Source organism: Streptomyces antimicrobicus (assembly GCF_020532625.1).
In the GTDB taxonomy this organism is placed as follows: domain Bacteria; phylum Actinomycetota; class Actinomycetes; order Streptomycetales; family Streptomycetaceae; genus Streptomyces; species Streptomyces antimicrobicus.
Window position 1 is genome coordinate 1 of sequence record NZ_JAJAUY010000027.1, and the last position, 56,306, is coordinate 56,306.

Below are 56,306 nucleotides of genomic sequence, written 5' to 3' on the forward strand. Positions count from 1 at the left end.
CGGCCCCGGCGGAGTCGGCCCCGCCGGGGTCGGCCGGGGCGGGCCCGGTCGGGGCGGCGAGCGTTCCGGTACGGGTGGTCATGCGGCGGCCTCCTCCTTCTCCAGCTGCTGGGCGCGGGTGACCTCGTCGTGCAGCAAGGTCCAGATCTCGTGGCGGTAGCGGGCGAACTCCGGGCTGGAGCGCAGGTCCTCGCCCAGCAGCCCGGAGCGGTCGCCGAAGTCGACGGGGACGATCTCCTTGACCCGGCCGGGGCGCGAGGTCAGGACGGCCACCCGGCGGCCGAGGTAGACGGCCTCCTCGATCCCGTGGGTGATGAAGACGACCGTCTTGCCGGTCGCCTGCCAGATCCGGCGCAACTCGTCCTGGAGGGACTCCCGGGTCTGCGCGTCGAGCGCCGCGAACGGCTCGTCCATCAGCAGCACGTCGGGGTCGTACGCCAGCGAGCGCGCGATGGCGACCCGCTGGCGCATGCCGCCCGACAGCTCGTGCGGATGGCGGTCTTCGAAGCCGGCCAGGCCGACCAGGCCGAGGAACTCGCGGGCCCGCGCCGCCCGCTGCCGCCGCGGTACGCCGGTGGCCTCCAGGCCGAACTCGACGTTGCCGAGCGCGGTGCGCCAGGGCAGCAGCGCGTACTGCTGGAAGACGGTGCCCCGGTCCTGGCCCGGCCCGGTGACGGGCGCGCCGTCCAGCAGGATGCGCCCCGACGTCGGGCGGGTCAGCCCGCCGAGCAGGTCCAGCAGGGTCGACTTGCCGCAGCCGCTGGGGCCGACGACGACCAGGAACTCCCCCGCGTCGAGGGAGAGGTCGATGCCGTCCAGAGCGGTGAACTCCGCCTTGCGGCCGCTGCGGTCCCTGGTGGGGAAGGTCTTGGTGACGTTCTCGAACACGATCTTGGCCATGGTGGTGCGTCCCTCCCCTCAGCCCTTGCCGTAGTCGTTGAACTCGTTGGTGAACAGGTCGGCCGCCTTCAGCTGCCCCTTCTTCACCTCACCCCGCTCGCCCAGCCAGTCCAGCCACAGCTGGAACTCCTTGTCGCCGATCCGCCCGCCCGTCTCGGCCACGCCGTAGCTGCGCCAGTACTGCAGGGCGGAGGTGTCCTCGTTGCGCCCGCGCCGGGTGACGATCTCCGTCATCCGGGCGACGACCTGCTCGCGCGGGGTGGTGCGCGACCACTCGATCGCCTTGGCCACGCCCGTGACGAAGGTCCGCACGGTGTCGGGGTTGCCCGCGATGAACCGCTCGGTCATGACGTACGTCCCGGCGCTGAACGCGCCCAGCAGCTCGAAGTCGGTGAACAGCGGGCGGATCCCCCCGCCGGCCAGCGCCTTGTCGCGCAGGACGCCGCCCAGCACGCCGACCTCGATCTGCCCCTGCCGCAGGGCCTGTTCGGTGCTGACCGGCGGGACCACCAGGGCCTCGACGCGGGCGGCCTCGGCGGCGGAGAGGCCGTTGCGGGAGAGGTAGATGTCGAGCAGGGCCTGGGCGTGCGCGCCCAGGGTGTTCATGCCGACCTTCTTGCCGATGAGGTCGCGGGCGGTGCGGATCGGGCTGTCCTCCAGCACGTAGTAGCCGCTGTAGGCGTACGCGTCGGAGCCGTAGTACGAGATCACCGCCCGGATCGGGGCCTTGCCGGCGGCGAGCTTGACGACCGCGCCGTTGAACGCGCCACCGAAGTGGATCTGGCCGGTGGCGGCGGACTGGATGTCCTGGGGGCCGCTGATGGTGTTGCCGACCCAGTCCAGGCGGAGGTCGCCGAGGTACCCGAGGTCGGCGGCGAGTTCGGGGAGGGTCACCTGGCCGGCCGCCCCCTGGTACTTGAGGGTCTTGACCTGGCCCTTGCCCCCTCCGTCGGCCGTGGCCGTGCCGCAGCTCACCGCGGCCGCCGAGATGCCGAGCAGGGTGAGGAACTGGCGTCGGGACGCACCGGGTGCGCGAGGGGGACGGGGCGGGATGCGGGTCGCTGCGGACATGGGGCTTCCTTGGTCGGTGAGCGGTGGTCAGTGCGGGGCGGCGAGGGTGGTGCGGGCGCGCAGGGCCGCGGCGTAGTCGTCGACCGCCTGGTAGAGGTCGAGCTCGGCCTCGGGCCGCAGCCGGTCCGCTCCCGGGTCGCGCTCGACGGAGGAGTCGAGGACGAACCGGCCGGCGGTGACGTGCCCGGCGCCGAGCGTGGCCAGCACCGGGCGCAGGGCGTAGTCGAGGGTCAGGACATGGGCGAGGCTGCCGCCGGTGGCCACCGGCAGGACGGTCTTGCCGGCCAGCCCGTCCTGCGGGAGGACGTCGAGGAAGCTCTTGAGCAGGCCGGTGTACGAGGCCTTGTAGACGGGCGTCGCGACGACCAGGCCGTCGGCCGCCGCGACCGCGTCGAGGGCCCGGCGCAGCGCCGGCCGCTCCGTGCGGGCGGCGAGCAGGTCGGCGGCCGGCAGTTCCCGCAGGGCGAGGTGGCCGGTCCGGAAGCCGTCGTGCTCCAGACGCCGCAGGACGTGGTCGACGACGACGGCGGTACGGGAGCGGAGGGAGGGACTGCCGGTGAGGGCGAGGACGGTGGGCACGGAGGAGCTCTCCTAGGTAGGACCGGGGGGTGCGGGCGGTGCGGGGGCGGTGCTGGGGGGGTGGGGGGCGCGGGCGGTGCGGGGGCGGGGCGCGGGAGCGGATCAGGCCGTGGTGGAGGCGCCGGAGGCGATGCCGAAGGCGGGGGCGGGCACGGCGTCCGGGCTGAGCAGGACCGAGGGGCGGCCGTCGGGCCCGACGGGCACGTCGCCGTCGACGGTGACGCGGCGCAGGGCGCGCTCGTGGTCGTCGGAGTCGTCCACGCCGTAGTGCTGGGTGGCGCGGTTGTCCCAGACGGCCACGTCACCGGGCGTCCACGACCAGCGGACGGTGTTCTCCGGGCGCTCGACGTGCGCCTGGAACAGGTCGAGCAGGGCGCGGGAGTCGCGGCCGGTGAGCCCGCTGATCCGCTCGACGAAGTTGCCGAGCACCAGGGTGCGCTCGTCCGTCTCGGGGTGGACGCGGACGACCGGGTGCTCGGTGCGGAAGACGGTGGAGGTGAACACCTCGCGGTACTGGGCCAGCGCCTCGGGCAGGCCTTCGGGGCTCAGGGCCGCGTAGTCGTACGCGTTGGAGTGCACGGCGCGCAGGCCGTCGGCGAGGGTGCGCAGGGGCTCGGGCAGGCCGGCGTAGGCGGTGGCGGTGTTGGCCCAGAGGGTGTCGCCGCCGTACGGCGGGACGGTCACGGCGCGCAGGACGGAGAAGGCGGGGTAGGCGGGGACGAAGGTGACGTCGGTGTGCCACTGGTTGGCCCGGGCGCCGTGGTGGGAGTCGATGCCGAGGGAGTAGCGGCCGTCCGCGGAGGGCACGGTGGGGTGCGCGACGAGCTCCCCCAGCCGCCGGGCGAACGCCTCGTGCCCGGCCTCGTCGAGGTGGTCCTGGCCGCGGAAGAAGACGACCTTGTGGGTGAGCAGGGCGGCGCGGATCTGCGCGACGGTCTCGTCGGAGAGGTCCCCGGAGAGGCGGACACCGCCGATCTCGGCGCCGATCCGGCCCCCGATCCTCGTCACGGTGAGCTGGTGGGCGTGGCGGACGGCGTCGGAGGTGATCGTGGACATGGCAAGGCTCCTGTGAGGGTGGTGGTGGGTGGCGGGACCGCGGCGGCGGCGCACGGCACGGCCGTACGGCGAGCCGACGCGCGGCCGGGTGGAGGAGTGGACGGGCTACGAACGGACGCGCGACCGAGCGGGCCGAGCAGACGTGCTGCCGAACGGACGTGCGGACGAGCGGACCAGCGGACCAGCGGACCAGCGGACCAGCGGACCAGCGGACCAGCGGACGAGCATCCGAAGGGGCGAGCGGCTCGGCGGCCGAGCGGCTCGGCGGCGGACGACCGGACGAGCCGCTACCAGGAACGGCCGACGGTGCTGCCGGGCGGGAGGGCCGGGCAGCGCGCGGCGGGAGAGGGCCCGGGCCTCAGGAACAGGAGGGGGCCGGACAGCTGCGGCCCGGACATCCCAGGGGCGCGGTACGGGCGCCGGGGGTGTGGAGCCGCGCGGAGGTGAGCTCGGTCGCGGACATGCCTCGGAGCGTGTCAGCGCGCAGATGGCCGGTCAACACCCCTTCGCACCCCTCACCGACACCCGGCGACCGCCCCGGCACCGGCCCTGACCAGCCATTTCGCCCGACCGGGGGCAGGGCCGGCGACTGGCTGGATTTCACGGGCCCGCAACGTCCTCGCCATGCGGCGACACGACCGGTTGATTTCGGACACGCGGGCCCCCGATGGCCCCGGTTCTCCAGGATCCTGGCGGTCTGTCCCGGGAGGGCGAGATCACATCCAGGGGTTATGGTCTCGGATGAGCGGCCCCCCTAGAGTTCGAGCCATGACGGTCCTGCCTGACGACGGGCTCTCTCTGGCCGCCGAGTTCCCTGACGCGACGCATGAGCAGTGGCAGCGCCTGGTAGAAGGCGTACTGCGCAAGTCGGGCAAGGACGTATCCGGCGCGGCTGCTGAGGACGCCCTGTCCACCACGCTCGAGGACGGGCTCCGCACCCGCCCGCTGTACACCGCGCCCACCGGCGAGGCCGCTGCCGTGGCCGGCGATGCTTCCGGCGCCGAGGCCGGTGCCGGGACCCCCGGCACCGCGCTCGACGGCTTCCCCGGGTTCGCGCCGTTCCTGCGCGCCGGCAAGGCCGAGGGCAACGCCGCCGGCGGCTGGGACGTACGGCAGCGCACGGTCGGCGCCGACCCGCAGCGGGTGAACGAGGCCGCCCTGACCGACCTGGAGAACGGCGTCACCTCGCTGTGGCTCACCGTCGGCGAGGCCGGCCTGCCGGTGTCCGGGCTGGCCCGCGCCCTCGACGGCGTCTACCTGGACCTGGCGCCCGTCGCCCTCGACGCCGGCGCCGAATTCGCGGAGGCCGCCGAGGAGTTGCTGCGCCTGTACGCCGAGCGGGGCGTCGCCCCCGAGGCCGCGCGCGGCAGCCTCGGCGCCGACCCGCTGGGCCACGAGGCCCGTACCGGCCAGGCCCTCGACCTCGCGCCCGCCGTGGCACTGGCCCGGCGCACCGCCGCCGGGTGGCCGCACCTGCGGGCCCTGACCGTGGACGCGCTGCCCTACCACGAGGCCGGCGGTTCGGCCGCCCAGGAGCTGGGCCTGGCGCTGGCGACCGGCGTCGCCTACCTGCGCGCACTGACCGAGGGCGACGGCGGCCTGGACGTCGAAGCCGCGCTCGGCCGACTGGAGTTCCGCTACGCCGCCACCGCCGACCAGTTCCTGACCATCGCCAAGCTGCGTGCCGCGCGCCGGCTGTGGGCCCGGGTCGCCGAGGCCTGCGGGGCGCCGGAGGCGGGCGCGCAGCGCCAGCACGCGGTGACCTCGCCGGTGATGATGACCCGGCGCGACCCGTGGGTGAACATGCTGCGCACCACCGTGGCGTGCATGGCCGCCGGGGTCGGCGGCGCCGACTCGGTGACCGTGCTGCCGTTCGACCACGAGCTGGGCCTGCCGGACGCGTTCGCCCGCCGGATCGCCCGCAACACCTCCACGATCCTGCTGGAGGAATCGCACCTGGCCCGGGTGATCGACCCGGCCGGCGGCTCCTGGTACGTCGAGCAGCTCACCGACGAACTGGCTCACGCCGCATGGGAGTTCTTCCGGTCCGTCGAGCAGGCCGGCGGCCTCGCCGCGGCCCTGCGGTCGGGTCTGGTCGCCGAGCGGCTGGCCGCCACCTGGGCCGAGCGCAGCGCCCGGCTGGCCGCACGCCGTGAACCGATCACCGGTGTCAGCGAGTTCCCGCTGCTGTCGGAGAAGCCGGTGGAGCGCGAAAGCGCGCCCGCGCCGCTGTCCGGCGGGCTGCCGCGGGTGCGGCGCGACGAGGCGTACGAGGCGCTGCGCGCCCGTTCCGACGCCCACCTCGCGGCGACCGGTTCCCGGCCGCGCATCTTCCTGGCCGCGCTCGGCCCGGCCGCCGCGCACACCGCCCGGGCCACCTTCGCCTCGAACCTCTTCCAGGCGGGCGGCATCGAGCCCGTCCACACGCCGGTGTCCGTCGACGCGGCCTCGGCCGGGGAGGCGTTCGCCGCGAGCGGCGCGGCCATGGCGGTGCTGTGCTCCAGCGACGCGCTGTACGAGGAGCAGGCCGAGGCGGTCGCCGGGGCGCTGCGCGCCGCGGGCGCCCAGGTGGTGTTCCTCGCGGGCCGGCCCGGGACCGCCGCGCCGGCCGTGGACGAGTACGTCTTCGCCGGGTGCGACGCCGTGGCCGTGCTGACGTCCGTACTCGACCGGATGGGAGTGGCACGTTGAGCATCCCCGATTTCTCCGAGCTGGCGCTCGGTACCGGCGCCGCCGCCGGGACGACCGAGGACCAGTGGCGGGCCGCCGTGAAGGAGTCCACCGGCACCGCCGCCGGGGACCTGCTGTGGGAGACCCCCGAGGGCATCGGCGTCAAGCCGCTGTACACCGGGCGGGACCTGGAGGGCTTGGACTTCCTGGGGACGTACCCCGGCATGGCGCCGTACCTGCGCGGCCCGTACCCGACGATGTACGTCAACCAGCCCTGGACGATCCGGCAGTACGCCGGCTTCTCCACGGCCGAGGAGTCCAACGCCTTCTACCGGCGCAATCTCGCGGCGGGCCAGAAGGGCCTGTCGGTGGCCTTCGACCTGCCCACGCACCGCGGCTACGACAGCGACCACCCGCGGGTGACCGGTGACGTCGGCATGGCGGGCGTGGCGATCGACTCGATCTACGACATGCGCCAGCTGTTCGACGGGATCCCCCTCGACCGGATGACGGTGTCGATGACGATGAACGGCGCCGTGCTGCCCGTCCTCGCCCTCTACATCGTGGCGGCGGAGGAGCAGGGCGTACCGCCGGAGAAGCTGGCCGGGACCATCCAGAACGACATCCTCAAGGAGTTCATGGTCCGCAACACCTACATCTACCCGCCCAAGCCCTCGATGCGGATCATCTCCGACATCTTCGCGTTCACCTCGCAGAAGATGCCTCGGTACAACTCCATCTCGATCTCCGGGTACCACATCCAGGAGGCGGGGGCCACGGCCGACCTGGAGCTGGCGTACACCCTCGCCGACGGTGTGGAGTACCTGCGGGCCGGGCAGGAGGCGGGCCTGGACGTGGACGCGTTCGCGCCGCGGCTGTCCTTCTTCTGGGCGATCGGCATGAACTTCTTCATGGAGGTCGCCAAGCTGCGTGCCGCGCGCCTGCTGTGGGCGAAGCTGGTCAAGCAGTTCGACCCGAAGAACACCAAGTCGCTGTCGCTGCGCACCCATTCGCAGACGTCGGGCTGGTCACTGACCGCGCAGGACGTGTTCAACAACGTCACCCGCACCTGCATCGAGGCGATGGCCGCGACCCAGGGCCACACCCAGTCGCTGCACACCAACGCCCTCGACGAGGCCCTGGCCCTGCCGACGGACTTCTCCGCGCGCATCGCCCGCAACACCCAGCTGCTGCTCCAGCAGGAGTCGGGCACGTGCCGGGTGATCGACCCGTGGGGCGGCAGCGCGTACGTCGAGAGGCTCACGTACGACCTGGCGCGGCGGGCCTGGCAGCACATCCAGGAGGTCGAGGCGGCCGGCGGCATGGCCCAGGCCATCGACGCGGGCATCCCGAAGCTGCGCGTGGAGGAGGCCGCGGCCCGGACCCAGGCGCGGATCGACTCCGGCCGGCAGCCGGTGATCGGCGTGAACAAGTACCGCGTCGAGAACGACGAGGCGATCGAGGTCCTGAAGGTCGACAACTCCTCCGTGCGCGCCCAGCAGATCGCCAAGCTGCGGCGGCTGCGCGAGGAACGCGACGAGGCGGTCACCCAGGACGCGCTGCGCGCCCTGACGAACGCCGCGGACCGCGGCGACGGCAACCTCCTCGCCCTGGCGGTGGACGCCGCCCGGGCCAAGGCCACGGTGGGCGAGATCTCGGACGCCCTGGAGAAGGTGTACGGCCGGCACGCGAGCCAGATCCGTACGATCTCCGGCGTGTACCGCAACGAAGCTGGGGAGTCCCCGTCGGTGGAACGCACCCGTGCCCTGGTGGACCGGTTCGAGGAGGCGGAGGGCCGTCGTCCGCGCATCCTGGTCGCCAAGATGGGCCAGGACGGCCATGACCGCGGCCAGAAGGTGATCGCCACCGCCTTCGCCGACCTGGGCTTCGACGTGGACGTCGGCCCGCTGTTCCAGACCCCGGCGGAGGTGGCCCGCCAGGCCGTCGAGGCGGACGTCCACGTGGTGGGCGTGTCGTCGCTGGCGGCCGGCCACCTGACCCTCGTCCCGGCGCTGCGCGAGCAGCTGGCGGAGGAGGGCCGCGAGGACATCATGATCGTGGTGGGCGGTGTCATCCCGCCGGCGGACGTGCCGACCCTGCTGGAGATGGGGGCGACGGCCGTCTTCCCGCCCGGCACGGTGATCCCGGACGCGGCGCACGACCTGGTGACGCGGCTGGCCGCGGACCTGGGCCACGAGCTGTAGGCGGGCGGCAGCGGATGCCCCCTCGTATCGACATCGACGCGTACGTGAAGGGTGTGCTCGACGGGAGACGCGCGCAGATCGCGCGCGCGATCACCCTCGTCGAGTCCACCCGGGCCGACCACCGCGCGCTGGCGCAGCGGCTGCTGACCGAGCTCCTGCCGTACGCGGGCAACGCCCGGCGGATCGGGATCAGCGGGGTGCCGGGCGTGGGCAAGTCGACGTTCATCGACGCGTTCGGCACCATGCTGACGGGCCTCGGGCACCGGGTGGCGGTGCTGGCCGTGGACCCGTCCTCGACCCGCACGGGCGGTTCGATCCTCGGGGACAAGACGAGGATGGAACGGCTGGCGGTGGACCCGGCGGCCTTCGTCCGCCCCTCGCCGTCGGCGGGGACGCTGGGCGGGGTGGCCAAGGCGACCCGCGAGTCGATGATCGTGATGGAGGCGGCGGGCTACGACGTCGTCCTGGTGGAGACGGTCGGCGTTGGCCAGTCGGAGACCACGGTCGCCGGCATGGTGGACTCCTTCCTGCTGCTGTCGCTGGCCCGTACCGGCGACCAGCTCCAGGGCATCAAGAAGGGCGTCCTGGAACTGGCCGACGTCCTGGCGATCAACAAGGCCGACGGCCCGCACGAACGCGACGCGAAGGCGGCGGCCCGCGAACTGGCGGGCGCCCTGCGGCTGATGCACCCCGCCGACGCGGCCTGGACCCCACCGGTCCTCACGTGCAGCGCCCGCGAGTCGACGGGCCTGGACGAGGTCTGGGCCCGCCTGGAGGCCCACCGCGCGCTCCTGTCCGGCACGGGCCGGCTGGCGGCGAAGCGGGCGGCGCAGCAGGTGGAGTGGACCTGGTCGATGGTCCGCGACGAGCTGCTGGACCGGCTGCGCTCCCACGCGGGGGTACGGGCGGTGGCCCCGGAGCTGGAGGCGGCGGTACGGGAGGGCCGGCTGACGGCGACGTCGGCGGCGGACCGGATCCTGGAGGCGTTCGGGGACCCGGCGGCGGGCTGAGCCGGTCAGAGCGTGCGCAGGGTGACGTGGTCGGGCAGGGCCTCGATCCCGCCGAGGACGTACGCCGGGACCGGCACCGTGACGGAGGCGAGGTCGGTCAGCCCGGCCAGCGGCGCGAGGTCGAGGTCGACCGCCCCGTCGAGGTACAGCTCGCGCAGCCGCGGGCACAGCTGCGGCAGGCCGTCCACGATGTGCTGCATCGGTTCGTCCGGGTCGCCCCAGACCTGCAGGGTGGTGACGGCGCCGAGGACCACGTCGGCCGGCCACGTGAAGGACGCCTCCTCCAGGGTGAGCTCGCGCAGCCGGGGCAGAGCGGCGATCTCCCGCCAGTCGGCGCCGGATCGGGGCCCGCACCAGAAGGCGAGGTCCAGGCTCTCCAGCGAGGTCAGCTCGCGCAGGCCCGCCAGTCCGCCGGCCGGCATGCTCTCGCCCCCCACCGCGAGGGTGCGCAGGTCCGGTCCGGCGGGCAGGGACCGTACGTCCCATGCCGAGCCGGTCTCGAACGCGGCGTGCAGGGTCCGCAGGGTGGGCATCGGGCCGATCGGCCGGCTGCGCAGGTCGGGCGTCCCGTGGAGGCTCAACGACTCCAGGGGCAGGGCGCCGACGGGTGACAGGTCCGTGCGGCCGGAGCACGACCGCAGGTCGAGGCGCGCCAGCCGGGGCAGCCGCGCCAGCGAGGCGAGGGCGGACGGCTCGGGGTCGGTCAGGACCAGCGAGGTGATCCCGGCCCCGGTCCCGGCGTCGTAGGCGAGGACGTCGGAGAACGGCACGCCCGGGCGTACGTCCAGGGCCGCGGGCGGCTCCGGGAGCCCCCGGAGCAGGGCCAGTTGGGCGGAGTCGCGCACGGTGTAGTCGAGGCCGCTCGGGTCCAGCTCGGCGATGACCTCCTGCCCGTAGAGGACGGGGTCGAACCGGGACCACGCCCACATGAGCTGGGAACGGACCTGCAGGTGCGGGTGGCGGGCGTAGCGGCGCAGGAACGGAAGGGCGGCGTCCGAGGCGACGTGCGTGGCCGCGGTCACCACGAAGAGCGCGCCGACCGGGTGCACCTCGTCCGGTCCCGGCAGCAGCTCCAGGATCAGCGGCCCGGCCTCCGCCAGGGCCCGCGCCTCGTCCGCGTTGCCCGGCGGGATCAGGCCGGCGGCGCGCTCGCGCACCAGCTCGCGGACGGCGGGATCGAGGACGGTCGCCTGTTCCAGGCAGACCGCTGCCAGCAGGTCGGCCCGCGGGTCCGCGACCGCCAGGAGCCCCCGGAAGATCTCCGCGCGCTCCCGCTTGTTGGCGAGCGCGACCGCCATGCGGATGACGTCCACCCACTGGTCGTCCCGGGCGTGACCGGTCAGCAGGCCGAAGTCGCCCTCCTCGACGGCCGCGCGGGCACCGAGGAAGTCCTGGAACGTCTTGTGCACGAAGTGGACGGCGTCCGGGGCGGGTTGCCGCAGCAGCCCGCTGCGCAGCAGGAAGTGGTCGAAGACGGCGGCGGCGTCACCGAGGGCGGCCAGCTCGGGCACGGCGGGCAGGGCGCGGGCGATGATGTCCTCGGCCCTCGAACGGTCCATCTCCGTACGGCCGTTCTTGATCAGCCAGTAGGCCAGCCTTTGCAGCACGTCCAGTTGGGCGTCCTCGCCGAGCTCCGGGACCTCGATGTCCCGCTCCCGGTCCCGGCGGCTGAGCAGCATCGACAGCGCGGCCTCGTAGAGGTCCTTGCGGCCGTGCGGGAGATAGCCGCGCCGGTCGCGGTGCAGGGCGCAGATCAGCCCGCACATCAGCGGGTTGGTGGCCAGCCGGCCCAGGTCGGGCTTGGTGCGTACGGCCGCCAGCAGTTGCTCCTCGTACGCGTCGAGCTCGGCCGGGTCCTCGGCGTCCGGACGGGCGGCCGCGTGCCAGCGCCGGACGAACGTGGCGACCTCGGCCGTGCCCATGGCGGACAGCGTGAGCTCGCCGAAGCCGTCCCGCTCCAGCCAGCGCTCGCCGACGGCGGAGGGGCGGGAGGTGACCAGCCAGCGGTTGTCGCCGTCGTAGGTGTCCATGAGGTCCCGCAGCCAGCGACGGGTCCGCTCGCGTTCCCGCTCGGGGACCTCGTCGATGCCGTCGACCAGGACCAGTCCGCGGCCGGCCGCGAGGACGCGCTGCTCCCACCCGGTGGGCTGGGAGCCGGCCAGCGGGCAGTCCACGGCGGCGAGGAAGTCCTTGGGCGCGGGGAGCCGGTCGCCGTTGCGGGTCACCGTCCGCAGGGGCAGCACGAACGGGATCCGGTCCTGCAGGTAGGCCATCGCGGGCGGGGGGTCCTGGTCGGCGGCGCTGACCGCGAGCCACTGCACCAGCGTGGACTTGCCCGAGCCGGCCTCGCCGCGCAGCAGCACCCGCCGGCCGCGGGCGAGGATCTGGTCGGCGGGCTGCGGGGCGCGCAGGTGGGCCTTCTCCGGCGGGTCCCCGGCCTCGGCGGGGGCGTGGGAGGTCGCCTCCAGGCTGAGGTAGGCCACGTCCAGCGGCCAGCGCGCCGACGAGCGGTTGAGGTCGATCCCGTAGATCGTCAGCCGGCCGTGCTTCTTCGTCACGTACCGCAGGTACTCCTGCTCGAACCCGGCGTCCTCGGCGCCCGGCAGCGGCCGGCGCCGGATCAGCTCGTCCACCTTGGCGGTCAACTCGGCCGTCGCCCGGGTCTGTTCGACGAGGGTGTGCGCGACGAACGTGGACCGCTGGGTGAAGAAGTGCAGGATGTGCAGGCAGGCCGCGTCGAGCAGCCGCTCGTAGAAGTACGCGGCGTCGGCGCCGAGTTCGCGGGCCGGGTCGGGGTCGGCGGCACGGCGCAGGGCGCGGGCGAAGTCCGGCGCGCCGAGCCGGACCGCGTCCAGGTCGGTGATCCGCAGCTCGCCCAGCGCGCACAGGGTGGCGGCGAGGGCGTCCACGACCGCCTGCTCCTCGTCCGCGGCGACCGGCCGCTCGCCGGCCGTGCGCAGGGCGTGCTGGACGATCCTGCCCGCGAGACGGCGTACGTCGGCGGGGCCGAGGCTGCGCTTCTCGCCCCGGAAGGAGACGTACCCCGAGATCCGGATCGGCTTGTCGACGACCCCGGCACCCGGTCCCTCGCCGAGGACGAAGAGCTTGCGCACGAGCGGGCCGAGCACGCTCGACGCCAGCCGCATGCCGACGGTCCCCGGATCCATGTACGCGCCCCCCTGTGCTCGGGCCGATGCCTCGGGGCCGATGCCTCGGAACGGCGCCCGGGGCCGGTGCCCGGGGTCGATCCTATGCCGAGGGGGCGTCAACACCGTCCGGTACTGCGCGACTTCCCCGCGGCCGCCCGAGGCGGCGGGCCCGGCGAGGGCCGGGCGCGCGCCCGGTCTACGCGTCGACCAGCGGTCTGGGCGCCTCGGCCGCCGTGTCGCCGAGCACCGCCCGCAGGACCTGCTCGCGCCGACCGCGGTCGTCGGAGGCGAGCAGGGCGGCGAGGACGGCGGCGCGGGCCTGCCCGGCGCGGAGGGTGCCGGTCGGGACGGCCCCGGCGGCGACCAGGTCGACGGCCCCGCCCTGGGTGTAGATCTCGGTGACCGGGCCGGCCGGCACGCGCGTGGTGAGCGCGACGAGCACACCGCGCGCGGTGGCCTCCGCGACGGCCTCCACGAACTCCGGCGTGGCGTTGCCGGCCCCGGTGGCGACCAGCACGACCCCGCGCGCCCCGGCCTCGACCGCCGCGCGGAAGAGCAGCGGGTCGGCGTCCACGTGGTGCATGACCATGTCCACCCGCGGCGGCGCCTGCGGGAGGTCGGGCAGCGCGAGCGGCTCGGGCCGCTGCGGCTGCCGCAGCACGGTCACCTTGCCGAAGCCGACCTTGCCCACCCACTCCCCGGACGGGTCGGCGAAGGCGTCGTGGGCCACGGTCTGCGTCTTGACCGTGCCGCGGGCGGCGTGGACGCGGCCGGCGAAGGCCACGAGCACGCCGAGGCCGCGGGTGGTGGCGGCCGTGAGCAGGGCGTCGTAGAGGTTGGCGGGGCCGTCGCCGCCCGCGGTGCCCATCGGCAGCTGCGCGCCGGTGAAGACGACGGTGCGCGGGTCGTCGTGGTGGAGGTCGACGAGGAAGGCCGACTCCTCCAGGGTGTCGGTGCCGTGGGTGACGACGACGCCGTCGACGCCGGGGTCGGCGAGCACCTCGTGCACGGTGCGCAGCAGGGTCAGCTGGTGGGCGGTGGTCAGCCGGGGACTGTTGACGCTGAACAGGTCGACCACCTCGACGGTGACGCCCTCGGGGAGCGGAGCGGTGGCCATGACCTCGCGCCCGTCGGCGTCGGCGGCGAAACCGGAACCCTGCCAGCGGCTGGCTATCGTGCCGCCGGTACTGATGACGACGATCCGTCCCACGGCCCGCCCTTCCCCTCGAATCGAATGCGTGTACGCGCTTTTACGGCAAACAGCAATCATAGGAAGACCGGGCCGCAATCGGATTGCGTTCTCGGGCGCCGTGAGCCCGAACGGTGGCGGATAATTGCGCCATGGACGCCATCGACCGAGCAATCTTGCGCGAGCTCCAGAAGGACGGCCGGCTGAGCAACCAGGAGCTCGCCGCCCGCGTCGGACTCACCCCCTCCCCCTGCATGCGGCGGGTGCGGCAGCTGGAGCAGGACGGGGTGATCCAGGGCTACCGCGCGGTGATCGATCCCGAGGCGGTGGGCCGCGGCTTCGAGGTGCTGGTGTCGGTGGAGGTCCGGCGGGACCGGGAGGCGGTCGAGGCGTTCGAGGCGGCGCTGCAGGACATCCCGGACGTGGTCGAGGCGTACCGCCTGTTCGGCAGCCCCGGCTGCCTGCTGCGGATCGCGGTGGCGGACCTGCGGGCGTACGAGCGGCTGTGGATCGAGCAGCTGACGGCGCTCTCGGGGGTGACGGAGGTCAACTCGCAGATCATCATGAAGCGCGTCAAGGAGCCGACGGGCCTGCCGGTGGACCGCTGAACGGGCGTCGGCCACCGGTGGCGGCTCGGGTGCGCCGCGCGCCGCCGCTGCGCGGGGAGCGGGGCCGGGGTGTATCCAGGAGTCATGAACCTCGGGCGCACCGAACCGCGCACGGCCCTGCTGGCGGTTCCGTTCGGGCTGATCGCCCTGGTGACGGTGGTCGACATCCTGGCGCCCCCCGAGGTGCACCTCGGCCCGTTCCTGGCGGTCGCCCCGGCCGTCACCGCCTCGTTCGCCGGTCCCCGCACGACGGCCGTGGTGGGCGCCGTGGCGGTGGTGGCGCAGGCCGTGGTGGCGGCGACCCGCACCACCCTCACGGACCTCAACCACACCCTCCAGCTCACCGCGCTGGTCATGGTCTCGGTCTTCGTGACGGTCTTCGCCCACCTCCGCGAGGTGCACGAGGAGCAGCTCAGCCGGCTCCGGTCGGTGGCCGAGGCCGCCCAGCAGGTGGTGCTCCGCCCCCTGCGGGACCGGATGGGCCCGCTCCACCTCGCCTCGGTCTACCTCGCGGCGGAGGCCGAGGCGCAGATCGGCGGCGACCTGTACGCCGCCGCCCGGACGGCGCACGGTACCCGGCTGATCATCGGCGACGTCCGCGGCAAGGGGCTGGAGGCGGTCGGCGACGCCGCGCTCGTCCTCGGCGCCTTCCGCGCGGCCGCCCACCAGGAGGCCGACCTGCCGGGGCTGGTGACGTACCTGGAGCGCGCCGTCGAGCCGGATCCGGACGGCGCGGAGGACGGCGGCTCGGGCCCGGGCGGCTCGGGCCCGGGCGGCTCGGGCCCGGGCGGCTCGGCCGCCCCCGCCCCCGCCTCCGTCGGGGAGAGCTTCACCACGGCGGCGGTCCTGGACATCCCCGACGACGAGATGACCCTCCAGGTGATCAGCTGCGGCCATCCGCCGCCGCTGCTGATGCGGGACGGGCGGGTGATCCCCCTCCAGGTGGACCATCCGGCCCCGCCCCTGGGGCTGTCGGAGTTCGGCGCGACCGGCCTGGCGGCCCAGACGTTCCCCTTCGAGCCGGGCGACCTGGTGCTGCTGTACACGGACGGCGTGATCGAGGCCCGCGACCGCGCCGGCGCCTTCTACCCCCTCCCGGACCGCCTCAGGGCCTGGCCCACCCACGACCCCCACGCCCTGCTGCGCACCCTCTGCCGGGACCTCCTGGCCCACACCCCGTCGGGCCGCCTGCTGGACGACGCCGCCGTCGTCGCCATCACCCGCCTCACGCCCGACGGCGGGGCGCACTGAGGGGGCGCGCCGAGCGGGACGCACCGAGCGGGACACACTGTGCGGCAGGCAGCGAGCGGCAGGCACTGAGCGGCAGGCACTGCGGCAGGCGCCGAGCGGGGCCCTCATCAACGATCCTTTACGGCCGAGGAATTGATCGTTGACTCCCGGCGCGCGGTACGCCACCATCAAGGGGCGCTGGCCCGGATGCCCGAGGCCGGGCCGGAGACCGCACGGGGGTGGGTCTCCCGCCCGGGCCGGGCCGGACGCGTCAGCGATCGAAGATTGGCCGCAAACGATCGTTGGGACGGGAGAGGATGCGGACTACGCTGTCCGCACGAACCGCCCTGTTCCCCTGCGCCCTTGGAGTGCTTGGTGGGCCCCACCCCGTCCCTGCCGGACACGCTCAAGCGCCTCGAAGCGCTCGTCCAGGAGCGGAACCTGCGGCGATCGGAGCTGCTGGACCCCCAGGAGCTGGCAGCCAGGACCGCGCTGCCCGAGGACACCGTCCGCCTCCTGCTGCGAGGCGGCGAAGCTCCCCCCGACACGGTCAACGACCGGGTCCGCGCCCGTATCCGCTCGCTCGCCGACGCCTACCTCGCGCGCACCGGCGTACGCATGTCCGAGCTGGCCAACCGGATCTCCCGGCAGTTGGGCGTCTCCGCGTTCTGGGCCCGGCAGGTGTGCACCGGCGAGAAGGTCCCCAGCGTCGAACTCCTGCACGGGCTCGTGGAGTTCTTCGGGGTCGAGGGAGGGGAGGCGTTCTTCACCGTCCCCTCCGCCGAGGCCCTCCACCGCGCGCTGCTGCCGGTCCTGGCCTCGCTGCAGCCCGGGCAGGACGGGCCCGACCCCGGCCCCGATCCGCTGGCAGCGGTACTGTCGGGGCACGGCGACGTCCGCGGCGTGGCGCTGCGACGGGCGCGCGACCTGCCGGAGGAGCGCTGGCACGTCCTCAGTGCGACCTTGAACGCCCTGCTGGAGCTCGACGAGCGCGAGGGAGACGCATGAGGACCGGGCCGAGGGCCATGCGGAAGCTCAGCGCCCGCATCGTCCGCAACCTCCCCCCGCCGTCCGGCGACGACCAGCTCGTCCCCGCGATCGGCCAGGTCCTCGGCCGGCTGAGAGGACGGCCGGTCCGGCTGCGGAAGGCCGCCTTCCCGCCCTCCACCGCCAGTGGGCTCTGGGTCGACCGCGCCAGCCACGACCTGATCGTCTACGAGGAGAACACCAACCCCGAGCACCAGCTCGTGATCATCGGCCACGAGGCGTGGCACATGTTCCAGGGCCACGGCCACCACGGCCCCGGCGCGGGCCCGGGCACCGCCTCGGGATCCGGCGCGGGGTCCGGCCACGGTGCGGGGTCGGGCCCCGGTGCGGGATCCGGCCCCGTCCCCGGCCGCTCCGCCTCCCGTTCCGCCGGCCACCTCGCGGCGGACACCCGGGCGGCGGACGCCCTGGCGCAGTTCGTCGCCTTCGTCTCCGACCTCGACGGCAGCGAACTGCCGCCCGCCGAGCGGACGGACATCGCGATCCACCTCGCCTCCCGCGCCGACACCCCCGAGGCCCGCGAGGAGATCGAGGCCGAGCGCTTCGGCATCCGGTTCGCCACCGACGTGCGGGCGGCGCTGGAAGGCGTCGGCCGGCCCTCCGACCCGCAGCACGTGGCCGGACGCATCCAGCGCTCCATGGCCCACCGCTTCCCGCGGCCCTGACGGTCCGCCGTAACCCCGGCCGGTCGGCACCCGTCCCGGTCCCACTGGTCCCACCGGCTCCGTCGGCTCCGTCGGCTCCGTCCGCCCCGGCGGTCCCGGCAGTCCCGGCGGTCCCGGCGGTCCCGGCAGTTCAGATGCCCCCTCGGTTCCGTCACTTCCGTGCGGTTCCGTTCGGTTCCACCCCACCTAGAGGAGAAGCAGCACGTTGCCGTCCGGAACCAGCAGTCTCAGCTTCTACCTCTGCGGGATCATGCTCCTGCTCGTCTGCGCCCTGAAGATCCCCGCGCTGCTCCGCCGCCGGAGGGACGGCCTGCTCCGCGCGGCCTGCCTGCTCCTCTTCGTCGCGGGCTGGCTGATGATCTTCGCCGCCCCGGACTCCATCGTCGCGCTCAACCGGCTCACCGGCACGCCCAACTTCGCCGCCCCGGTGGTGTACGCGACGATGATCGCTTTCGCCGGGGCCAGCCTGCTGCTCATCATCAACTGGCGCCCCGGGGCGCCGGAGCAGACCCGGCGGCTCTCGCGCGTGTGCCTGATCGCCTACGGCCTGGCCGTCGTCGCGGTCGTCGGACTGTTCTGGGCCGGGGACGCCCCCGTGGAGCAGGTGACGCTCTTCGACGCGTACTACGCGAACACCCCCTTCATCCGCGAGATGATCGTCACCTACCTGGTCGCCCAGGCCGTGGCGATGGTCGCCGCGAGCGTGCTGTGCTGGCGGTGGTCCCGGGAGGTCCGCGGCTCGCTGCGGGCCGGGCTGCGCATCCTCGCCCCCGCGTACCTGATCAACGTCTGCTACGACGCCATGCGCCTGGTGGCGGTGGCCGCCCGCTGGACCGGCCACGACCTGGACTTCCTCGTGGACGAGGTCTCCCCGCTGCTCGCCAGTCCCACCGCGGTCCTCGGCGCCGTCGGGTTCCTGGTGCCGCTCGCGGGTCCCCGCGTGACCCGGACGGTACGCGCCGTGCGCCAACTGCGGCTGCTGCGACCGCTGTGGCTGGCCCTCAGGCAGGTGCCCACCCCCAGCGCGATCCGCAGCTCCCTGCCCTGGTGGCGGACCCCGCCCACCGTGCTCCTCACCGGGCGGAGGACGGCCCTGTACGACGCCGTGCTCGCGCTCGCCCCCTACTGCGACCCCGCGGTCCGCGAGGCGGCGCACCGCGCGGCCCTGCGCGACGGCCAGGACGAGGCCCGCGCGGCGGTCACCGCCGACGCCGTCATGATCCTCGTCGCCCGCGATCGGCAGCGCACGGGACCGGAGCGGCTGGACCACGGCGCCCAGGCCTCGGCCGTACGCGGGCAGGACCTGATTCCCCTTTCCTTGGCGGTCGCCTCGGTGACCGGCCCCGACCTCCGCGCGTACGCGGCGTACGCGGATCCCGCACCCGGGCCCGCGCCCGGACCGGCCACCGGACCCGCACCCGGACCCGCACCCGCACCCGCACCCGCACCCGCGCAGACAGCAGAAAGCAGCCCGTCATGAGAGAAGCCACGAGCTGGGCACCCCGGCACGTCGTCGTCGTCGGGGGCAGCATCGCCGGCATGCTCGCGGCGGCCGCCGTCAAGGACCACGTCGCCTCGGTCGAGGTCGTCGAGGCGCACGAACTGCCCGAAGGGCCACTGCCGCGTACGGGAGTTCCGCAGGCGGCGCACATCCACTGGCTGCAGGCCGGCGGAGCGGAGGCGATCGACGCGCTGCTGCCGGGCACCGTCGACCGCCTGACGTCGGCGGGCGCCCACCGCGTCCCCGTGACCACCGACATGGTCATCCACTCCCCCGAGGGCTGGTACCGCCGCTGGGAGCACGCCACCCACTTCGTGATCACCGCCAGCCGCGACCTGACCGACTCCGTGGTCCGCGCGAGGGTCCTGTCCGACCCCCGGGTCCGCCTGCGCAGCCGGTGCAGGGCCGTCGGCCTGACCGGCGACGCCCGCACCGTCACGGGGCTCAGGGTCGAGCAGGCCGACGGCACGGTCCGCGAACTGCCCGCCGACCTGGTCGTCGACGCCTCCGGCCGCTCCTCCCGGCTGCCCGAGTGGCTCGCGCACCTGGGCGTCACCGGCCTCGCCGAGGACCACATCGACTCCGGCCTGGCCTACGCCAGCCGGCTCTACCGCGCCCCGGTCCCCAACCGCGGCTGGCCGGTCGTGGGAGTGCAGGCCGATCCGCGGCTTCCTGGGCCCGCCGGCGCCGGGGGCATCCTGCCGATCGAGGGCGACCGCTGGCACGTCAGCCTGATGGGCGGTCCGGGCGGCCGGCCCACCCGCGACCCGGAGGACTTCGAGCCGTTCGCCCGCGCCCTGCGCCACCCCGTCCTGGCCGACCTCCTGCGCCACGCCGAACCCCTCACCGAGGTCAGCGTCACCCACAGCACGGCCAACCGCCGCCACTACTACGAACGCCTGCGCTCCTGGCCGGAGGGCCTGGTGGCGCTCGGCGACTCGGTCGCCACCTTCAACCCGGTCTACGCCCAAGGCATGTCGGTGGCGGCCCTGGGCGCCGTAGCCCTGCGCGACGCGCTGGCGACCCGCCCGTCCCCGGGCCTGGCCCGGCGCGCCCAACGCGCGATCGCCCGCCCCGTCGACACCGCCTGGACCCTGGCGGTCGGCCAGGACATCCACTTCCCCTCGACCCGCGGCAAACACCCGACCGTGGCCGACCGCCTCCTGCACCGCTACGTCAGCCGCCTCTCCCGCACGGCCACGGGCTCCTTCCACGCGGCCACGGCCCTGACGAACGTCCTGTCCCTCCAGTCCCACCCCACCTCCCTGGTCACCCCCCGCACCCTCCTGACGGCCCTCAGAGGCCCCACCCGCCCCCCACTCACCCACCCACCCCTCACCCCGACGGAACAGGCCCTGCTCGACGGGCCGGCGAGGACCGGCCGAGGCGGATCATGATCAACGCTCTGTCCTAGAATGGCGGCACCATCTCAGCGGCCCGCCGGGCTTCCGCTCCACCTCCGTGGACCTCGAAGGACATGCCCCCACCCGCGCGAGCTACTTCGTGCTGCCTGGGGGCATTTTCTTGCTGTTCCGTGAGTCCGCGGCCTCGCTGGCCGACCGCACCCACCTCGAAGGACGGCTGGCAGAGCTCCTCACCGAGAACTTCCTGCACAAGCACCGCCACCGGCCGCAACCGTCGGAGGTGCGCTCCTGGGAGCGCAGCGTCCCCGCGCTCACCAATGCGCTGGTGGAGGCGGGGCTCGGCGAGGTCGAGATGCTGCTGGAGTACGGACTGCCCCTGACCAGCAAGCGCGCGGACGTGATACTCGCCGGAGTGCACCCGGCGACCGGCGAGCCGTCGTACGTGGTCGTGGAGCTCAAGCAGTGGAGCAACGCGTACCCGGAGGAGGACGATCCGCTGCGGTGCCGTATCGACACCTACCCCGGTCCGGTTCTCAACCCGATCGAGCAGGTGCGGGGCTACTGCGAGTACCTGGTCGCTTTCAACGGGGCTCTGGAGCAGCACCCTGAGTGGCTCGCCGGGGTGGCGTACCTGCACAACGCCACGGAGTTCGGCGTCGCGGGGCTGCGCGACGTACCGGAGGACGAACGCGGTCGCCTGTTCACCGGTGAGCAGCGGGGCGCGTTCCTGGCCTACCTTCGCTCGAGGCTGGCCCCGCGGCCCGGTGCCGAGGCGGCCGACATCCTGCTGCAGGGGAAGGTGCGCCCGTCCAAGCAGCTGATGGCGGTCGCCGCCGAAGAGGTGCGCAGCCGCGAGCAGTTCGTCCTGCTGGACGAGCAGCGGCTCGCCTACGAGACGGTGATGTCGGCCGTCAGGAAGGCTCGGCGCTCCCACCACAAGCAGGTGATCGTCGTCGCGGGCGGACCGGGCTCCGGCAAGAGCGTGATCGCCCTGTCCCTGCTCGGTGACCTGTACCGGCGTGGAGTCCCGGCACTCCACGCCACCGGATCGCAGTCGTTCACCAAGACAATGCGCAAGGTCGCGGGCGCTCGCAAGCCGGAGGTCCAACGGCTGTTCCGCTACTTCAACAGCTTCATGGAGGCCGAGCCCAACGATCTCGACGTGCTCGTCTGCGACGAGGCGCACCGGCTGCGCAAGACCTCCGCCAACCGGTACACCAAGGCCGAGCTGCGCACGGGCCGGGCCCAGGTGGCAGAGCTGATCGACGCCGCCCGGGTGCCCGTGTTCCTCCTCGACCAGCATCAGGTGGTGCGTCCCGGGGAGATGGGCACCGTGCGGGAGATCCAGGACGCCGCCGCCGAGCAGGGACTGGAGTGCACGGTGGTGGAGCTGGACAGCCAGTTCCGCTGCGGGGGCAGCGACGCGTACCTGCGCTGGGTGACGGGCCTGCTGGGTCTGGAGGGTGACGGTCCCGGCGTCTGGGAGCCGGACGGCAAGGTGGAACTGCTGACGGCGGACAGCCCGCAGGAGCTCGAGGACTTCCTGACCGCCCGGCGCGCCCAGGGTTACGGGGCGCGCATGTCCGCGGGGTACTGCTGGAAGTGGACGACGAAGATCACACCGGACATGAGCACGCTTCCGGCGGACGTCGTCATCGGCGACTGGGCCCGGCCGTGGAACCTGTACGGGGACCGCTCCTTCCTGGGCGCACCGCCCGCCCCGCTCTGGGCGACCGATCCCGCGGGCTTCGGCCAGGTCGGTTGCGTCTACACCGCGCAGGGCTTCGAGTACGACTGGTCCGGTGTGATCATGGGCCCGGACCTCGTCTGGCGGAACGACCGCTGGATCGTGGACCGGCTGGCCTCCAAGGATCCCTCGTTCACCAGGTCGACCCCGGACGACGACGTCGACCGGCTGGTCCGCAACACCTACAAGGTGCTGCTGACCCGGGGCATGGTGGGCACGATCATCTACTCGACGGACCCCGAGACCCGGGAGAAGCTCCGCTCCCTGGTACCGGCAACGCCCTGACTGTGCTGCCGAGTTAACATTGTCGCGCTGCGCACCTTCCCGGAGGGTACGAGGCGCGGGTTCATGGGTTGCCCCAACGGGCGGCGAGATCGGACTGGTTGTGCCCGTCGAGTGGCGACACACGACGTGAGCGTGGACACCCGGTAGGGCGTCCCCCTGCCATTCCGCATCTCACCCTCTGGAGTGGCCATGGCCTCGGTCGAGTACAAGTCTGCGCGTCGTGAGCGGATCCGCGAGATCCTGATCGACATCGCTGCGGGAGTCGTCTCCAACCTTCTGGTGGCGGCCCTGGTGGCGATTGCGAGCCTGCTCTTCTGACGCAGGCAGGTGGCGGGCCCGGTGAGCCCGCCACCCCCGGCTCCTTCGGCGTTCCCGTCAGAACAGCCGCAGCTCCGCCTGCTTCGCGCCCCTGTGCTTGCGCTTCTTGCCCCGGCCGCCTCTGCCGGGGCGGGGCAGATGCGCCCTGCGGGCCTCCGGGGGGAGGTTTTCCCAGGTGGGGCGCAGGTCGTGGATCTCGACCTCGCCCACGAGTTCCTTGAGGTACGCCCTGGTCTCCGCGTCGGTGGAGTAGAGCACCGTTGCGCGGCTGGCCCTGGTCATCAGCACGTGGTACGCGTGACGGATGAGCCGCGCGAACTCCTCGTCGTCGACGCTGCCCGGTCGCACCTTGGGGTCGAAGGACCCGGGCCGGTCGACCCTCTTGATCTTGGAACCCGCCTCCGTGCGTTCCTTGCCCCGGCGAAAGACCCACTCGTCACCCCGGCGCACCATGTCCTCGCCCATGATCACACCGCACCAGTCCCACTCCAGGCCTTGCGCCGTGTACACGCAGCCGATCTGCCCGAGGCCTTTGGCGTCCACCGACCAGGTCTTGGACGGCGGGGCCTGGCCTCCCTCGCAGGAGCTGTCGCTGTCCGCGTTCCAGGGCCGGTGCCAGTCGCCGATACGGACGTCCGGCTCCAGCCGCCTCTCCTTGCCCAGGGGTTTGGTCCAGGGCCAGCAGTAGCCCGCGACCATGCGCCCGGAAGCCCCGGCCAGTACCTCGGTGCGGATGATCCGCTCGAGTTCCTCGGGCGTGTCCACCACTTCCACGTGCATGAGTCCGTCCGGCCTCCACTGCTCCACCGGCTCGTCCGCCACTCCCAGCACCGCGCGTACCCAGCGGATGTACGCGTCGCTGCCGCCGCAGCGGAACTGCTCCCGGAGGTTGCTGGGGACGAGTACGGCGTCGTGCCTCTTGGCGGCGTCCTCGATGAGGGCGACGGTACCGACCTCGTTGGGCCGGACCGACTGCCCCTCGTCCAGGAAGAAGACGGTGAGGCGGGAAGCCGCGAGCAGCTCGTCCACCTGCGGACCCGTGCCCCAGTCCTCCGGCTTCCAGAACCGGTTGGTGGACCGGTCCCGAAGGCGGTGGGCCTCGTCGCAGATCAGGACGTCCAGCGGCGGGTCCGGCGGCGTGACGAAGTTGCTGAAGTAGGTGAAGGACTCCCTGAACTCGCGGTCGCCGTAACCGACGTGCTCCTGAAGGGCCCCGTTGAAGGCCCGGCTGCCGCTGGCGTACTTGACCGTCCGCCCTTGCGCCTCCAGCTCGGCCTTGATCTGGAGGCCGATCGCACTCTTGCCGGTGCCGGCCCCGCCGGTCACCACGAAGACCACGCGGCGTTCGTCCGGGACGAGGGCGGGACGCTCCGGATCCGGCAGGACCTTGGCCGCGGTACTCAGGATCTGATCGGCGACCTCCTTCTGCCTTCCTCGGAGGGTGAAGACGGTGTCCTCGCCCCGCGACGCGATCATGGCGTCCAGCAGGGGCGTGTTGCGCAGGCCCATCCCCTGCAGCAGTTTCTCGGCCTCGGACGCGGCGCCGTCCTCCGCGAAGTGCTTGCGCAGATCGGAGAGCAACTGGTCGCGCCGGTCTCCCGTGTACACGCGTGCGTAGGCACCCGTCGGCGCCCCCACGTCGATCAGGGGGCGCACGGAGTCCTCCGTGGCATTGTGCAGGTAGGCGAAGCCGCCGCACGCGAACTCCAGGCGCCCGAACGGGCCGCGCTCACCCGTGAACGCCTGGTAGTACTCGCGGAGCTGCAGGGCCGGATGCCTCTTCTCCCCCATTCCCGGCACGTGAACCAGCTCGGCGGCGGCCTGTTCCACCCTGGTCACCATCGACCAGCGCTTCAACTCCACCAACTGCACGGACGGCCCGCTCCCGGACGGGTGCCTGCCCACGAGGAGGACGTCGATCAGCCGGGGGTCACCGGGACGGTCGCTCTCGTCGATCGTCGCGGCACACTCGACGATCATCTCCACGTTCCCGCGCCCTGCCGCGACGAGGTCGCCGGCGAGGCTGACCAGGCTCTCCGCCCAGGCGGAGCGCTCCGACAGCGAAGCGTCGGCACCGCGGAAGTGCCGCCACCGGGCGGCGAGGTGCGGCACCATGCGGCGACGGGCGTTCAGGGTGAGCAGATCCTTCGCCGACAACTTCAGCAAGAGCATGGACACGAGGTGGTTCCCCCAGGGCACGAGTGACTCGCGCGGGTGGGGGCATGTCCTGGTCGGAAGCCCGTCGGGCCGCAATCGGTTCCGGTGATCCTAAAGAACGGCCGCCCCACCGGAGAACGGCGTCAGGCAGGATCTGGCCGGTTTTCGACCTGCACTCGGAAGGGGGCCGTGAGGAGGAAGCCGATCCGGCGCCCCCGCACTTCGGTGAGCTCGCGTTCCCCGCAGGCCGCCAGGCCGGTGTCGCCGAGCATGACCTGCCCACGGTCGTCCCCGGCCGGGCTCGACCGGCCGCGCAGTGCAGCAGGGTGGTCTTCCCGGAGCCCGAGGGGCCCGTCACCGCCGCCGGCGCGCGCTGCGGGAAGGCCGCGGTCACCTCGTGGCGCACGGGGACGGGGCCGGCGGCGCTCGGGTGGCTCTTGGACACGGCGGAGAGATGGACGGCGGGCATCCGGAGGTCGGTCGCCTGAGGCCTGTCGCCCGAGGGCGGTCAGCAACGGCATGTCCGCCGTTCGGCCAGGTCAGGAGCGTGGGCGCAGTGGTCTGCGCCGAGTAGGCGGGAGAGGGTTCTCCTTGCTGCCCGGAGTTAGAGTCCAGGGACGGAGCCCGTCCGACGACCGCGGGTCCGGGCGGCGGCCGGGCGGCGGCCGGGCGCCGCCGCACCGCCGAACCCCTGGAGGAACCCCGCGATGAACGTCGCCGTGTGGGCGGCCGTACGGCGGCGTCCCGTCCGTTTCCTGCTCTCCCCCTGGCCGCTGCGCGCCTGGGCCTTCCTGCTCAGCGGCACGGTGCTGGGCGCGCTGCTGTTCGCCGTGCTGTCCGTGCTGCTCTTCGCGGGGATCGGCCTGTCGGTGCTGGGGATCGGGCTGGTGGTGCTGGCCGGGGTCGCGGTGACCGGCGTACCCGTCGCGGCCCTGGAGCGGCGCCGGCTCCGGCTGGTGGAACCCGTCCCTCTGGTCGACCCGCACGGTTCGCTGCCGGGGACCGGGGCCCTGCCGTGGCTGCGGACCCGGCTCAAGGAGCGCGCCACCTGGCGGGAGCTGGCGTACACGCTGCTGCTCGCCGTGGTGTTCACGGCGTTCGGGATCGGTTTCACCGCCCTGCTGGCCATGTCCGCGATCCTGCTCGTGACGCCGGTCATCGTCTGGGCCATCGCGCCGGACACGGTGATGCTCGTCCCCGGGCAGCCGATCTCGGAACCCGTCGCCGCGCTGCCCGGCACCCTGGCGGGCCTGGTGGGGCTGGTGCTCGCCGCGTACGCGGGCGCGCTGCTGGCCGGGGCCCAGGTCCGGGCCGCCCAGGTCCTGCTCTCCGCCCGCGAGGAGGACCTCGGCAGCCGGGTCATCGAACTCACGCGCTCCCGGGCCCGGTTGGTGGACGCCTTCGAGGCGGAGCGGCGGCGCATCGAACGCGATCTGCACGACGGCGCCCAACAGCAGCTGGTGGCACTGACCATGACGCTGGGTCTGGCCGAACTGGAGCTGCGAGGCCAGGACTCCCCCGCGCTGCCGCTGATCGCGCGGGCCCGCGGGGAGGCCAAGCAGGCGCTGGAGCAGCTGCGCAGCCTGGTCCGCGGCATCCATCCCCAGGTGCTCACCGACCACGGTCTGGCCGCGGCGGTCAGCGAACTCGCCCTGCGCAACCCGATCCCGGTGACCGTCGACATCGAACTCCCCCGCCGACTGCCCGCCTCGGTGGAGAACATGGCGTACTTCACCGTCACGGAGGCGCTCGCCAACGCGTCCAAGTACAGCGGCGCCGACGAGGTCGTGGTGCACGGCCGACTGGAGGGCGAGCAGCTCGTCCTGGTCGTGAGCGACGACGGCCGGGGCGGGGCCGATCCGACCGTCGGGTCCGGTTTGCAAGGATTGGCCGACCGCGTAGCGATTCTGAAGGGCAGGCTCATCGTGATCAGTCCCGTCGGCGGACCGACCCAGCTGCGGGTGGAGGTGCCGTGCTCCGCGTAGTGCTCGCCGAGGACGCCGTGCTGCTGCGCGCCGGCCTGGTGGAACTGCTCTCCCGGGTCGGTCACGAGGTGGTGGCCGCCGTCGGCGACGCCGGTGAACTGGCCCGCGCCGTGGACGCGGACCGCCCCGACGTGGTCATCACGGACGTGCGGATGCCGCCCGGCTTCCGCGACGAGGGGCTGCGGGCCGCCCTGGAACTGCGGTCCCGGCATCCCGGGCTGCCGGTCCTGGTGCTCTCCCAGTACGTCGCCACGGCCTACGCCAACCAGCTCTTCGCCGGCGGCTCCGCCGAGGGCGGCGGCCTGGGCTACCTGCTCAAGGACCGGGTCGGGGAGGTCTCGGAGTTCCTGGACGCGCTGGACCGGGTGGCCGGCGGGCAGACGGTCATCGACCCGGAGGTGATCCGGGTGCTGCTCCAGGCCGCCGACAAGCCGCTGCTGCGGCTCACCCCGCGCGAGCGGGAGGTGCTCGCGCTGATGGCGGAGGGCCTCAACAACCAGTCCATCGCGCGGAGGTTGACGGTCACCGAGGCATCCGTGGTCAAGCACGCCGGCAACATCTTCATGAAGCTGGACCTCGACCCGGCCGAGGGCAACCGCCGGGTGCTGGCGGTACTGGCACACCTGCGGGGGGAGCAGGCGTAGCGCACGGGCGCCGGCCCGGTGCGGGCGGGGTCCGGGGGTCGGGCGGGGCACCGCCCCGGGGGAATGGGGCGGTGCGGTGCAGTGCGGTCCCGCCCCGGCGTCCGTCACCTCCAATCGGCGCCGAGGCCCCGGCCGGATTCCGAGGTCCGGGCCGCCGGCTGCCGGCCGGCGTCGGACAGGGGCAGGTCAGGGTCCAGGAGGGCGCCCAGGCGCTCGGCCGATCCCTCCCAGGACCAGTGGCGCTCCACCCAGCGGCGGCCGGCCTCGCCGCGCACGCTCCCCGCCCCCTCCGAGGCCAGGGTGGCGGTCAGGGCCTCGGCCACCGCGGCGGGGGAACGCCCGTCGACGACGGTGCCGGTGACGCCCTCCAGGACCGTGTCCGGAGCTCCGCCCGAGTCGCCGGCGACCACCGGGAGGCCGCTGGCCGCCGCCTCCAGGAACACGATCCCCAGGCCCTCCGCCTCCAGCCCCGCCTTGCGGGTCCGGCACGGCATGGCGAACACGTCGGCGGCCGCGTAGTACGGGGCGGTCGCGGCGTGGTCGAGCCCACCGGTGAACACCACCCGGCCGGGGGCGTACCGGGAGGCGAGGCGGCGCAGCCGGGCCGCGTCCGGCCCCTGTCCGACGATCACCAGGACCGCGTCCGGCGTACTGCGCAGGACCGCCGGCATCGCCTTGATCAAGACGTCCTGCCCCTTGCGGCGCACCAGCCGGGACACGCAGAGGATCACCCGGCGACCGGTCAGCCGGTGCCGCTCGCGTACTCGGCGGGCCGCCTCCGAGCCGCCCTCGGCGGGCCGGAAGGCCGCCGCGTCGACACCCGGCACCAGCTGCTCCAGCCGGGCCCGCGGGCCGAGGGCGGGCGCGATCCGGGTCCGGGTGTACTCGCCCAGGTACGTGACGACGTCGACGTGGTCGCCGATCCGGCGCAGCAGCCGGGCGGCCCCCGGCGTGCGCGCCCACCAGATCTCGTGCCCGTGGGTGGTGGCCACCATGCGGCGGATCCCGCCGCGCCGCAGGTCCGGGGCCATGGCGGCGAGGGGGGCCGCGGCCCCGAACCACACCCGGTCGGCGCCGTGTTCCCGCGCGATGTCCAGGGCCCGGCGGGTGACGCGGCCGGTGGGCAGCAGCATCCGCGCCCGGTCGCGTACGACGGGGAAGGGCAAGGTGGCGTCGTACTCCGCCGCGCCGGGCTCGTCGGAGGTGTACACCACGACGTCGTCGCCGGGCATCCGGGTGGCCATGGCGTGTACGAACGTCTCGATGCCGCCCTGGCGGGGCGGGAAGTCGTTGGTGACGATCAGGGTGGTCATGCGGCGGGTCCTCCGTCGTGGCCGGCGGTGCGGCGGGGGTGGCGGTGCGGTGCTGCGGCACAGGTAGTCGTCGGCGTTCCGGGGTGATCCGGTCGCCCTCCGCCCAGTGGTCGCCCCGCGGGCCGTGGGCGCGGTGGCCGTGGCCGGCGGGGCGCTCCAGCACCTCCTCCTCCTCCTCCGAACGGGCGCCGTACGTGCACGTGCCCAGGTGGCGGTCCTGGGCCTCCAGCAGCAGGGCGGGGCGGTGGCGCGCCGAACTCGCCGTGCCCCGCCGCGCAGCACGGCGAGTTCGGCGCCCTCGACGTCGGCCTTGACGAAGCCGATGGAGGCTCCTCCGGTCGCTTCGGCGAACTGGTCCAAGCTGCGCACCGGCACCGGCACCGGCAGCGGTCCGGCCGAGCGGCCGGGCGGGCGGGCGGGCTGTGCGGAACTCCTCGTCGGGGCCGGGGCCGCGGGCCCCGCCGGTCAGGTACGCGCGGCCGTCTGCGGGTAGGCCGCGGCGGCGCGGCAGGCTCAGGGCGCCCCGTCCGGGCCGGGCGCCCAGCGCCGTCCGGTGGACGGTGATCCGGGCGGAGCCGCCGAGCAGCCCGACGGTGGTGCGCAGCCAGCGGGCGGGGCCGGGCAGCGGTTCCACGCTTGGATGTGCCCGGCGGGCCCGGTCAGATCGGCCAGGACCCAGGTGCAGAGCCCGTACTCGGCGCAGCGGACCCCGCCGCAGCGCCCGCCTCCGGGGCGGCCCGTCACCGGACATCACCGGCGGGCACGGGCAGCGCCGGGACCGCGGACGGCGCGTCCGGCCGCTGCGGGGCGGGGCGGCCCCGGGCGCCGGCCCGTACCAGCCGGGGCCACACCACCAGCAGGACGGGCAGGGCGAGGTAGCCGAAGCGCCCGGCGGGGGCGAGCAGGAAGGCGAGGGAGAGGCCGAGGGCCAGCCGGTCGGCGGCCGCGAGCAGGTCCCGGGGCGGCCGTACGACGAGCGAGACCGCCACCGCGAGCCCGCCGGCGAGGAGCATCCCCACCGCCGCGTACCAGCCCACGGGGCCCAGCTCGGCGAGCAGCCGACCGGGCAGCGGGCTGCTCGCCGGAGTGCTGAACTCCCCGCGCCCGGTGGGGAACGCGAGCACCTGCTCGGCCATGGCCCGCGGGGACAGCAGCACACCGGGCAGCACGGCCAGGGCCGTACCGGCGAACGCGACCAGGCCGCAGCGGACGGCCGCCCGGAGCCCGTCCCGGTGGGCGAGCAGGGCCACGGCGACGGGCACAGCCGGCCACGCGGTCCACTTCAGGGAGCACGCCGCGGCCAGCACCAGCCCGGCCGCCACCGGCCGGTGCCGGGCACCGAGCACGAGGCCGAGGCAGAGCAGCCCGGCGAGCGGCAGGTCCACCCCACTCACGGCGAGCGGCAGCGCAACCACCGGCGAGGCGACCAGCGCACCCAACCCGATCCGGTACGGCACCCACCCGGCATCGGCGGACGCCACCTGAGGCGAAGTCACATCAGGGACAGCGCCCCCGAATGCGGGGCGTGACGCCACCCGGAAGGCCCGGCGGCCGGCCCACAGGCAGCCCAACAGCACCGCGGCACACCACAACCGGGCGTCGCCGAGCACCCGTACGACCGGGTCGTCCGCCCCCAGCAGGGCCCGGGGCATCCCGAGCAGCGCCATGCCGGGGAGGTACGGCGTGACCTCGACGACCGAACGGGGCTCGTCGAGATAGGGCGTGGCCCGCTCCACCATGAGCCGGCCGGCGCGCTCGATGACCTCGACCTCGCTCTGCGCGTGCCCGCTGACCACCAGGTACGCCAGCGGCACGACGACCGCCCCGGCCAGCGCCGCACCCACGGCGACGGCCCGGGTCCGCTCCCGGTCCGGCCCCAGCCCGACGACCGCGGCCGCCACCAGGTACCCGACCGCGGCGCAACTGCCCCAGACCCGGTGGGTGTCCAGGGCCGACACGACCGGAAACCCCGCCGCCCACCCGGCGGCGACGACCCAGCCGGCCACCCACAACGGCCGCCGGCACCCGGCGAGACGAGCCACTACCCCATGAATCAACACCCGGCCATTCCACCGAGGGACACCCCCGCCGGTCATGACGTCCAGGTCGAGACCTGATGGTGGGGTTTACCCGACCATGCTGTCCCTGGGCACACGTCAGGCCGAGAGCATCACGCGTTCAAACACCTTCCGGGGAGCCGCCTTTGCTGCGTCCCTCGCAGTGGCGGGTGAACTGCACGCAGGGGGTGCGTATGATTCCTGAATGAGTGACACTCCCGCCGTCGACATCCGATCCGCACGTGAGGCACGGGGATGGGACCAGGCAGAACTGGCCCGCATGCTCGGTGTCGGTCAGCAAACCGTAAGCCGGTGGGAGCGCGGCCAGACCTCGCCCAGAGGAGAGCTGCTGGATCGACTCCGCGCGACTCTGGGCCTTGACGGCGCTGTCACGCCTCCACGCCGTCCGCTCCTGGACGAGCTGCCCTTCAATCGTCTCGACGCCTATCAGTTCGAGGCGTTCTGCGATGCGTTCCTGAGCCGCCTGTACTCCGACGCCCAGGAAGTCGCGCGCTACGGGGTCAGCGGTGACACTCAGCACGGAATCGACATCCGCGTGGTCACAGCCGACGGGGAGCGCATCGGCATCCAGTGCAAGAAGTACGAGAAGTTCCGCCCCGCCTCGTTCGCGAAGGCCGTGGCGGAACTCGATCGGGCGCGCGCCCGGGTCGACCGATGTGTCCTCTTCCTGTCCACAAGGGCCAGCGCGGCGGTGCTGGAAGCCTGCGACAAGCTGGATGAGTGGACGATCTGGGACTCGCGGACCCTGTCCCGTGAGGTGGACAAGCTTCCCCGCCATCAGGCATTGACCCTGGTGGACCGCTTCTTCCCGGACATGCGGGAAGAGTTCCTGGGAGTACGCGCCCCCAGCATCTGGCAGACGGCAGAAGAGGCGTTCCCTGCCTCGCTGCCCAGTCCTGTCTACTCCCATGGATTCCGGTTGGTCGGCCGGACCGCGACGCTGGACGAGATGACCGCCTTTGCAGCGGGCGACGACGAGCCGCGAATCGCTGTGCTGACGGGTGCGGCCGGACAGGGAAAGAGCCGGCTGCTGTGCGAGCTCGCACGCACCTGGGAGCGCACACCTGGAGCGACCACTTGGGTGCTGCCGCCCGGCCCTTGCGCTCTGGACGAGTTCGATCACCTACCGAGAGACGGACGACTGCTCGTGCTCATCGAGGACGCGCACGAACGATCGGACGACCTCGCCATGGTGGTAACCGGCATCCTCCGGGCACGGCCTCATGCTCGTACGGTGATCGCGACCCGCCCGTACGGCAGGCTTGTGGTTCAGCAGGCCCTGCGCGCCGCCAAGACGGACGAGAACCAGGTTTCCCGATGGGATCTGTCCTCGCTCCGTCACGAAGACGCGTACGCGTTGGCCTCGGAGATCCTTGGCGGAGGGAATGAACACGCCGCGCGCGTCGTGGCACACGTGGCAGCCGACTCGCCGCTGCTCCTGGTGAACGCTGCGATCGCGGTGCAGCGGGGCGATCTCGAAGTAAGCGCTTTGCAGAGCCATGCCGACGTTCACCGCTTGCTGATCGACGTGTTCGCACAGTCCGCTCTCTCGCAGTCCCCGCAGCCCGATGACGACCGGGCTCTGCTGCATGCCGTGGCAGCTCTCCAACCGGTTGCCACCGACGTTCCTCACTTCCAGAACGCGCTGTCCTCCATCCTGGAACTGCCCTTCACCCGCATCAATCCTCGACTTCGGACACTTGAAGGCACCGGGATCCTGGTCCGACGTGGGGCCTCCGTACGGATTTCACCCGACCTGCTCGGGGACGTCCTCCTGGCCGAAGCGGCAGTGCACCCGCACAGTGGCTCTCCCACGGGATACCTGCAACTCGTCCGGGATCGCGCTGACGGTGACGCGCTGGCAAACGCTCTGGTCAATGCCGGTCGCGTTGACTGGCAGGCGCACAGCCGGAGTTCCCTCCACAAAGGGGTGGTTGACCCCCTGTGGGCAGCAATGGAAGCCGAGTTCAAGGAGGGCGGCGCGGACACCCGCATGGCGCTTCTCCCTCTCCTTCGGAAGATCGCACCCTTTCAGCCGGAACGCGTTTTCCGCCTGACGCGGTGGGCACTGGACCACCCCGCGACCGGGGACGAACTTCCGAGTCAGGACCGCTGGATGTCCGAAGCCTGCGGACAGGCCGGCATCCTCCGCGAGACACCGCGCGTACTGGAAGCCGTGGCCGTCGACCTCGACCATCTGCGCAGCGTGTACGACCTCCTGTGGTCCCTGGGTCGCAACGACGAACGGCCGCTGAATCAGAACCCGGACGCACCGCTGCGCATTCTTCTCGACCTGGCCTCGTACGGGCCGGGAAAGCCCGTGCAGTACCAGGAGATTCTGCTCGACGCCCTGTCGGAGTGGCTGGAGGAGACTGTGCCGGGTCCCACGAACCGTATGCCGCTCGCGCTGCTCGATCCGCTGTTCTCCGACACGGCAGAGGGACGGACGCGGGAGGGATGGACTCTCACTTTCCATCGCTACCCGGTACGTGCGGAGGTCGTGGAACCGATCAGGGACCGTGCGGCAGGTATCCTGCTCGACCAGTATGTGTCGGGGAACGAAGGGCGCGCGGTTGCGGCTGCTAGGACCTTCCGGGAGGTTCTCCGTCATCAGACCGAGGACTTCGCCCAGTACAACGCCGAGTTTCTCCGGGTGCTGGGCGCCCGGACGGCAGCTCTGCGGCCGGGACCGCTGGTGTCCCTCGCGGTGCGACGCTCGCTGAGCTGGGTCCTCAGGCACGGTCCGACCTCGATCAGCGAAGCTGCGCAAACGGTCGTCGACTCGTTGCCTGACGAGGCCGGGCACCGGCTGGCGCTCCTCCTGCACACAGGTACGTACGACGAGACCCTCGTACCGCGCACTGCCGACACGGAAAGCCTCGAAAGTGTCCAGGGCTACTGGGCCACACTGCGCCGCGCCACCCTGGCCGAGCTGATGAGGCAGCCGACCGACCAGGTGGCCTCACTGTTCGTGTCTCTGGTCGAAAAGGGACACAGGGTGCTCGCCCACCACTCGGAGGGTGTCCGAACGGTGCTCGATGAAGCCCTGTCAGAATCGCCGGATCTTGTTCCCGCGCTCCTCGACCGGCTCGCCCACGCGGAGGAGGGAGCTGTCCAGGTCATGCTGCCCACAGTGCTGCACGCGTCCTTCGGACTGGATGTACCCCGCGCGGTGGAGACCTGCCGTCGGCTTGTCGCCGACGGCAGCGCCGCGGAGGTCTTGGCCGCCACTCAAGCCCTCCAGAACGTCATCCATGAGACGTCCGTACAGGAAGCCGGCGCACTTGATCTCGCCCGTGCTCTGGCCGACCATCCCGCTCCCACGGTGCGCGCCGGCGTCCTGGCCATGGCCGTGTCCCTGCTGCGTACGTCGAGGGAACTCGCCCTGGAGCTGCTCACTTCCGTACCTTTCGGCGATACGGGTGCAGTGCCGTATCGGCTTTGGTGGGCGTTCACCATGGAGAGACTCCTGTCGTGGCAGGACCTCACCAGTGCCCAGCGTGTGTTCTTCATCGATCAGTTGGCCGCCCTCCCCACGCTGAGCGATCACACGGTGCAGCAGTTCATCGCCCACCTTGTCCAAGCCGACGCCGAAGCCGCGGTCGGACTCCTGCGCTCGCGGATCGAGCGTTGGGAGGAGGCCCCTACCGATGAGCGCTTCGACCCCCTTCCGTTCGAATGGAGTGTTGCGCTCCCCTTCTCTGACAGCGCCGCCCGACCGGACCTGCTGCGATCGGTACAGGGCTGGCTGGCACAGCCGCGCGACAACTCCTGGCGTCGCGAGTTTCACGCCCCACAGCTCTTCTGGACAGTTGCAGGCCCGGCGGACGAGGTGGTCCTCAGCCTCCTTCTTGAGCCCTATCAGGAAGGCAACATCGATCTCGCCCACGCCGCTGCCCCGCTGCTGAGCAGACTTCCCGAGAACGTCGTGTGGGATCGGGTGGACTTCGTGAGCACGCTGTTGAAGACAGCTTCCCGCCTGTCGGAAGACCTGCTGCACCGCACCGGTGGGAGACTCTACTCAGCGCTGTTCTCGGGTGTCCGCTGGCGGGAGCTCGGGAAGCCGTACCAGGAAGACGTCGACATCAGCGACCGCGCCCGGCACATCCGCGCCGGACTTCCGCGGGGTTCTGCCGTCGACCTTTTCTACAAGGCGCTGCAGGAGAGCGCTCAGCACAACATCGATCGCGCGATCGCCGAAGACCTCGACGAGTTGTGAACATCTGTCGCCGACACCTGTGATACGTCCGGACCCGTTGGGTGCCAGGTCTCGTACCTGGGGGTCCCTGCACCGTCAGAAGGAGCGGCGACGAACCGTCGGCACCCAGGCACGCCATGGTCAGACAGGCCCCCGCTTCACCTGTTGGACGAGCAGGAACAGGTGAAGCGGCACGGCCACCATGTCACCCCGCCTCAGAACCCCTTCTCCACCGGCTCCAGAATCGCCACGCACTCCACATGATGAGTCATAGGAAACAGGTCGAAGACCCGCAACGTGCGCACCCGGTAGCCGTGGTCGCGGAAGTAGGCCAGGTCGCGGGCCAGGGCCGCCGGGTCGCAGGCGACGTACGCGATGCGGCGCGCGTGGAGGGAGGCCAGGTGGCGGACCGTCTGCTTGCCGGCGCCGGCGCGCGGGGGGTCCAGGACGATCAGGTCGCACTCCGTGATGCGGGTGCGCGGCAGGACCTGCTCGACCTTGCCCTGTTCGATGCGGACGCGCGGGAAGTCCGCCAGGTTGTGGCGGGCGTCCTCGACGGCGCGCTTGCCCGCCTCGATGCCGAGGACCGCGCCGGTCTCGCCGAGGCGTTCGGCCAGGGCGCCCGCGAAGATGCCGACGCCGCAGTAGAGGTCGAGGGCCATCTCGCCCTTGCGCGGCATCAGGCCCTGCATGACGGCCTTGACCAGGGTGTCGGCGGCCTGGGGGTGGACCTGCCAGAAGCCGCCCATGCCGACGCGGTACGTGCGGCCGTCGGAGCGTTCGCGGACGAACGGGCGGCCGTGGACCCGGTGGACCCCGCCGTCCTTCTCCTCCACGCGCAGGACCGAGACCGGCTTGTCCAGCTCCACCAGGGGCAGTCGGCCGCCCGGGACGGGGGTCAGGACGACCTGGCGGTCGTTCGAGCCGGTCGCGGCGATGGCCTCGACCGAGGCCATGGCCGGCCATTCCCGCTTCTCGATGCCCAGCTCCGTGACGCCCGGCGCCGCGATCATGCAGTGGTCGATCGGCTGGACGTCGTGCGAGCGGTGCTTGCGCAGGCCGGCGCGGCCCTGCTCGTCGATCGCGTACTGGACGCGGGTGCGCCACTGCGGTACCTGGCCGGCGGGCAGCTTGTCGCCCTCGGCGGGCACGACCGTGCCGTCCCAGCCGGCCTGCTCCGGGGTGAGGCCGGCGAGGCGGCTGAGCTGCTCGGCGACGACCTCGCCCTTCAGGCGGCGCTGCGCGCCGGGCTTGGCGTGCTGCCAGTCGCAGCCGCCGCACATGCCGGGGCCGGCGTACGGGCACGGGGCCTCGACCCGGTCCTTGGAGGCGTCCAGGACGCGTACGGCGTCGGCCCGCAGGAAGCGGGAGTCGGTGTCGCCCTCGGTGACCTTGGCGACGACCTTCTCGCCCGGCAGGGCGTGGCGTACGAACAGGACCCGGCCGTCGGCGTTGCGGGCGATGCAGTGGCCGCCGTGGGCCACCGGGCCGACCTCGACCTCGTACTCCTGCCCCACCAGCGAACCGGCCTGCGCCGTGCTCTCCCCACCGACCGGTGATGCGTTCTTGTTCTGCGGGGTCATGGTGGGGAGCACTCCAATGGGTTCAACAGCGAGCCGGGGGCGTACGCCCGCACGGCAACGGCCGAGTGGCGACCCTCCAGTCTACGTGGATCGCGCACCCGGCCGTGACCGCCGCCGTCACGCCTTGCCGCTCGGCTCCTTGCGGCGCGTGTCCACCGGGCCGCGGCGCACGGCGCCCGGGGCGTTCCACTCCTGGCGCTTGCGGGCCCGCTTCTTGGCCGCCTCCGAGGACGCCAGCTGGTACGGCACCGAGGTGACCATGACCCCGGGCGTGAACAGCAGCCGGCCCTTGAGGCGCAGGGCGCTCTGGTTGTGCAGCAGGTGCTCGTACCAGTGGCCGACGACGTACTCGGGGATGTACACGCTGACCGCGTCGCGCGGGTTCTCCGAGCGCAGGCCCTTGACGTACTCGATGACCGGGCGGGTGACCTCGCGGTACGGCGAGTCGAGGATCTTCAGCGGTACGTCGATGCCGCGCCGCTCCCACTCCGCCTTGAGCGCCTTGGTCTCCGCCGGGTCCACGCTGACGGTGAGCGCCTCCAGCTGGTTGGCGTGCAGCAGCTTGGCGTACGCCAGGGCGCGCAGGGTGGGCTTGTGGAGCTTGGAGACGAGCACGACGGAGCGGACCCGGGAGGGGCGGACGTACTCGTCGGGGCGCTCCTCGGCGGCCGCGATCTCCTCGGCGACCTTGTCGTAGTGCCGGCGGATGGCCGTCATGGTGCCGTAGAAGATCACCATGCCGAGCAGGGCGACCCAGGCGCCGTGGGTGAACTTGGTGGCGAGGACGACGACCAGCACCAGGCCGGTGAACGTCGCGCCGAAGGCGTTGATCGCCCGCGAGCGGAACATCCGGCGGCGCGCGGCGGGGTCCCGCTCCGTCTTCAGGTGCCGGTTCCAGTGCCGGACCATGCCGATCTGGCTGAGGGTGAAGGAGACGAACACGCCGACGATGTAGAGCTGGATCAGCTTGGTGGAGTCGGCGTCGTAGACCCAGACCAGCAGCGCCGCGGCGCCCGCGAGGAGCACGATGCCGTTGGAGAAGGCCAGGCGGTCGCCGCGGGTGTGCAGCTGGCGCGGCAGGTAGCGGTCCTGGGCGAGGATCGAGCCGAGCAGCGGGAAGCCGTTGTACGCGGTGTTGGCGGCCAGGAACAGCACCAGGGCCGTGGCCGCGGCGAGCAACACGAAGAAGAAGCTGCCCGGGCCGAAGACGGCCTCGGCGACCTGGGAGATCACCGGGTTCTGGACGTAGTCGTCGCCGACGGGGACGCCGCCGCGCAGCAGGTCGGTGGCGGGCTTCTCGGCCATCCGCACGTCGGTGGCCATGGCCAGGCCGATGATGCCGCAGAACATGGTGACGGCCAGGGCGCCCATGAGGGCGAGGGTGGTGGCCGCGTTCCTGCTCTTGGGCTTGCGGAAGGCGGGCACGCCGTTGCTGATGGCCTCGACGCCGGTGAGGGCCGCACAGCCGGAGGAGAAGGCGCGCAGCAGCAGGAAGACCAGCGCGAAACCGGCCAGTCCCTGGTGCTCGGCCTTGATCTCCAGGTCGGCGGTGGGGGCCTTCATGGTGTCGCCGAGGACGATTCCCTTCCAGGCGCCCCAGGCGATCATGAGGAAGACGCCCGCGACGAAGACGTAGGTCGGGATCGCGAAGAGCTTTCCGGATTCCTTCACGCCGCGCAGGTTCATCAGCGTCAGCAGGAGGATCATGGCGATGGCGCTGAGGACCTTGTGCTCGATCACGAAGTCCACCGCGGAGCCGAGGTTCTCCACCCCGGAGGAGATGGAGACGGCCACGGTGAGCACGTAGTCGACGAGCAGGGCGCTGGCGACGGTCAGGCCGGCCTTGGGCCCGAGGTTGGTGTTGGCGACCTCGTAGTCGCCGCCGCCGCTCGGGTAGGCGTGCACGTTCTGCCGGTACGAAGCGACCACGGTGAACATGAGGACCACGACGGCGGCCGCGATCCAGGGGCTGAAGTGGTACGCCGACACACCCGCGACGGAGAGGACCAGCAGGACCTCGCCGGGGGCGTACGCCACGGAGGAGAGCGGGTCGGAGGCGAAGACGGGAAGGGCGATCCGCTTCGGCAGGAGGGTTTCCCCGAGGCGGTCGCTGCGCAGCGCCCGGCCGATCAGGATCCGTTTGGGCACGTCGGTCAGTTTGGACACGCAGAGGATCGTAAGCGTTCGAAAAGGGCAGTGCCCAACCACCACCCGAATCCCCCGTGAATTCGGCACCGGCGCAGCACAAGATGCCACGCGGGCTCCGCAAAGGGCCCGCTCGGGGCACCACCCGTGTGTAGCTTGGGCAACGGTCTGAGACCCTGTTAAGCCTGAGCATGAACGAGGCTGGAACCGATACAGCCGCCGACAGCCGGAAGGACGGCCGTGCACATCGTCATTATGGGCTGCGGAAGGGTGGGCTCCGCCCTTGCGCAGACCCTGGAGCAGCAGGGGCATACCGTCGCTGTGATCGACCAGGACCCCACCGCGTTCCGTCGGCTGGGCGCGGGATTCGGCGGCCGCCGGGTCACCGGGGTCGGCTTCGACCAGGACACCCTGCGCGAGGCCGGCATCGAGGAGGCGGGCGCCTTCGCCGCCGTCAGCAGTGGTGACAATTCCAACATCATCGCGGCCCGGGTGGCCCGGGAGATGTTCGGTGTCGAGAACGTCGCCGCCCGCATCTACGACCCCAAGCGGGCCGAGGTCTACCAGCGCCTGGGCATCCCGACCGTGGCCACCGTCCGGTGGACGGCCGACCAGATGCTGCGCCGCCTGCTGCCGTCCGGCGCCGAGCCGCTGTGGCGCGACCCGAGCGGCGGGGTCCAGCTCGCCGAGGTGCACGCCTCCCCCGCGTGGATCGGTCACAAGGTCAGCGAGCTGCAGGAGGAGACCGGGGTCCGCGTGGCCTTCCTCACCCGTCTGGGCGAGGCCATGCTGCCGACGTCGCAGACGGTCCTGCAGGAGGGCGACCTCGTCCACGTGATGATGCGCACGGACGAGATCGGCAAGGTCGAGGCGGCGTTCGCCGAGGGCCCCGAGGAGGCACACGCATGAGGGTCGCGATCGCCGGAGCCGGGGCCGTGGGCCGCTCCATCGCGGGCGAGCTGCTGGAGAACGGCCACGAGGTGCTCCTCGTGGACAAGGCGCCGACCGCCATCTCGGTGGAGCGCGTGCCGCAGGCCGAGTGGCTGCTGGCCGACGCCTGCGAGATCACCTCGCTGGACGAGGCGGCGCTGCAGCGCTGCAACGTGGTCATCGCCGCGACGGGTGACGACAAGGTCAACCTCGTCGTCTCGCTGCTGGCCAAGACCGAGTACGGGGTCCCCCGGGTCGTGGCCCGGGTCAACAACCCGAAGAACGAGTGGCTCTTCAACGAGTCCTGGGGCGTCGACGTGGCGGTGTCCACGCCGCGCCTGATGTCGGCCCTGGTCGAGGAGGCGGTCAGCGTCGGTGACCTGGTGCGCCTGCTGCGCTTCAGCCACGGTGACGCCAACCTCGTGGAGCTGACGCTGCCGCCGGAGTCCTCCGTCGCGGGCACCCAGATCAGCGAGATCAGCTGGCCGGAGGACACCTCCCTGGTCACCATCATCCGCGGCAACCGGGTGCTGACCCCGCACCCGGAGGAGACCCTGGAGCCGGGCGACGAGCTGCTGTTCGTGGCCGCCCAGGCCCGCGAGGAACAGCTGGAGGAGCTCCTCCAGGCCCGCCGGTAGCCGCCCTGCGGGGCTTGCCGCCGCGGGACGCGGCGAAGGGGGTGGGCGGCCACGTGGCCGCCCACCCCCTTCGTCCGTCGTCCGCCCGCTTACGGCCTACGGGTTCACGCCCCGCCCCGCCGGGCCGCCTCGCGGGCCTTCTGCGCGGCTTCCTCGGCCTCGTACTCCGCGATCACGTCGATCGGCGGCGGCGCCTTGGCCAGGAAGACCCAGGTGAAGTACACGGCGAGCACCATCGGCGGCAGCTTCAGCGCGACCAGCAGCCAGCCCAGCTGGGTGTCGTCGCCCCAGAAGTACAGCGGGAAGAGGATCGCGTACTTGGCCAGGAAGATCAGGCCCCAGGCCAGCGACGCCTTGGTGTACGCCTTCTTGCGGCCGGGGTTGCGGGTGCGCCAGGAGAGGTTCTCCCGGAAGACCGGGCCGAGCACCACGCCGAGCAGCGGGAAGCCCACCAGCGCCGAGAGCGTGAACGCGACGCCGAGACCGGCGCCGTAGATCATGCCGGGCAGGTAGAAGCCCTTGGCGGTGCCGGTGAACAGGGCGAAGGCCACGCCCACGCCGACGCCGAAGACGCCGCTGAAGGCGTGCTTGACGGTGTCCTTGCGGGCCAGCCGCACGACGACCAGCAGCACGGCCACCGCGCCCGCCGCGATCGCCGACATGGTCACGTCCTTGTTGAACGTGTAGATCATGACGAACAGCAGGCCGGGGAGCATCGTCTCCACGGTGCCGCGGATGCCGCCGAAGGCGTCGAAGAGCGCCGCCTGGGTCACGGCCCTGACGTCGTCCGGGGCCTGCTCCGGGGGGGCGGCCGCGGGCGTGCCGGTCGGGTTCGGGGTCGGCGTCGGGGACGCCGGTTTGTCGAAGGACGTCACCGGCTAGTGCTCCTGTCCGAGCGGTCGGAGTTCGTACTTGGGGTTGAACAGGACGCGCCGGCCGTGGCTCATCGCGATCCGCCCCGAGGCGATCAGCTTGCGCCCCGGTTCGATTCCCACGATCGAGCGACGTCCGAGCCAGACGACGTCCAGCGCGGCGGACCCGTCGAAGAGCTCCGCCTCCAGGGCGGGCACTCCGGCGCGCGGCCGCAGGGTGACCGTGCGCAGCGTGCCGGTCACCTTGACGATCTGCCGGTCGTGGGAGTCGCAGATCCGCGTGCAGCCCGCGGCCTCCGCGTCCTCCTGCAGCTCCGCGGAATGCAGCTCCTCCTGCGAGGAGGACAGCCTCTCTATCATGCGGCGGAAGCGGCCCGCCGGCCTGGCGGACTTCTCGGGACGCGGATCAGCACTCATACAGGAAGCGTACCGGCGGCTTCCTACCTCTCGAAGCGGTATCCCATGCCGGGCTCGGTGATGAAGTGCCGCGGGTGCGAGGGGTCCGCCTCCAGCTTGCGCCGCAGCTGGGCCATGTAGACGCGCAGGTAGTTGGTCTCCGTGCCGTACGAGGGCCCCCAGACCTCCTGGAGCAGCTGCTTCTGGCCGACCAGCTTGCCGCTGTTGCGCACGAGCACCTCCAGCAGGTGCCATTCCGTGGGGGTCAGCCGTACGTCGCGGCCCTCGCGGACGGCCTTCTTCGCGGCGAGGTCCACGGTGAACCCGGCGGTCTCCACGACCACCTCGTCCTCGCCGGCGCCGGCGGCCGGCTCGGCGCGCCGGACCGCCGCCCGCAGCCGGGCCAGCAGCTCGTCCATGCCGAAGGGCTTGGTGACGTAGTCGTCGGCGCCGGCGTCGAGGGCCTCGACCTTCTCGTCGGAGCTGTGCCGGGCGGAGAGCACCAGGATCGGCACGCGGGTCCAGCCGCGCAGGCCCCGGATCACCTCGACGCCGTCCATGTCGGGCAGACCGAGGTCGAGGACGACGACGTCGGGGTGGCGGGCGGCCGCCAGCTCCAGGGCGCTCGCCCCGTCGGCGGCGGCGTCGACCTCGTACTTGCGCGCCTTGAGGTTGATCACGAGGGCTCGGACGATCTGCGGCTCGTCGTCCACCACGAGCACCCGGGTCATGAAGGGCCTGCTTTCTCTGGGATCGGGTCCCCGCCGCCGTGCACCGCGGCGGGAGCGGACGGGGACGGTTCGGGGTCGGGGGTCACCGCGCGCAGGGTGAGCACCATGGTGAGTCCGCCGCCGGGGGTGTCCTCGGCGGCCAGGGTGCCGCCCATGGCCTCGGTGAAGCCGCGGGCGACGGCGAGGCCGAGGCCCACACCGGCGCCGCGCGGGGCGTCGCCGTGGCGCTGGAAGGGCTCGAAGATCCGCTCCTTGGCGGGATCGGGCACCCCGGGTCCGCGGTCGACCACGCGGACCTCGACCCGGTCGCCGAGGGCGCTGGCGGCGACGGTGACCGGGGTGCCGGCGGGGCTGTACTTGACGGCGTTCTCGACGACGTTGGCCACGGCCCGCTCCAGCAGACCCGGGTCCACGGCCACCATCGGCAGGGTCTCGGGCACGTCGAGGCGCACGCTGTCCTCGGGTACGCCGCCCAGCGCCATCGGGATCACCTCGTCCAGGTCGGCGGCCCGGACCAGCGGGGTGACGGTTCCGGTCCGGAGCCGGGACATGTCCAGCAGGTTGCCGATCAGGTGGGCCAGCCGGTCGGCCCCCTCCTCGATGCCTTGCAGCAGCTCGGCGCGGTCCTCCTCGGACCAGTCGACGTCGTCCGAGCGCAGGCCGCTGACGGAGGCCTTGATGGAGGCGAGCGGGGTGCGCAGGTCGTGGCTGACGGCGGCGAGCAGGGCGGTGCGGATCCGGTTGCCCTCGGCCAGCCGGCGGGCCCGCCCGGCTTCGTCCACCAGCCGCCGCCGGTCCAGGACGACCGCCGCCTGGGCGGCGAAGGCACCGAGCACCCGGCGGTCCTCGGCGGGCAGCACGCGGCCGGTCAGGGCCAGGGCCAGGTGGTCGCCGACGGGCATGTCGACGTCGGCGTCCTCGGGCCGCTCGGCGGGGGCGGGGCCGACCTGGGCGGCCGCGCGCCAGGGCTCGGTGTCGCCGGCCCGCTCCAGCAGGGCCACGGACTCCATGGCGAACGTCTCCCGCACCCGCTCCAGCAGGGCGTCGAGGCTGTCCTCGCCGCGCAGGACGCTGCCGGCGAGGAAGGACAGGACCTCGGACTCGGCGCGCAGCCGGGCCGCCTGCTGGGTGCGGCGGGCGGCCAGGTCCACGACGGAGGCCACGGACACCGCCACGCCCACGAAGACGGAGATGGCGATGATGTTGCGCGGGTCGGCGACGGTCAGGCGGTGCAGCGGCGGGGTGAAGAAGTAGTTCAGCAGCAGGCAGCCGAGCGCCACGCAGGCCAGCGCCGGCCAGCGGCCGCCCACCAGCGCGGCGGCGACCGCCAGCGCCAGGAAGAGCAGCATGTCGTTGGCGAGCCCGAGGTCGGCGTCGACGTGGGTCAGCAGCAGCGTGAGCAGCACCGGCAGCACCAGGCCGCTCAGCCAGCCGGCCGCGGTCCGGGTCCGGCCGAGGCGGGCGCCGGAGCGGGCCACGGGCAGGCCGCGGCCCTTGGCGGCCTCCTCGTGGGTGACGATGTGGACGTCGAGGTCGGGCCCGGACTCGCGGGCCACCGTGGCGCCGACGCCGGGCCCGAACACGTACTGCCAGGGTTTGCGGCGGCTGGAGCCGAGGACGATCTGGGTGGCGTTCACCCCGCGCGCGAACTCCAGCAGGGCGTCGGGGACGTCGTCGCCGATCACATGGTGAAACGTTCCACCAAGGTCCTCGACCAGTGTCCGCTGGAGCGCGAGCTCCTTGGGCGAGGCCGAGGTCAGGCCGTCGCCGCGGGCGACGTAGACGGCCAGGACCTCGCCTCCGGCGCCCTTCTCGGCGAGCCGGGCCGCCCGGCGGACGAGCGTACGCCCCTCGGGACCGCCGGTGAGGCCGACCACGATGCGCTCGCGGGCCTGCCAGGTGGAGCGGATGCCGTGCTCGCCGCGGTAGGCCCGCAGGTACTCGTCGACCCGGTCGGCCGTCCACAGCAGGGCCAGCTCCCGCAACGCCGTCAGATTGCCCGGGCGGAAGTAGTTCGACAGCGCCGCGTCGACCTTGTCCGGCCGGTAGACGTTGCCGTGCGCCATCCGGCGCCGCAGGGCCTGCGGGGACATGTCCACCAGCTCGATCTGGTCCGCCCGCCGCACCACCTCGTCCGGCACGGTCTCCCGCTGCCGGACGCCGGTGATCGACTCGACCACGTCCCCCAGCGACTCCAGGTGCTGGATGTTGACCGTGGAGACGACGTCGATCCCGGCCCGCAGGAGCTCCTCGACGTCCTGCCACCGCTTGGCGTTGCGCGAACCGGGCACGTTGGTGTGCGCCAGCTCGTCCACCAGCGCCACCGCCGGGCGCCGCGCCAGCAACGCGTCCACGTCCATCTCGGTGAACACCGCACCCCGGTGCGTCAGCTCCCGGCGCGGGACCTGCTCCAGCCCGTGCAGCATCACCTCGGTGCGCGGCCGGCCGTGGTGCTCGACGAATCCCACCACGCAGTCCGTGCCGCGCTCGCTGCGGCGGTGCCCCTCGGACAGCATCGCGTACGTCTTGCCCACTCCGGGCGCCGCGCCGAGATAGATCCGAAGGCTGCCACGTCCCATGCGCCCATTCTCAAGGACGTTCGTGGCGTTCACGCACGTGGGAGCGTCCGGGAGCGGTTCCCTGACACAACCCTGACGCGGGCCTGTGCACCGGCACCGCCCGGCACGCGCCGGCACCGGCACCGGCCGGTACGCGCCGGGGCCGGTGGTCCGCACCCGCGAGGGGTACGGGCCACCGGCCCCGGTCGGTCGGTTCAGCGGACCTCGGTGATCTCCGGGCCGCGCTCCAGCTGGCCCATGCCGCCGGAGAAGCGGGAGTTCCCCTGGTCCTCGGTCTGCACGCCGTCCGGCACCATCTGGGCGTCGTTCGGCAGCTTCAGGACGATCGGGTCGCGCGGGGCCATCGGGCCCTCGCCACGGACGACGACCGTCTCGCGGAAGATCGACTCCAGCATGCCGGCCGCCTCCGGGCGCACCGCGCCCTGGCCGGAGATGACGCCCCGCAGGAACCAGCGCGGTCCGTCGACCCCGACGAAACGCACCAGCTGGGCGCCGGTCTGGCCGTCCGGCAGCGGCACGGGCACCTGGGCCCGCAGCTCCCAGCCGAGCGGGCCCTCGACCTCGTCGACGAGGCCGCCCTGCTGGGTGATGCCCGCGGCGATCTCGTCGCGGACCTCGCCCCAGATGCCTTCCTTCTTCGGCGCGGCGAACGCCTGCAGCTGGATGGCGCTGTCGTGCAGGACCACGGTCGCGGCGACGATCGCGTCCCCGGCGACCTCCACGCGCAGCTCCATGCCCTCGACACCGGGGACGAGGATGCCACCGAGGTCGACCCGGCCCTCGGTCCCGTCGCCGGGAACCTCGGAGATGTCCCAGGGGCCGTCCGGCCGCGGGGCGGGCGGCAGGTTCACGCGACGCGGCGCGTCCTCGCTCCTGGCGTCGTCCTGCTCGGTGCCGACGCCGTCGACGACCTGCTCGGCCTCGTCACCGTCGCCCGAGGCGCCCTTGTTCTTGCGACGTCCGAACACGTCACTGTCCTTCCCGGTCGGATACGACCGAAGCGTAGCCATTCCCACCCTGCTGACCAGCGCCGTTTCCGGCCACAGCCGCATGACCGCCGGTGGAGCCGAAACCCCCCTCGGCCCGTGCCGAGCCGGGAAGCTCCGCCACCTGGTGGAAGCGCACCTTCTCGACCCGCTGGACAACCAGCTGGGCAATGCGGTCGAAGCGCTCGAACCGGACGCTTTCGCGCGGGTCGAGATTGACCACGATCACCTTGATCTCCCCACGGTACCCGGCATCCACCGTCCCCGGGGCATTCACGAGCGCGAGCCCGCAGCGGGCCGCGAGCCCCGAGCGCGGGTGCACGAAGGCGGCGTAGCCGTCGGGCAGCGCGATCGAGATCCCGGTGGGCAGGACGGCCCGCTCGCCGGGGGCGAGCTCGGCGGCCTGGGTGGTGACCAGGTCGCAGCCGGCGTCGCCGGGGTGGCCGTAGGCCGGGAGGGGCACCTCGGGGTCCACGAGCTTGATCAGCACGTCGACGGGTGCGTTGTTGTACGACATCAGGGATTCACCTCGAAGGCGCGGGCGCGCCTGACCTGGTCCGGGTCGGCCATGGCCGCCCGGATCTCCTCGGGCCGTCCGTTCTCGATGAAGTGGTCGACCTTCACCTCGATGAACAGGGCCTCGGCTCGTACGGCGACCGGTCCTTCCGGCCCGCCTATCCGGCCGACTGCGGTGGAGTAGATCTTCCGTCCGGCGACCGCGGTGACCTCGGCCTCCAGGTGCAGCACGGTGTCCACCGGCACCGGGCGCACGAAGTCGGTCTCCAGCCGGCCGGTGACCGCGATGACGCGCAGCAGCCAGTTCAGCGAGCCCAGCGTCTCGTCGAGCGCGGTGGCCAGGACGCCGCCGTGGGCGAGGCCGGGTGCGCCCTGGTGCGCGGGCTTGACGGTGAACTCGGCGGTGACGCGTACGCCTTCACCCGCGCGGGCCTGCAGGTGCAGTCCGTGCGGCTGGCCGTCGCCGCAGCCGAAGCAGTGCTCGTAGTGCGCACCGAGGAGCTCGCCGGGTGCCGGGGCGTCGGGGTGCCGCACCGGCGCCGAGGCATCGTCCGGTGGCGTCAGGCTGGGGATTCGTCCACTCACAGGCGCAGACCTTACCCGCGGACCTACCCGCCGGTCGCCCCGTGCCAAGCTTGGAGGCATGCAGCTCTCCTCCGCGCACCATGACGAACGCCTGACCGCCCCCCGCTCCTGGTGGGCGATCGCCGCCCTGGTCGGCGTCGCCTGCGCGCTGACGTTCCTGCCGCTGGGCGGCGCGGCGCTGCTGGCCGGGCTGGTGGGCGGGTCCGCGCTGGCGGGGCTGCTGGTGAGCGGTTACGGTTCCGCGCGCGTGCGCGTGGTGAACGGGGCGCTGGCGGCCGGCGAGGCCCGGATCCCGGTGACGGCGCTGGGCGAGCCCGAGGTGCTGGACGCCGAGGAGGCACGGGCCTGGCGCACGTACAAGGCGGACACCCGGGCGTTCATGGTGATGCGCAGCTACGTGCCGACGGCGGTCCGGGTCGAGGTCACCGACCCGGCGGACCCCACGCCGTACGTCTACCTCTCCACGCGGGAGCCGGAGGCACTGGCCGCGGCGCTGCGGGCGGCGAAGGAGCAGGCGGCGGCCTGAGGTCCGGGCGGCGAAGGAGTAGGCGGCGGCGCCGGTGGCGGCGCCGGTCGTCCGGCAGGGAGTGGCTCCCCGCGCCTCAGTCGCGTCCCTCCAGGGCCTTGAGGACGGCCCCGGGCAGCGGGAGCGGGTCGGGGTGCCCGGCGAGCGGCGGGAGGGCCGGCAGCTGGTCCCAGGGGACGGCCCGGCCGCGCAGGTCGGCGCGGATCTTGTGGGCGAGCTTCTTCGTGTCGCGGCGGTTCATCACCGCGCCCACGGCGGCGCCGACCATGAAGGGCATCAGGTTCGGCAGGTTGCGGAACATCCGCTTCATGATCTGCTGGCGCAGTTCGCGTTTCATCTGGCCGCCGAGGGCGGCGTTGAGCGTGGTCGGCTTGGTGAGGTCGACGCCCCGCTCCTCCGTCCACGCGCTCAGGTAGGCGACGCTGCGCTCCTTGAGGTTGCCGGGCGGGCGCAGGCCGTAGACCTCGTGGAGCTCGGCGACGAGCTTGAGCTCGATCGCCGCGACTCCGACGATCTCCGCGGCCAGCTCGGCCGGCATGGCGGGCGGCACGGGCAGCATCGCCGCGGCGCCGATGCCGGCGCCGACGGTCGAGGTGCCGTTGGCCGCGCCCGCGATCAGCTTGTCGGCGAGCTGATCGGGGCCGAGTCCCGGGAACTGCGCGCGCAGCGTCGCGAGGTCCCGTACGGGAACGCGCGGGGCGTTCTCGATGATCCGGTCCGCGACGTGCAGGACGGCCGCCCTGGCGCCGTCCCGGCTCTTGCGGACGCCGCTCCTGATCCTGTCCAGCCGTCGGGCCCTGGACGCGCCCGTGTGCCCCTCGTCGACCCCCGTGGTCGACGGGAGGGGGGCTGCGGCGTCCGAGGGCACGGCGGGCGTCCCGGCGGCTCCCGGGCCCGTTTCCGGGCCCGTGGTGTCCGTGTCCGCGTCCGGCCGTCCGAAGCGTCGCTTGCGGAACGGCGTCGAGCCTGTCACGGCGGTGTCCTCAGTCGCAGTCGCGGCAGATCGGCTGGCCGTTCTTCTCGCGCGCCAGCTGGCTGCGGTGGTGCACCAGGAAGCAGCTCATGCAGGTGAACTCGTCGGCCTGCTTGGGCAGCACACGGACGGCGAGCTCCTCGTTGGAGAGGTCCGCGCCCGGGAGCTCCAGGCTCTCGGCGGCGTCGAAGTCGTCCGTGTCGATCGACGAGGACGTCTTCTCGCTGCGCCGTGCCTTGAGCTCTTCGATGCTGTCGTTGTCGACGTCGTCGTCGGTCTTGCGTGGGGTGTCGTAGTCCGTTGCCATCTGTCGCTCTCCCCCTCTGGGTGTTTGCGGTGTCTCAGCGCACGTAACGCGCGAGAGGCCGGACTTGTGCCCGACCTGAGGCGGAGATTTTGCCTCACATCAAGGTCTGTTACTCAATCGACACCCAGCGGCACGCCTGAAGGGGCGACCGGCCGGGATGTCGAGGCGGACCGTACACGGTTCCGTGGCCCCCTTGCACGAGTGCCACCCCGTCTATTTCCCGCCAATCGGGGTGCCGGAAACCCGGACTTTCCCGGGCGTTTCGGCCAGCACAGGGTCATGGATCCCGCACGGGCGGGTACTCGACAATGTGATCGATCACACAGATATCGCCCACCCCACCCGCCTCTCGGATTCAGCCCTGCGCGAAATCAGGGTTGGTTCTCAGATCGGCAGGGTGACGCGCATCACCAGGCCACCGCCCTCGCGCGGCTCCGCGTGGATGCGGCCGCCGTGCGCGCGCGCCACGGAGCGCGCGATGGACAGGCCCAGGCCCACCCCCTTGTCGCTGCCCGTTCGCTCCGTACGCAGGCGCCTGAAGGGCTCGAAGAGGTTGTCGATCTCGTACGCGGGAACCACGGGACCGGTGTTCGAGACCACCAGGACCGCCTGGCCGTGCTGGACCTCGGTGGTGACCTCCACCCAGCCGCCCTCGGGGACGTTGTACCGGACGGCGTTCTGCACCAGGTTCAGGGCGATCCGCTCCAGCAGCACGCCGTTGCCCTGGACCACCACCGGTCCCCGCTCGCCGCGGATCTCCACGCCCTTCGCCTCGGCCTCGCCGCGCGCCTGGTCGATGGCCCGGGAGGCCACCTCGGCCAGGTCCACCGGCTTGCGCTCGACGATCTGGTTCTCGCTGCGGGCCAGCAGCAGGAGCCCCTCCACGAGCTGCTCGCTGCGCTCGTTGGTCGCCAGCAGCGTCTTGCCCAGCTGCTGCAGCTCCACCGGGGCCCCGGGATCGGACAGGTGCACCTCCAGCAGGGTGCGGTTGATGGCCAGCGGCGTCCGCAGCTCGTGCGAGGCGTTGGCCACGAACCGCTGCTGCGCCGTGAAGGCCCGCTCCAGCCGCTCCAGCATCTCGTCGAAGGTGTCCGCGAGCTCCTTGAGCTCGTCGTCGGGCCCGTCGAGCTCGATCCGCCGGGTGAGGTCGGAGCCGACCACCCGGCGGGCGGTACGGGTGATCTTGCCGAGCGGCGAGAGCACCCGGCCGGCCATCGCGTAGCCGAAGGCGAACGCGATGACACTGAGGCCCAGCAGGGCCATCAGCGAACGGCTGAGCAGGTCGTCCAGGGCGTGCTTGCGCTGGACGTTCACGCACTCGGTGATCGCCAGGTTGAACTGCTCGATCGACTGGTCCATGCCCACGCCGGGGCAGGTGGTGCTGGAGACCTCGACCTTCGTGCCGCCGACGATCTTGAAGGGCAGGGCGTTGCCCTCGCGCAGGGCCTGCGCCGCCAGCAGGTAGATGATCGACAGCAGCAGAATGCCCGCGATCAGGAACATGCCGCCGTACAGCAGCGTCAGCCGTATCCGGATGGTGGGGCGCAGCCAAGGGAAGGGACCCTCGGCCTGACCGGGGTCCCAGGTGGGTTTCGGGGGCGCCTGGGGCGGCGCCGGAGTCGTGGCCATGCCCGTCAGATCCGGTATCCGGAGCCGGGCACCGTGACGATGACCGGCGGCTCGCCGAGCTTGCGCCGCAGCGTCATGACGGTGACGCGGACCACGTTGGTGAAGGGGTCGGTGTTCTCGTCCCAGGCCTTCTCCAGCAGCTGCTCCGCGGAGACCACGGTCCCCTCGCTGCGCATGAGCACCTCCAGCACCGCGAACTCCTTCGGGGCGAGCTGCACCTCGCGGCCCTCGCGGAACACCTCGCGCCGGTTCGGGTCCAGCTTGATGCCCGCCCGCTCCAGCACGGGCGGCAGCGCGACGGTGGTGCGCCGGCCGAGCGCCCGGACCCGCGCCGTGAGCTCGCTGAAGGCGAAGGGCTTGGGCAGGTAGTCGTCGGCGCCCAGCTCCAGGCCCTCGACCCGGTCGCTGACGTCGCCGGAGGCGGTGAGCATCAGCACCCGGGTGGGCATGCCCAGCTCGACGATCTTGCGGCAGACGTCGTCGCCGTGCACCAGGGGGAGGTCCCGGTCGAGCACGACCACGTCGTAGTCGTTGACCCCGACGCGCTCCAGTGCCGCCGCCCCGTCGTACACGACGTCCACGGCCATGGCCTCCCTGCGCAGTCCGGTGGCCACCGCGTCCGCGAGCAGCTGCTCGTCCTCGACGACGAGTACGCGCACGTCGTCCGTCCTTCCTCCGAGCCCTCGCGGGCACACGTGTATTGCGTCATCCATCCTGCCGGTTTCGGCCGTAAACCGGCAGTAAGGCGCAGCTGAGGGGGGTGGGGGCGAGCGGAGGGAAGGATTCCCCGGCCTGCAGAGGTTTCTGCGTCCAGGGTGCCGGGGAGGACGTCTGCACATCCCCGACCCACTCCCTCACGCGGCGTGCCACGACCCCCCGTAGCCGCCGCCGACCCACGAAGAAAGGGCGCACCTGACATGGACGCATTCACCGCGGGTCTCCTGCACCGCATCAGGACCACCCAGTCGGACCTCCGGCAGGCGCGGGAATCCGGAGACGAATTCCTGGCCGACGTCGAACAGGCCGAGCTGGAGGACCTCCACCGGCTCGCCGCCGAACACGGCGTACAGGTCACCGCCGCCTGCGGCTGACCGCGCGACGACCACGGGCCGCCCCCTGCCGGGGGCGGCCCGTGGTGCTTCCCGGGCGTGCCGCTCGGGTCAGCCCGCGTCGCCGTCGTGCCAGGCGCCGGCCTCCTCCAGCAGCGGCTGCAGCGAGGCGAAGACCGCCGGGCCGGCCGCCACGACCAGCTCGCCGGAGGCCGGCTCGCCCGGGCGTCCGCCGGTCAGCGCGCCCGCCTCCCGGGCGATCAGGTCGCCGGCCGCGAGGTCCCAGGGGTTCAGCCCGCGCTCGTAGTACGCGTCCAGCCGCCCGGCCGCCACGTCGCACAGGTCGATCGCCGCCGACCCGCCGCGCCGGACGTCCCGCACCCGCGGGATCACCCGCGCCGCCACCTGCGCCTGGTGCGCCCGCCGGGCCTGGAGGTAGCCGAAGCCGGTGGCCACCAGCGCCTGGTCCAGCGGAGCGGCCGGCCGGCAGGACAGCCGTACGTCGCCCAGCCAGGCCCCGCCGCCGGCCACGGCGTGGAAGGTCTCGCCCCGCATGGGCACCTCCACGACGCCGGCCACGGTCTCGCCGTGGTACTCGGCGGCGACGGACACGCCCCAGCTCGGGAGGCCGTAGAGGTAGTTCACCGTGCCGTCGAGCGGGTCGATGACCCAGCGCACACCGGTGGTGCCCTCGGTGCTGGCGCCCTCCTCGCCGAGGAGGCCGTCGGCCGGCCGGCGCTCGGAGAGGAAGCCGGTGATCAGCTTCTCGGCCGCGAGGTCCATCTCGGTGACCACGTCGATGGGGCTGGACTTGACGGCCGCGACCGCCAGGTCGGCCGGGCGGCCGTCCCGCAGCAGCTCGCCGGCCTGCCGGGCCGCCTCCAGGGCCAGGCCCAGCAGTTCCTTCTTCAGTTCCTCGGTCGCTCGCTCGGTCACGGGGAGGCCTCTCACGCGTAGGGACTGTCGACGCCCGCGGCGGCCGGGCGCGGGGCCCGGGCGGGGCAGCAGCCCACCGCGCACAGGTCGTGGCTCGCGCCCAGCATGCCCACCCAGCAGCGCTCGGCGGGCTCGCCGCGCTCCACCGCGGCCCGCTCCAGGACCAGCTCGCGCACCGCCTCCGCGAACCGCGGGTCCGCGCCCACGGTGGCCGAGCGGGCGACCGGCAGGCCGAGCTCGGCGGCCTTGGCGGTGGCCTCGGTGTCGAGGTCGTACATGACCTCCATGTGGTCCGAGACGAAGCCGATGGGCACCATGACGACGGCCGGCGCGCCGGCCCCGTGCAGGGCCTCCAGGTGGTCGCAGATGTCCGGCTCCAGCCAGGGGACGTGCGGGGCGCCGCTGCGCGACTGGTAGACCAGCTGCCAGGGGTGGGCCACCCCGGTCCGCACGGCGACCTCGTCCGCGATCACCTGGGCGACGTCCAGGTGCTGCTTGACGTACGCGCCCCCGGCGCCGCCGGTGGTGTGCTCCTCGACCGGTCCGGAGGTGTCGGCGGCGGCGGTCGGGATCGAGTGGGTGGTGAAGGCGAGGTGGGCGCCGGCGCGCACCTCCTCGGGCAGCGCGGTGAGCGACTCGACGACGCCGTCGATCATCGGCTCGACGAAGCCCGGGTGGTTGAAGTAGTGCCGCAGCTTGTCCACGCGCGGCAGCTCCAGGCCCTCCTCGGCGAGCGTCGCCAGGGCGTCGGCGAGGTTCTCGCGGTACTGCCGGCAGCCGGAGTACGAGGCGTAGGCGCTGGTGGCGAGGACGGCGATGCGGCGGCGGCCGTCCTGGACCATCTCGCGCAGGGTGTCGGTCAGGTACGGCGCCCAGTTGCGGTTGCCCCAGTAGACCGGCAGGTCCAGGCCGTGGTCGGCGAAGTCCTTGCGCAGGGCGTCCAGCAGCTCCCGGTTCTGCGCGTTGATGGGGCTGACCCCGCCGAAGCCGAAGTAGTGCTGCCCGACCTCCTTGAGCCGCTCGCGGGGGATGCCGCGGCCGCGGGTGACGTTCTCCAGGAACGGCACCACGTCGTCGGGGCCCTCGGGCCCGCCGAAGGAGAGCAGGAGCAGGGCGTCGTAGGGACGGACCGGGCCGGCGCCCGAGGCGGGGGTGGAGAGCTGGTCTGACATGTCTCGAATCCTGCCACCCGGGACCGACCACGGGTAACCGGCCTCACCAGCCGGACACTCCGGGACGCAGGTAAGGTAACCCTTACTTTTGTCCACCGAATACCCGTGCGGGCGCCGCGGACCGGCCGTAACCTGTATGGGCCACTCTCGTCCCTTACGGAGCCCCCTCGTGCCCAGCCCGTACCGCGCGCTCTTCGCCGCCCCAGGAACCAAGGGGTTCAGCGCCGCCGGACTCGTCGGCCGGATGCCCATCGCCATGGTCGGCGTCGGCGTCCTGACGATGATCACCGAGATCAACGGCCGCTACGCCCTCGCCGGCGGGCTCACGGCCACCATCGCCCTGTCCGCGGCGGTGCTGGGTCCGCAGGTCTCCCGCCTGGTCGACCAGTACGGCCAGCGGCGGGTCCTGCGGCCGGTGACGCTGGTGGCCGTCAGCGCCATCAGCCTGCTGCTGGTCGCGGCCGCGAACGGCTGGCCGGACTGGACGCTCTTCGTGCTCGCCGCCGTCGCGGGCTGCGTGCCGAGCGTGGGCTCGATGGTCCGCGCCCGCTGGACGACCCTGTACCGCGACACCCCGCAGCTGCACACGGCGTACTCCTTCGAGTCCGTCCTGGACGAGGTGTGCTTCATCCTCGGCCCGCCCGTCGCGACCCTGCTCTCGGCCAGCTGGTTCCCCGAGGCCGGACCGCTGGTCGCCGTCGTCTGCCTGCTCGTGGGCGTGTGGTGGCTGACCGCGCTGCGCGCCACCGAGCCGGCGCCGCACCCGCGCAGCGCCCAGACCGACACCTCCTCGGCCCTGCGCTCCCCCGGACTGCAGGTGCTGGTGGGCACGTTCGTGGCGACCGGCGCGATCTTCGGCTCGATCGACGTGGCCACCCTGGCCTTCGCCGAGGAGCACGGCCACAAGTCCCTGACCGGCTTCGTCCTGGCGATCTGGGCCCTCGGCTCCTGCCTGGCCGGGATCGTCTTCGGGCTGCTGCGCTTCACGGGCCGGACGGAAATCCGCTGGGTCCTGGGCATCTGTGCGATGGCCGTGAGTATGATCCCCCTCCTACTGGCCGGGAACCTTCCGTTTCTTGCCGTGGCGCTCTTCGTCTCGGGCCTCGCCATCGCTCCCACGATGGTCACCACGATGGCCCTGATCGAGGCGCACGTACCACGCGAAAAGCTGACCGAGGGCATGACCTGGACCAGCACCGGGCTCGCGGTCGGCGTCGCGATCGGCTCCTCGGTGGCCGGCTGGGTCATCGACGCCGCCGGGGCGCGGACCGGGTACGTCGTCTCCATCGCGTCGGGCATCGCCGCGGCGGCGGTCGCGTTCGCGGGTTACCGTCGGCTGACGAGGCCGGCGCAAGGGGAGGAGCCCTCTAGCGATGGGGACGGCGACAGCAGCGACGTACGGGACCGCGTGGCGTAACTGGGCGGGCACCGTGTCCGCCACGCCCGCGCGCGTGGTGACCCCGGCCTCGGTCGGGGAGCTTCAGGAGGCGGTCCGCCGGGCCGCCGAGGACGGGCTGCGGGTGAAGGCGGTCGGCACCGGCCACTCCTTCACCTCGGTGGCCGCCACCGACGGGGTCCTGGTCCGGCCCCAGGCCCTGGCCGGGATCCAGGAGATCGACCGGGCGGCCGGCACGGTGAAGGTCGCGGCCGGGACCGCGCTGAAGGACCTCAACCGGGCCCTGGCCCGCGCGGGCCTGTCGCTGACCAACATGGGCGACATCATGGAGCAGACGGTCTCGGGCGCCACGGCCACCGGCACGCACGGCACCGGCCGCGAGTCCGCCTCCATCGCCGCCCAGATCCGCGCGCTGGAGCTGGTCACGGCCAACGGCACCCTGCTGAGCTGCTCCGAGAAGGAGAACCCGGAGGTCTTCGCGGCCGCCCGGATCGGGCTCGGCGCGCTCGGCGTGGTCACCTCGCTCACCTTCGCCGTGGAACCGCTGTTCCTGCTGACGGCCCGTGAGGAGCCGATGGGCTTCGACGAGGTGACGGCCGACTTCGACCGGCACTGGGCCGAGAACGAGCACTTCGAGTTCTACTGGTTCCCCCACACCGGCAACTGCAACACCAAGCGCAACAACCGCAGCCAGGGCCCGGCTGCCCCGGCCGGCGCGATCAGCGGCTGGATCGAGGACGAGTTGCTGTCCAACGGCGTCTTCCAGGCCGTCAACTCCCTGGGCCGGGCGGTCCCCGCCACGATCCCCGGGATCGCCCGGATCGCCAGCCGGGCCCTGTCCGCGCGGACGTACACGGACATCGCGTACAAGGTGTTCACCAGCCCGCGGCGGGTGCGGTTCGTGGAGATGGAGTACGCCCTTCCGCGCGCGCAGGTGGTCACCGCGCTGCGCGAGCTCAAGGCCCTGGTGGACCGCTCCGACCTGCGGATCAGCTTCCCCGTCGAAGTGCGCACGGCCCCGGCCGACGACATCACGCTGTCCACGGCGTCCGGCCGGGACACCGGCTACATCGCGGTGCACATGTACAAGGGCACGCCCTACCAGCGGTACTTCACCGAGGCGGAGCGCATCTTCACCGCACACGGCGGGCGTCCGCACTGGGGCAAGGTGCACACCCGGGACGCGGCGTACTTCGCCGAGGCCTACCCGCGCTTCGCCGAGTTCACGGCCCTGCGCAACCGGCTGGACCCGGACCGGGTCTTCGGCAACGACTACCTGCGGCGGGTGCTGGGCGACTGACGGCCCCGTCCGCCGGGCCGCGCTACCGACCGCCCGGCGCGGACCCGGCCGGGTCGGGCGGCGTGGCGCCCGAGGGCGTCGCAGCGGGG

44 protein-coding genes and 1 pseudogene are annotated in these 56,306 nt (G+C 72.8%); 20 read left to right on the forward strand and 25 right to left on the reverse strand.

Features of this window, described 5'->3' with window-relative positions; all coding sequences use genetic code 11:
* Positions 1 to 78: 78 nt before the first annotated feature.
* The 4 genes from LG632_RS10015 to LG632_RS10030 all read right to left on the reverse strand — a co-directional run bounded on the left by LG632_RS10015 (position 79) and on the right by LG632_RS10030 (position 3,606).
* On the reverse strand, positions 79 to 900 hold the full coding sequence (locus LG632_RS10015) for an ABC transporter ATP-binding protein (RefSeq protein ID WP_226726555.1): 822 nt from the start codon (positions 898 to 900) through the stop codon (positions 79 to 81).
* An 18-nt stretch (positions 901 to 918) separates the two neighbouring features.
* Positions 919 to 1,971, reverse strand: a complete 1,053-nt coding sequence (locus tag LG632_RS10020; RefSeq protein ID WP_226726556.1) for an ABC transporter substrate-binding protein — start codon at positions 1,969 to 1,971, stop codon at positions 919 to 921.
* A 27-nt stretch (positions 1,972 to 1,998) separates the two neighbouring features.
* Positions 1,999 to 2,550 (reverse strand): NADPH-dependent FMN reductase, encoded by a 552-nt coding sequence (gene ssuE, locus LG632_RS10025; RefSeq protein WP_226726557.1) that lies wholly within the window; start codon positions 2,548 to 2,550, stop codon positions 1,999 to 2,001.
* 102 nt (positions 2,551 to 2,652) lie between these two features.
* The gene (locus LG632_RS10030) at positions 2,653 to 3,606 is read right to left on the reverse strand and encodes a TauD/TfdA dioxygenase family protein (RefSeq protein ID WP_226726558.1); all 954 of its coding nucleotides are present in this window, start codon (positions 3,604 to 3,606) and stop codon (positions 2,653 to 2,655) included.
* A 768-nt stretch (positions 3,607 to 4,374) separates the two neighbouring features.
* On the opposite strand from LG632_RS10030, the gene LG632_RS10035 reads away from it, so the two are divergent.
* From LG632_RS10035 to meaB, 3 genes are read left to right on the forward strand one after another with little or no spacing between them, the layout of a single operon-like run.
* Positions 4,375 to 6,297: a methylmalonyl-CoA mutase family protein gene (locus tag LG632_RS10035; protein ID WP_226726559.1), complete on the forward strand. Its 1,923-nt coding sequence runs from the start codon at positions 4,375 to 4,377 to the stop codon at positions 6,295 to 6,297.
* The gene (scpA, locus tag LG632_RS10040; protein ID WP_226726560.1) at positions 6,294 to 8,480 is read left to right on the forward strand and encodes a methylmalonyl-CoA mutase; all 2,187 of its coding nucleotides are present in this window, start codon (positions 6,294 to 6,296) and stop codon (positions 8,478 to 8,480) included. Before LG632_RS10035 ends, scpA begins: the two co-directional genes overlap by 4 nt.
* 14 nt (positions 8,481 to 8,494) lie before the next feature.
* Positions 8,495 to 9,490, forward strand: a complete 996-nt coding sequence (meaB, locus tag LG632_RS10045; protein ID WP_226726561.1) for a methylmalonyl Co-A mutase-associated GTPase MeaB — start codon at positions 8,495 to 8,497, stop codon at positions 9,488 to 9,490.
* A 5-nt stretch (positions 9,491 to 9,495) separates the two neighbouring features.
* Here the strand turns inward: meaB and LG632_RS10050 are convergent, their stop codons facing one another.
* Positions 9,496 to 12,657 (reverse strand): NACHT domain-containing protein, encoded by a 3,162-nt coding sequence (locus tag LG632_RS10050; protein ID WP_226726562.1) that lies wholly within the window; start codon positions 12,655 to 12,657, stop codon positions 9,496 to 9,498.
* Between the two features lie 178 nt (positions 12,658 to 12,835).
* Entirely contained in the window at positions 12,836 to 13,849 is a 1,014-nt protein-coding gene (locus LG632_RS10055; protein WP_226726563.1) for an asparaginase, read from the reverse strand.
* 131 nt (positions 13,850 to 13,980) lie between these two features.
* Here LG632_RS10055 and LG632_RS10060 point away from each other — a divergent pair, with 131 nt between their 5' ends.
* The 8 genes from LG632_RS10060 (at position 13,981) to LG632_RS10095 (ending at position 22,593) form a co-directional block, all read left to right on the forward strand.
* Positions 13,981 to 14,436 (forward strand): Lrp/AsnC family transcriptional regulator, encoded by a 456-nt coding sequence (locus LG632_RS10060; RefSeq protein WP_226726564.1) that lies wholly within the window; start codon positions 13,981 to 13,983, stop codon positions 14,434 to 14,436.
* A gap of 84 nt (positions 14,437 to 14,520) precedes the next feature.
* Positions 14,521 to 15,687 (forward strand): PP2C family protein-serine/threonine phosphatase, encoded by a 1,167-nt coding sequence (locus tag LG632_RS10065; protein ID WP_226726565.1) that lies wholly within the window; start codon positions 14,521 to 14,523, stop codon positions 15,685 to 15,687.
* A 354-nt stretch (positions 15,688 to 16,041) separates the two neighbouring features.
* Positions 16,042 to 16,674 carry a hypothetical protein gene (locus LG632_RS10070; protein ID WP_226726566.1) on the forward strand — a complete coding sequence of 211 codons (633 nt, stop codon included), beginning with the start codon at positions 16,042 to 16,044 and terminating at the stop codon, positions 16,672 to 16,674.
* 17 nt (positions 16,675 to 16,691) lie between these two features.
* Positions 16,692 to 17,378 carry a hypothetical protein gene (locus tag LG632_RS10075; RefSeq protein ID WP_226726567.1) on the forward strand — a complete coding sequence of 229 codons (687 nt, stop codon included), beginning with the start codon at positions 16,692 to 16,694 and terminating at the stop codon, positions 17,376 to 17,378.
* Between the two features lie 205 nt (positions 17,379 to 17,583).
* Positions 17,584 to 18,858 (forward strand): MAB_1171c family putative transporter, encoded by a 1,275-nt coding sequence (locus tag LG632_RS10080; RefSeq protein WP_226726568.1) that lies wholly within the window; start codon positions 17,584 to 17,586, stop codon positions 18,856 to 18,858.
* A complete protein-coding gene (locus tag LG632_RS10085) occupies positions 18,855 to 20,276 on the forward strand; it encodes an FAD-dependent oxidoreductase (protein WP_226726569.1) in 1,422 nt (473 codons plus the stop codon). Before LG632_RS10080 ends, LG632_RS10085 begins: the two co-directional genes overlap by 4 nt.
* Before the next feature lie 127 nt (positions 20,277 to 20,403).
* Positions 20,404 to 22,275 (forward strand): DUF2075 domain-containing protein, encoded by a 1,872-nt coding sequence (locus LG632_RS10090; protein WP_226726570.1) that lies wholly within the window; start codon positions 20,404 to 20,406, stop codon positions 22,273 to 22,275.
* Between the two features lie 189 nt (positions 22,276 to 22,464).
* A complete protein-coding gene (locus LG632_RS10095; RefSeq protein WP_226726571.1) occupies positions 22,465 to 22,593 on the forward strand; it encodes a DUF6408 family protein in 129 nt (42 codons plus the stop codon).
* A gap of 57 nt (positions 22,594 to 22,650) precedes the next feature.
* Here LG632_RS10095 and LG632_RS10100 read toward each other — a convergent pair whose 3' ends face one another.
* Positions 22,651 to 24,765 (reverse strand): DUF2075 domain-containing protein, encoded by a 2,115-nt coding sequence (locus LG632_RS10100; protein ID WP_226726594.1) that lies wholly within the window; start codon positions 24,763 to 24,765, stop codon positions 22,651 to 22,653.
* 692 nt (positions 24,766 to 25,457) lie between these two features.
* On the opposite strand from LG632_RS10100, the gene LG632_RS10105 reads away from it, so the two are divergent.
* Positions 25,458 to 26,735 carry a sensor histidine kinase gene (locus tag LG632_RS10105; protein WP_226726572.1) on the forward strand — a complete coding sequence of 426 codons (1,278 nt, stop codon included), beginning with the start codon at positions 25,458 to 25,460 and terminating at the stop codon, positions 26,733 to 26,735.
* Complete coding sequence (locus tag LG632_RS10110; RefSeq protein ID WP_226726573.1) at positions 26,723 to 27,379, forward strand: response regulator; 657 nt, start codon at positions 26,723 to 26,725, stop codon at positions 27,377 to 27,379. Before LG632_RS10105 ends, LG632_RS10110 begins: the two co-directional genes overlap by 13 nt.
* A gap of 104 nt (positions 27,380 to 27,483) precedes the next feature.
* Here the strand turns inward: LG632_RS10110 and LG632_RS10115 are convergent, their stop codons facing one another.
* The 3 genes and pseudogenes from LG632_RS10115 to LG632_RS10125 all read right to left on the reverse strand — a co-directional run bounded on the left by LG632_RS10115 (position 27,484) and on the right by LG632_RS10125 (position 30,650).
* The gene (locus tag LG632_RS10115) at positions 27,484 to 28,692 is read right to left on the reverse strand and encodes a glycosyltransferase family 4 protein (protein WP_226726595.1); all 1,209 of its coding nucleotides are present in this window, start codon (positions 28,690 to 28,692) and stop codon (positions 27,484 to 27,486) included.
* A 309-nt stretch (positions 28,693 to 29,001) separates the two neighbouring features.
* A pseudogene (locus LG632_RS30195) lies at positions 29,002 to 29,073 on the reverse strand (hypothetical protein); the annotation flags it as partial.
* A gap of 359 nt (positions 29,074 to 29,432) precedes the next feature.
* Entirely contained in the window at positions 29,433 to 30,650 is a 1,218-nt protein-coding gene (locus tag LG632_RS10125; RefSeq protein ID WP_226726574.1) for a glycosyltransferase 87 family protein, read from the reverse strand.
* A 304-nt stretch (positions 30,651 to 30,954) separates the two neighbouring features.
* Between LG632_RS10125 and LG632_RS30200 the strand changes: the two genes are divergently transcribed.
* Positions 30,955 to 34,989 carry a helix-turn-helix domain-containing protein gene (locus tag LG632_RS30200; protein WP_264201620.1) on the forward strand — a complete coding sequence of 1,345 codons (4,035 nt, stop codon included), beginning with the start codon at positions 30,955 to 30,957 and terminating at the stop codon, positions 34,987 to 34,989.
* Positions 34,990 to 35,183: 194 nt separating this feature from the next.
* Here the strand turns inward: LG632_RS30200 and LG632_RS10140 are convergent, their stop codons facing one another.
* Together LG632_RS10140 and LG632_RS10145 are read right to left on the reverse strand one after the other, a co-directional pair.
* Positions 35,184 to 36,551 carry a class I SAM-dependent RNA methyltransferase gene (locus LG632_RS10140; protein WP_226726575.1) on the reverse strand — a complete coding sequence of 456 codons (1,368 nt, stop codon included), beginning with the start codon at positions 36,549 to 36,551 and terminating at the stop codon, positions 35,184 to 35,186.
* A 117-nt stretch (positions 36,552 to 36,668) separates the two neighbouring features.
* A complete protein-coding gene (locus tag LG632_RS10145; protein WP_226726576.1) occupies positions 36,669 to 38,717 on the reverse strand; it encodes an APC family permease in 2,049 nt (682 codons plus the stop codon).
* Between the two features lie 219 nt (positions 38,718 to 38,936).
* Here LG632_RS10145 and LG632_RS10150 point away from each other — a divergent pair, with 219 nt between their 5' ends.
* Together LG632_RS10150 and LG632_RS10155 are read left to right on the forward strand one after the other, a co-directional pair.
* Positions 38,937 to 39,605 (forward strand): potassium channel family protein, encoded by a 669-nt coding sequence (locus tag LG632_RS10150; protein WP_226726577.1) that lies wholly within the window; start codon positions 38,937 to 38,939, stop codon positions 39,603 to 39,605.
* Complete coding sequence (locus tag LG632_RS10155; RefSeq protein WP_226726578.1) at positions 39,602 to 40,264, forward strand: potassium channel family protein; 663 nt, start codon at positions 39,602 to 39,604, stop codon at positions 40,262 to 40,264. Before LG632_RS10150 ends, LG632_RS10155 begins: the two co-directional genes overlap by 4 nt.
* Positions 40,265 to 40,368: 104 nt before the next feature.
* On the opposite strand, the gene LG632_RS10160 is transcribed toward LG632_RS10155, so the two are convergent.
* The 7 genes from LG632_RS10160 to LG632_RS10190 form a co-directional block, all read right to left on the reverse strand.
* The gene (locus LG632_RS10160; RefSeq protein WP_226726579.1) at positions 40,369 to 41,139 is read right to left on the reverse strand and encodes a DUF3159 domain-containing protein; all 771 of its coding nucleotides are present in this window, start codon (positions 41,137 to 41,139) and stop codon (positions 40,369 to 40,371) included.
* A gap of 3 nt (positions 41,140 to 41,142) precedes the next feature.
* A complete protein-coding gene (locus LG632_RS10165) occupies positions 41,143 to 41,553 on the reverse strand; it encodes an OB-fold nucleic acid binding domain-containing protein (protein WP_226726580.1) in 411 nt (136 codons plus the stop codon).
* Between the two features lie 23 nt (positions 41,554 to 41,576).
* Positions 41,577 to 42,263, reverse strand: coding sequence for a response regulator (locus LG632_RS10170; RefSeq protein ID WP_226726581.1), 687 nt, complete (start codon positions 42,261 to 42,263; stop codon positions 41,577 to 41,579).
* On the reverse strand, positions 42,260 to 44,842 hold the full coding sequence (locus tag LG632_RS10175) for a DUF4118 domain-containing protein (RefSeq protein WP_226726582.1): 2,583 nt from the start codon (positions 44,840 to 44,842) through the stop codon (positions 42,260 to 42,262). Before LG632_RS10175 ends, LG632_RS10170 begins: the two co-directional genes overlap by 4 nt.
* A gap of 194 nt (positions 44,843 to 45,036) precedes the next feature.
* Positions 45,037 to 45,810, reverse strand: coding sequence for a DUF3710 domain-containing protein (locus LG632_RS10180; RefSeq protein WP_226726583.1), 774 nt, complete (start codon positions 45,808 to 45,810; stop codon positions 45,037 to 45,039).
* A gap of 1 nt (position 45,811) precedes the next feature.
* Positions 45,812 to 46,345, reverse strand: coding sequence for a dUTP diphosphatase (gene dut, locus LG632_RS10185; protein ID WP_125648066.1), 534 nt, complete (start codon positions 46,343 to 46,345; stop codon positions 45,812 to 45,814).
* Complete coding sequence (locus LG632_RS10190; RefSeq protein WP_226726584.1) at positions 46,345 to 46,929, reverse strand: PaaI family thioesterase; 585 nt, start codon at positions 46,927 to 46,929, stop codon at positions 46,345 to 46,347. Before LG632_RS10190 ends, dut begins: the two co-directional genes overlap by 1 nt.
* Before the next feature lie 58 nt (positions 46,930 to 46,987).
* Here LG632_RS10190 and LG632_RS10195 point away from each other — a divergent pair, with 58 nt between their 5' ends.
* Positions 46,988 to 47,455 carry a DUF3093 domain-containing protein gene (locus tag LG632_RS10195; RefSeq protein WP_226726585.1) on the forward strand — a complete coding sequence of 156 codons (468 nt, stop codon included), beginning with the start codon at positions 46,988 to 46,990 and terminating at the stop codon, positions 47,453 to 47,455.
* Positions 47,456 to 47,531: 76 nt separating this feature from the next.
* Here the strand turns inward: LG632_RS10195 and LG632_RS10200 are convergent, their stop codons facing one another.
* From LG632_RS10200 to LG632_RS10215, 4 genes are all read right to left on the reverse strand, one after another.
* Positions 47,532 to 48,428, reverse strand: coding sequence for an EcsC family protein (locus tag LG632_RS10200; protein WP_226726586.1), 897 nt, complete (start codon positions 48,426 to 48,428; stop codon positions 47,532 to 47,534).
* Positions 48,429 to 48,438: 10 nt separating this feature from the next.
* A complete protein-coding gene (locus LG632_RS10205) occupies positions 48,439 to 48,735 on the reverse strand; it encodes a DUF4193 domain-containing protein (protein ID WP_226726587.1) in 297 nt (98 codons plus the stop codon).
* A gap of 384 nt (positions 48,736 to 49,119) precedes the next feature.
* Positions 49,120 to 50,364 carry a sensor histidine kinase gene (locus LG632_RS10210; RefSeq protein ID WP_226726588.1) on the reverse strand — a complete coding sequence of 415 codons (1,245 nt, stop codon included), beginning with the start codon at positions 50,362 to 50,364 and terminating at the stop codon, positions 49,120 to 49,122.
* Between the two features lie 5 nt (positions 50,365 to 50,369).
* Positions 50,370 to 51,023, reverse strand: coding sequence for a response regulator transcription factor (locus LG632_RS10215; RefSeq protein WP_030154340.1), 654 nt, complete (start codon positions 51,021 to 51,023; stop codon positions 50,370 to 50,372).
* 258 nt (positions 51,024 to 51,281) lie between these two features.
* On the opposite strand from LG632_RS10215, the gene LG632_RS10220 reads away from it, so the two are divergent.
* A complete protein-coding gene (locus LG632_RS10220; RefSeq protein ID WP_226726589.1) occupies positions 51,282 to 51,455 on the forward strand; it encodes a hypothetical protein in 174 nt (57 codons plus the stop codon).
* Between the two features lie 69 nt (positions 51,456 to 51,524).
* Here LG632_RS10220 and LG632_RS10225 read toward each other — a convergent pair whose 3' ends face one another.
* Positions 51,525 to 52,349, reverse strand: a complete 825-nt coding sequence (locus LG632_RS10225; RefSeq protein ID WP_226726590.1) for an inositol monophosphatase family protein — start codon at positions 52,347 to 52,349, stop codon at positions 51,525 to 51,527.
* 11 nt (positions 52,350 to 52,360) lie between these two features.
* Entirely contained in the window at positions 52,361 to 53,521 is a 1,161-nt protein-coding gene (locus LG632_RS10230) for a ferrochelatase (protein ID WP_226726591.1), read from the reverse strand.
* 169 nt (positions 53,522 to 53,690) lie between these two features.
* Between LG632_RS10230 and LG632_RS10235 the strand changes: the two genes are divergently transcribed.
* Both LG632_RS10235 and LG632_RS10240 read left to right on the forward strand, forming a co-directional pair.
* On the forward strand, positions 53,691 to 54,938 hold the full coding sequence (locus LG632_RS10235; RefSeq protein ID WP_226726592.1) for an MFS transporter: 1,248 nt from the start codon (positions 53,691 to 53,693) through the stop codon (positions 54,936 to 54,938).
* Positions 54,895 to 56,217: a D-arabinono-1,4-lactone oxidase gene (locus LG632_RS10240; protein WP_226726593.1), complete on the forward strand. Its 1,323-nt coding sequence runs from the start codon at positions 54,895 to 54,897 to the stop codon at positions 56,215 to 56,217. The genes LG632_RS10235 and LG632_RS10240 overlap by 44 nt, the downstream gene beginning before the upstream one ends.
* Positions 56,218 to 56,306 lie beyond the last annotated feature (89 nt).

What these genes read in the sequence shown, in the direction of transcription:
- LG632_RS10175 (WP_226726582.1), bottom strand. Translation starts at nt 44,842, where the DNA reads ATGGGACGTGGCAGCCTTCGGATCTATCTCGGCGCGGCGCCCGGAGTG.
- LG632_RS10075 (WP_226726567.1), top strand. Translation starts at nt 16,692, where the DNA reads ATGCGGAAGCTCAGCGCCCGCATCGTCCGCAACCTCCCCCCGCCGTCC.
- dut (WP_125648066.1), bottom strand. Translation starts at nt 46,345, where the DNA reads ATGTCGTACAACAACGCACCCGTCGACGTGCTGATCAAGCTCGTGGAC.
- LG632_RS10230 (WP_226726591.1), bottom strand. Translation starts at nt 53,521, where the DNA reads ATGTCAGACCAGCTCTCCACCCCCGCCTCGGGCGCCGGCCCGGTCCGT.
- LG632_RS10030 (WP_226726558.1), bottom strand. Translation starts at nt 3,606, where the DNA reads ATGTCCACGATCACCTCCGACGCCGTCCGCCACGCCCACCAGCTCACC.
- LG632_RS10100 (WP_226726594.1), bottom strand. Translation starts at nt 24,765, where the DNA reads ATGCTCTTGCTGAAGTTGTCGGCGAAGGATCTGCTCACCCTGAACGCC.
- LG632_RS10115 (WP_226726595.1), bottom strand. Translation starts at nt 28,692, where the DNA reads ATGACCACCCTGATCGTCACCAACGACTTCCCGCCCCGCCAGGGCGGC.
- LG632_RS10035 (WP_226726559.1), top strand. Translation starts at nt 4,375, where the DNA reads ATGACGGTCCTGCCTGACGACGGGCTCTCTCTGGCCGCCGAGTTCCCT.
- LG632_RS10210 (WP_226726588.1), bottom strand. Translation starts at nt 50,364, where the DNA reads ATGGCCACGACTCCGGCGCCGCCCCAGGCGCCCCCGAAACCCACCTGG.
- LG632_RS10105 (WP_226726572.1), top strand. Translation starts at nt 25,458, where the DNA reads ATGAACGTCGCCGTGTGGGCGGCCGTACGGCGGCGTCCCGTCCGTTTC.
- LG632_RS10170 (WP_226726581.1), bottom strand. Translation starts at nt 42,263, where the DNA reads ATGACCCGGGTGCTCGTGGTGGACGACGAGCCGCAGATCGTCCGAGCC.
- LG632_RS10015 (WP_226726555.1), bottom strand. Translation starts at nt 900, where the DNA reads ATGGCCAAGATCGTGTTCGAGAACGTCACCAAGACCTTCCCCACCAGG.
- LG632_RS10050 (WP_226726562.1), bottom strand. Translation starts at nt 12,657, where the DNA reads ATGGATCCGGGGACCGTCGGCATGCGGCTGGCGTCGAGCGTGCTCGGC.
- LG632_RS10220 (WP_226726589.1), top strand. Translation starts at nt 51,282, where the DNA reads ATGGACGCATTCACCGCGGGTCTCCTGCACCGCATCAGGACCACCCAG.
- LG632_RS10140 (WP_226726575.1), bottom strand. Translation starts at nt 36,551, where the DNA reads ATGACCCCGCAGAACAAGAACGCATCACCGGTCGGTGGGGAGAGCACG.
- LG632_RS10155 (WP_226726578.1), top strand. Translation starts at nt 39,602, where the DNA reads ATGAGGGTCGCGATCGCCGGAGCCGGGGCCGTGGGCCGCTCCATCGCG.
- LG632_RS10165 (WP_226726580.1), bottom strand. Translation starts at nt 41,553, where the DNA reads ATGAGTGCTGATCCGCGTCCCGAGAAGTCCGCCAGGCCGGCGGGCCGC.
- meaB (WP_226726561.1), top strand. Translation starts at nt 8,495, where the DNA reads ATGCCCCCTCGTATCGACATCGACGCGTACGTGAAGGGTGTGCTCGAC.
- LG632_RS10065 (WP_226726565.1), top strand. Translation starts at nt 14,521, where the DNA reads ATGAACCTCGGGCGCACCGAACCGCGCACGGCCCTGCTGGCGGTTCCG.
- LG632_RS10205 (WP_226726587.1), bottom strand. Translation starts at nt 48,735, where the DNA reads ATGGCAACGGACTACGACACCCCACGCAAGACCGACGACGACGTCGAC.
- LG632_RS30200 (WP_264201620.1), top strand. Translation starts at nt 30,955, where the DNA reads ATGAGTGACACTCCCGCCGTCGACATCCGATCCGCACGTGAGGCACGG.
- LG632_RS10095 (WP_226726571.1), top strand. Translation starts at nt 22,465, where the DNA reads ATGGCCTCGGTCGAGTACAAGTCTGCGCGTCGTGAGCGGATCCGCGAG.
- LG632_RS10060 (WP_226726564.1), top strand. Translation starts at nt 13,981, where the DNA reads ATGGACGCCATCGACCGAGCAATCTTGCGCGAGCTCCAGAAGGACGGC.
- LG632_RS10195 (WP_226726585.1), top strand. Translation starts at nt 46,988, where the DNA reads ATGCAGCTCTCCTCCGCGCACCATGACGAACGCCTGACCGCCCCCCGC.
- LG632_RS10240 (WP_226726593.1), top strand. Translation starts at nt 54,895, where the DNA reads ATGGGGACGGCGACAGCAGCGACGTACGGGACCGCGTGGCGTAACTGG.
- LG632_RS10020 (WP_226726556.1), bottom strand. Translation starts at nt 1,971, where the DNA reads ATGTCCGCAGCGACCCGCATCCCGCCCCGTCCCCCTCGCGCACCCGGT.
- LG632_RS10085 (WP_226726569.1), top strand. Translation starts at nt 18,855, where the DNA reads ATGAGAGAAGCCACGAGCTGGGCACCCCGGCACGTCGTCGTCGTCGGG.